The organism is Bacillus sp. AK031 (assembly GCF_053903065.1).
Map to the genome: position 1 here is coordinate 2,065,987 of NZ_CP096424.1, position 57,671 is coordinate 2,123,657.

A 57,671-nucleotide genomic window follows, 5' to 3' on the forward strand; every position below is an offset into this window, starting at 1 on the left:
CCTACAAACCCGAAGGTTTAAATTTCGAGTTTGTTTATAGTGCTGAAACTCTTTCGTTAAAATGAGATCTCCGCCATTCTCCCTCACCACAATTAAGCTATCCTGATCATACACGAGCTCTCCTGGGATCCCACTAAACCATTGAAAAGCATTTTCATGAGCTTGAATGACATCTTGAGTTGTAAAGGGGCGATCTAACCACTCTTTATATTTGTATCTCGAGTTAGATAGCACAAAGGCAATAAAGTTCAGCTTTACTTCTTTATTATCAGACGTTTTTTGCTTGGTGTGCCCAAAGTCAACTTGGACCTGTTCCCCCAATGGTGAATCAGGTATTGCTTCATAATCCCTTGGTGAAGATTCCTTAGCTATTTTATATTCAACTCTTAGCTCCCTTACGTAAGCACGGACTGTGCTTTCACCCACTTCAAGTTGTTCCTTATACCTTTCCATCAACCAATCTTCTACTTGTGCTGCTGAAAGATCAGGATGTTCCCTTAACCAATTCAAGATTAACTCTTTATAAGGATCCAACTTTTTCTTTCTTGTTTGTAAAGATTCAACCCATTCTGCCATCTCCGAAGGAGATCTCTTAAGATGCCGATATACAGTTGCCTGATTATTGCAGTTGAAATGAGCCACTTATGCGGAGTTTTGAGCCAGTCATTGCGGAGAAAAGAGCCACCCTTTGCGGAATGCGTTGCCACTATAAATAGAATAGAGAAAGGCCTCCTGTATAATTATCTTGCATGCCATCAAGCATGACATTATTATACAGGAGGCTTTTTTATGGTTAATTACCGTAAGATTTTGGAACTTCACTTTGAAGAAGTCAGTCAAAGAACGATTAGTTCAAGCACTGGGCATTCAAGGAATACAGTTTCAGATGTCGTTCAACGTGCCAAAGAACTGGGTGTAGAAAGCTTGAATGACACCATGACCAATCCATGGCTAGAAGCGTTTCTCTTCCCAGAGAAACAGGCTGTCGAGAAAGGGTACTTCCCAATTGATTGGGAAAGAGTGCATAAGGAACTACAAAAGAAGAATGTAACCCTCTCCCTACTGCATCACGAGTACTCGACAGAGGCACGTGAAGGTGGAAAGATCCCCTATGCCTATCGTACTTTTTGTGAGAACTATGGGAAATATGCGAAAAAGTATAAATTGACAATGCCTATTCGAAGAAAACCAGGTGAAGTCATGGAAGTTGATTGGGCTGGAACTACACTGAAAATATATGATCGTTCAACGGGAGAAACGCTTCCGGCGTATGTTTTTATTGCGACCTTACCTTATAGTCAGTTCAGTTATGTTGAAGCCTTTTTAGATATGAAATCAGCTAATTGGCTTATTGCTCATATTCATGCATTGGAGTATTTTGATGGAGTTCCTGAAACAATGGTTCCTGATAATTTGAAAACAGGGGTTACGAAAGCACATCGTGAAGAGCCTCTTCTAAATGAAGCCTATCGTGAAATGGCAGATTACTACCGTACTGTCATTGTTCCAAGCCGTGTTCGAAGGCCAAAAGATAAAGCAAGTGTCGAAGGCACTGTTGGATATATTTCCAGGCAGATTATCGCTCCATTAAGAAACTATCAGTGTTTTCATCTTCAAGATTTAAACCAGAAAATCTTTGAAAAGTTAGAGGAAATCAACACCACTGAATTTCAAAAGCGACCAGGTTCTCGTAAAAAGGTGTTTGAGGAAGAAGAGAAATCCTACCTTCAACAGCTTCCTCAAACAAGGTATAAACTTGCGGAATGGAAAACAGCAAAAGTTCAACTGAACTACCACATCCAAGTTGATCGAATGTATTATTCCGTTCCATATGATTATGTCCGAGAGAATGTCGATGTTCGACTGACCACGGATTTAATTGAAGTTTACTTCAAAGAAGTCCGGATTGCATCCCATAAACGACAACATGGTGAAATTGGCCAGTTAGAGACCAATCCAGACCATATGCCTGACAATCACCGATTATATTTAGATCATAATCCAGAAAATAACCGAAAGTGGGCAGAAACAATTGGACCATCTATGACCCAATTTGTCTCTCATATCTTAGAAATGAATGTAGAGAAAAAAGCATTAAATAGCCTTAGCACACTGAGGAATATAGCTAAGAAATACCCAAATGAAGAAATAGAGAAAGCGACAGAAACTTTACTAGAAATTTCAACAAACCCAACGGTTTCTGTCTTTAAAAGTGTAGTAGAAAGAAATAAAAAGAAAAAACAAACTAAAAAAACGGATATTAATAGACCTCGCACTACATCTGACGACTATGGATTTGTCCGTGGAGCTAAATACTTTGGGAGGGATACAAAATAATGAACCAAGAAACTTTACGTAAACTAGTAGAAATGAAAATGGGTGCGATGGCGGAATTATATCAGCAGCAAAAGCAGAATAATGATTATAGGGACATGGATTTTGATGATAGGTTCAATCTCCTGGTAGATTATGAATATGATAGACGTAAATCGAATCGACTTGAACGACTAATTAAACAGGCTACACTCAGCGAACCAACAGCAGCTATTGAAGATATCGAATATCATCCGGATCGTAATTTAGATAAGAATCAAATACTAGAGTTAGCAACAGGAAATTACCTTCAAAATCACCATAACATCATTTTAATGGGCGCCTCTGGGAACGGAAAGACGTGGATATCCAATGCCTTTGGGGTACATGCATGTCGCCAATTTTATAAAGTGAAATATATAAGGTTACCAGAATTACTAGATGAATTAGCTGTAGCAAAGTATGAAGCAGATGGCAGCTTCCGTAAGTTAATTCAGAAGTACAAAAAGATTGATTTATTAATCCTCGATGAGTGGCTACTAACAGAGCTGTCAGAGGAAAATGTACTTCATGTGTTGGAGATTATTGAAGCAAGGCTCAAAAGAGCCTCTACTATATTCTGTTCTCAATTTTCACCAGAGGGATGGCATTCCAAACTGGGACAGGCACAAATAGCAGATGCGATTCTTGACAGAATCGTTCATGATTCATATAAGATTCTAGTTGATGGTGAAGTTTCGATGAGGGAACGCCATGGATTGCGGATATTAAAATGATTCCGCCAGCAGTTGAAAACCGTATAGCTAAATATTTTCTGCATATGTATTTACCTGATAAGGTACAGCAGGCTGTAGAGGAAAAACTATTACCCTCATGCATTTGGAACGATGAAGAGGATATAAATCAGGATGAATTAGTTCGTTGGGCTATTGAGATTATTGATCAGGAATTGAGAGATAAGAGATTCAAATAATAATATAAACAACCATTGGAGCGAGTGAAGTTCCAGTGGTTGTTTATATTATTAGCTACATTAATAAGAGTGGCTCTCACCCCCGCACTTAATGGCTCAGTTGGCCGCAAATAGTGGCTCAAATCTACGCACTGATGGCTCAATCTGTCCGCAATACTCAAGTTGCCCTGGATACCCCCAGTTTATCTGCTACTTTGGATTTACTAAAACCTTTCTTGAGTAACTGCTGAATTTCCATATACATTTCCCACTTATCCACCTTTTCTCAGCCCTCCAATGATTTAAGAATCAAACCATCATCATACAATGGAGGAGCTATATATTTTACTGGTATATTAGGGTAAATAAGTGTTTCATCTTATCTAGCGAAAACTGTCTACTTTAGTTTAGCAGTCACAACTGCTGATAAATAAGGAATACCAGTAATATTCATTTCATTCCAAGGAGCTCTTTCATGTTGATATTTACAGGAAAAGCTCCTTCAAGTGATGTAAGCAAGTTAACACAAAGGTTTGATTGGAAGCGGATGATATAAATCATTTGCTTCTTTTGTTAGTATGTGAGGAGTTGATAAGCTAAGATCTGATGCTATCTTTACTATCGAAATCATTGTGGGATTAGCTTCACCTCTTTTGGAGTGCGGGTTGAAAAGGACACGGTACTAAAAATTATTGAGGATCATATTTTTAGTTCTCCGAGTGCAGCTGGAGGAACGGTATTGGCAAGACGTGCAAACGGATGGACAGAGTGGAAAGATGAAAGCGGGAATACACCTAATCATTTGAAACGTCAGGCTGATGAATTATAAAGACTTCTTCAAGCATGCCGGGGAGAAGTCCTCATAATTATTGTAAAAGGATACTGAAATGTTAGCTAGCCTGTCACATGGATGGCATCGTTGTCGTTCCACTTAAACGAGGGGATGTTTTCTTAAATACCATAAACAGTAAAATCAATAGGGGGATAATATGCTAGATAAAATTAAGGATATTAACATTGCTCTTAATAATAAAAGTTATTTATCAGCACTTGCGCTATCTTCAACTCTACCTGATATATGCGGGAAAATTGAATATCCACATTTTACCTTCAAAAGCGGAAGACGTAATGTAGGGAAGCAATATGCAGAATGGTTCGATGACTGGGTAAACCAATATTTTGCCGACAACTCTGGCTGGATAAATGATTACTCAAAGGCGAAAAACCCATATTTTACGGGAGAAATGTGCTATTCTTTGCGATGTTCGTTCTTACATGAGGGAAGTTCCAATTTAAAAGAATGGGGTGACAAAGAAGATGTTGATTTTCAGTATTTATACGAATTTAGATTAGCAGTAAGTGGTGCAGATTCAATTGGTGAGTCATGGTTGGACGACACCAATAATAACTCCTCAACGTTAAAGACAAAAATAGTTACTGTCAACATCGACAAATTATGTGAGTGTATTTGTCTATCTGCTGAGAAGTATTATCGAGGAAAAGATCCAAGTTTATTCAATGATCATAAAATTAACTTGATTGACTTCAATAGGTAGGTACCGTCTACCTCACTTGTTTATGAAAGAGTGTGATTAAGGGGGGGAAGGTTATCCCCCTTAATGATTATGTACGTGACTTTACATCCTCTTCAAAGAGAGGGTATATGTCCTCTTCTAATTCTTTCATAAGGAGACTGGGCTTGATTTTAAGTGCAGCGGAAACTCTAAAGAGTTTGGGCAATGTGATGGCAGAAATGGCTCTTTCTACTCTGCTGAGATGTGTGTTATGAATGCCTGCCCGGTTCGCCAACTCTTCTATGGAGAGGCCCAATAGATTTCGGTGATTTCGGATCAGTCTTCCTGCATTTTTTGTTAAGAGTACTTCAATTTCCATAATTCCCAACCTTTTTCCTCTATTATTCAAGGGATAGAAAAAAGGGAACACAGACTATAGGGTGTAAAAAGGTAATAAGTGGTAAAAACTCCTGATTTATTTAAAGTTTTTAGTAGGAAAAGAGCTTTAACTGTTAGTACATGGGCTATTCATCTCTTATACTCCAACACTATCGTTGAAATACATCATCGAGAAGTAAGCAGTCCGCTGCAATTGCTTCTTCAGAACAGCAGCTGATTCACTCATGGGAATCGTTGTGCCGTTTTTCAGCGTTACAAGAGAACGTATGGCTTTATCAGCTGTTTTAGATTGTGAAATGGTTTTTATGTGAGAGGGAAACAGCCAGCAGCACTCGAAGGCTTCCGGGGAAATCGATGGGAAGGCAAAGATGTTCAGCTTCGGATTGATGGGAATCGGCACTTTGCGTTCATAGCCAGTATAGTATTTGACGGATTCCCGTCTGCCTTCATAGCTGGAGTAGCCCTGCAGGCAGGCTTCTTTGATAATGGCGAACGGCGGTTTGGTTACATACAGTATTCGGTCAGATTCAATGACTTTTGTGAGGTAGTCGGGGTGTTTGACAGGCATCAGACTGGCTGTTCTTTTGGATATGGTGTAGCTCGACACAATTTCTTTCATGAAACACGCTCCTTGAATGGATTGACAGGACAGGTTGTCGAAGTTTTTTTCTGAAATAAGTCCTATCACCTAAATGGTTTTTATTTACAATTCTATTATTATAGAAGATCTTCTGAAAATAAACAGACTATACGCTGTATTTCTGAAATATCGGACAATTTTTTATTAAATTCGACAAAAGCCTCCCGTGGGAAAGAGAGGCTTCGTACCTTTCTTATTTTTTGAGGTTACCAGTTTGGCTAAGTTTCTGTCACTGTGACTCCCCGGAGGAGTTTTCACTTAATCCGAATCCTGTTAGTTCATTTTAGAAAAGTTAGCTTATGATAAAGGTTGATCTCAATACATAATCACGTGCTTTTGCTTTTTTAAGAAATAGAGGTGAAATTTAATGAGCTGGAATATAAAAAAATTCGACGAGCTAACAAATAGTGAATTATATAATCTTTTAAAAGAAAGAACTTTAGTTTTTGTGGTTGAACAAAATTGTCCTTACCTCGAAGTTGATGGTAAAGATCCTTTTTCCTATCATCTTTTTAAAGAAGACGATGGAGAAATCATTGCGTATTTAAGGATTTTACCAGCAGGTGTTTCTTATCAAGAAGTTTCTATTGGAAGAGTGTTTGTAACGAAAGAATACAGGGGGCAGGGACTTGCAGATGAACTTTTAAGTAAGGGGCTGGAGTTTATCGAAAAAGAGTTAAATGAAACAACTGTTAAAATTCAAGCCCAGGATTATTTAAGAAAATTCTATGGTTCTTTTGGTTTTCAGGCCATATCTGAAACCTATTTAGAAGATAATATCCCTCACGTCGATATGCTGCTGAAAAAATAAGACAACTCTTTATGTCGGAGAAACTCCTGCTCCAAGAATGGTGAGGGTGGAACGGTCATATCTTTTGAGCAAAAGATCCTTGGGGTATTGTTCTCAATTATGCCTTCATACCGATTGCTTTTTGAAAATTCTATAATTTGATAATATGTACTTTGTAAGAAAATTAGTGTATACAGAGGGAGTGCATAAAGATATGGAATACATAACTCTTAATAATGGGTCGAAAATGCCAATTGTCGGTACTGGTACAAATACGTATGGAAAAGAAAATAATGACTATAACGCGGAGATAAAGAATGAAATTCCTGAGCTTCTATCAGCCCTTGAGTTGGGGTACCGTTCAATAGACGCAGCTATCATGTATCGAAACGAAGAACTTGTCGGAAGGGTTTTAGCAGAAAGCTCAGTGCCTCGAGAAGAGATATTTATTACGACAAAAATTCCAGCAGAGGAAGAGTATACTTCTTCAAAGGACGCTACTCGGGCAGCAATCGATAACAGTCTGAAAAACTTTCAAACAGATTACCTCGATCTGCTTCTTATTCACTTTCCTATCGAAGACAAAGGACAACTTAAAAACACGTGGGAAGTCTTTGAAGAATATTACGAAGCGGGCAAACTGAAAGCAATCGGCGTTTCAAACTTTCGAAAAGATCATCTGGAAGAATTGAAAGAATTCGCTAAAGTGAAGCCGGCCGTTAATCAAATCCAAATTAACCTTAAAGAACCGAACAAAGATCTCCTTGCCTTATTAAAAGAAGAGGGCATTACACCTGTTGCATGGGGACCTATGAAGGCCGAAGACAATCAGAAAAAAGTTTTGGATGAAATCGGAGAAGCTTATAAAAAATCCGGCGCACAAGTACTCCTAAAATACCAAATCCAGCGCGGTGTAATCGTTATTCCTAAATCTCATAACCGTGAAAATCAAGCAGCTAACCTGGATCTTTTCGATTTCGTGTTATCTGATGAAGATATGAAAAAGATTGAAAACTTATAAAAGTTAGTCCTTCATCCTAGTGGTATAGATAGTATCGCTAGGATTTTGATTTTTTCAAAACTGGAGGGGCTAATGTAGTAAGAATTCTTTATTGATTGATTATTACTTATGCACTTGCTGTTTAGGCGAGAGAATCCCTTTTTTAACAAAGTTCTGAAGCTCTTTCATTTACATTTTATTTCAGAACAACCTCATTAATATGCTAATCTATTATTAACTTATCTCACAATGACACCTTGGAAAGAATAGGATTTAAGCAACGCATTAAGGGATGAAATTAAAGCTTAAATAAAGGGGAAAAGAATATGATACATATTATAAAAGCACATGGTAATGAAGAAGTAGAAGACTATACATCTTTGAGGTAAAGGGTGGAGGAGTTAAATGGAATTGTTAAAGAAGACACATCGGTCATTTGGTGTTTATGGCATTTGTTCTGAAGGTGATAAGTTATTGGTCATCAACAAAAGCAGGGGTCCCTATATCAATCGGTTTGATCTTCCGGGTGGAAGCCTTGAAGAGTCGGAAGGGCTAACTGAAGCGATGAAGCGAGAGTTTGTGGAAGAAACAGGTCTTACCGCTGAAATTCAGGAGCAGATAGGAGTCCAAGATTTTATTTTCCCTATAAAATGGAAGGGTTTTACCCATGTCCATCACATTGCGGTGTTCTATTTAGTTAAGAGAACCGGAGGCGAGCTGGCAGAGCCCGAGCAGTTTGACGGGCAGGATTCATTAGGAGCTGAATGGATCTCAGAGAAAGATATAACTGCTGACAATTCATCACCATTAGTCATTAAAGCTATTGAATGGCTGAGGAGCAGTAATTTAGATTTGGAGACACAGTATTTTGAAAACTGGGTTATTAAGAACTCAAAGTAATCAATTTCTGTGACTGAGACTCCCCGAGGGTTTTTCTTTTTTTAATGGAATATACCTTCATTTTTCCCGGACTTAGGAAAAGGTTGGGGAATTGTAGAAGAGTTAAGTAACAGTCCACTATCATAGTGACTTCTCGGTTATATTATTGGATTATGTTATAATAAGGTAAAAGTTTAACTCAGTGAGGAGGGGGTAGCATTGGCAATTAGTAACGACAAGTTATATGAATTGGTTGCAAAGCTCCCAGAAACTGCAAAAAAGTCTGCTTATGACTATCTAAAGTATTTAACCGTAAGTCATACCCGACCAGACTGGGAAGAAATCGGTGAATTGGAGCCAGATGACACTCCTTTAAGTAAAGAAGAAGAACATCAACTCAAGAATAACTCGGAATTTATATCTTGGGAGGATGCCATTAATGAGCTTGACTTACCAAGTGATACTGAGTCGTGAGTCGATAAAATTCCTGAAAAAGCAAGAAAAAGCAGTGCAAATAAGAGTAACTAAGTCAATAAAAGGTTTAACAATTCAACCACCAATTGGTGATATTAAACCATAAAAAGGGAGAGATAAACAGCTTAGACTAAGGGTTGGTAGTTATAGAATTATATTTGAGGCTGATCATAATGAAAAAATGATATACATTTTATCTATTGATAACCGTGGTGATGTATATTAACCAATTCGTAATTTGACCATTTTACTATTTATAATGGTCCTTTTTAGGTTGCTTGCTTAAATAATATCTACCTCCGTGTGAACTTTTTCAGACAAATGAAATTACTGTCACTACCCGGTTTTTGTCGAAAATAGTTAATAATAAATAAACTACGGTTTTTTTATAAGTCGTTCAATTAAGGGTACAAAAACATGATTTGTACCCTTAATTGAACTGCTTTTTTCATATGCACTAATCTGCTCCCTGATGTGTAATGTGAAGTGGAGGATAACTTTTGATTATAAAAAGTCCTATCCTAAAGTGAGATGTGGCAGATCCATAAAATAAGGGGAATTTTTTCCGTTAAACTGCAAAAATGACTGATTGAGCAAAAAATAAGGGAAGTTTTTTCCCTTATTCCTGGTACAGCACCCCATTTTTTCATGTTTTCATATGAATAGCGGTAAATATTTCCCTTATTTCGACTATTTTTATTGAATTTGCTCAAATAAGAGAACTTTTTACTCTTATTTTTCCGCTCAAGCTGCTGATTTCCTTTCGACGCATGAAATTCCGCTAGAGGGCACCTATTGAACAAACGGGGATGTTACTCGAAGTGAATTCACTGAGATAGAACCCCTTATGAAGGACCACTAAAAAAATTGCATACGAATATTGGTGCAAATTGGTATGATAAAGACTTGGGGATTTTACGATTTGTACCTCTAAAGTGAACTACTTGGTTTTTTATCTAGTCCTCTAATAAAGGTGTGAGGTTACCATCGCCGGTCCTTACCCATCCAAGTACTATTTACTTATCATATTTTGAGTTTCAGCTGCTGGCCTCCATTCTTCAGGAAGTCAGCATTTTTATTTCAAAAATTTTTGATTAGGGGTGTCTTTTTCACGCTAACCCACCTATATACAAACTAGAAACGTATATAGGGAGGAATACATATGACTGGCTGGATTAAATTTCAACGCAGCAATATTGAAAGTGTACTATGGAATGATCCATTTACGTTGAGGCTCTTTCTTTTGCTGAGCTGCAGAGTACTTCAGAAGGATTGTGTCTACGTCAAAGAAGTGAAAGTTGAGAAGGGGCAGTATTTGAGATCGTTCTCTCTGCTGGCCGAGGATTTGATGTATGTTCAGGATGGGAACATGAAGATTCCTGCCAAGACTACAGTCAAACGAAGTGTGGACCGCCTTGTGAAATTTGGATACATAACGACGGAGACCACTCTCTATGGAACTCTGTTCACTTTAGTGGAATCCGAGGCGGACTGCCAGGACTTTTTTTGCGATAAAAACGGCACTACGGGTTCGCTACCAGGTGTAAACTTGGTTGATATGCCTGGGCTACAACAAGAAGAATGTAAGAAAGAAAAGAAAGATAAACATGATCTTAAAGACCAGGTTAAAGAGACGAAAGAGAAATCTCCTGAAAAACCGAAAGAAAAAAGCGGGAGTGAAAAGACGGCAGCAGTGACTGATAAGTTCCTTAGTCTGCGCAACTCTGGTTTATATATTTCACCCAGGGAGCTGTGTGCGATTGAAAAGGTATGCGAGCTGGAAGTGGAAGCCCGGCAGTTGGTGACATGGATGGAGGAAGTCCATGCGCATTACAAAAAGAGGAACAAGACTGGGAATATAAAATCTTTTCTTTACTACGAGAAAGCTCTGATGCAAAAGCTGAACAAAGCAGATAAATCTGTAGAGAAGCCTGGTTCTTCCAGTGTGCTCGTTTCTGAAACCAATGATCTGCTCGCCAAAATGAAAGCTTGGAGGAGAGAGGGGGAGAAGCGCCTTGCAAACGAATCAGATCGGACACCACTATCCTTCCAGACAGTTTGAGGCCGAACTGTTGTCTTGTCGAGACGAACTCTATGAAGCGGAGAGTATGCTGCTTGGGGCTGTTTTCCTTGAGCCATCGGTGATTCATGACATCACACTGAAACCGGAGTATTTTTCACAGGTGAGAAACAGGGTTCTTTTTAAAGCGATGAAAAGCCTGCAATGGGATGGCATCGAGATTAATCCGGTGACAATTGTCGACGTGCTGGGTGATCAGATTGAAAATGTTGGAGGGGTATCGTATATCACGGATATTTCCTGTTGTTGTCCATCCGTCAGTGGTATCGATCACTATCAAAAGATGGTGCTGGAACGGTATCGAATCAGAAAACTGCAGGAGGCTGCATCACGATTTTTGAATGATCCCTGCACTGGTAAGGCAGAAGAACTGTATCAGATGTATGTGGAAACCGGGGAGCTTGGATTAGAGCAGCAGGGAAAGAAAGATGATTCGCTGTTTGAGATTTTTGAGTCGTTTTATTCTGAGCCGGAGACCTCTGGTGTTCCTTCTGGGTTTGAAGATCTTGATATCATGACGGGTGGGTTCAAACCGGGAGAACTGATCATTGCCGCAGGAAGGCCGTCAATGGGGAAAACTGCACTCGTACTCAATATCGCTCATAATGCTATTCTCAATAGTGCTGTCGTTGATTTCTTTTCGCTGGAGATGAGTGAGAAGCAGCTGTATGAGAGGCTGCTTAGCCGAATGGCACAGATCAATTCGTCGAAGTGGCAGAATCCCTTCAAATTTTTCACACAGGAAGAACAAAAACGGGCAAACGAAGCACTGGATACGTGTTACAAACTGCCGCTGCAGATACATGACCAGGGGAATCAAAGTCTGGATTCTATCAGGGCAAGGATTCAGAAGACTAGAAGAGAACATAAGGAAGGCTCCTATCTTGTCGTAATTGATTACCTGCAGCTAATTACGATTGAAGGGAAGTTCGACCGGCACGATCTGGCAATTGGGGCGATCACCAAGGAATTGAAACAAATGGCGAAACAATACAAGGTTCCGATCATCCTGCTTTCGCAGCTTTCAAGAGCGGTTGAACAGCGGGGGAATAAACGTCCGATGATGTCCGATTTGAGGGACTCCGGGAGCATCGAGCAGGATGCCGACATTGTCATGCTGCTGTACCGCGATGAGTATTATAACCGGAACACAGAGGAACGGACTACAGAAATCAATCTGGCCAAGCACCGAAACGGTCCGGTCGGTGCGGTGAAGTTGAATTTCATCAAGGAATACAGCTGGTTTTGTTCTTCTTAAAACCACGTGGAGACATGGCTGGGAATGAAAAGAGGACATCAGCAAATGATGGCTGCGTGCGGGGCATGAGGCAGGGGGGAGAATTCCGTGAAACGCTGTGGTGATGAATACGATTTTCATACTATAGGATCAGGTCAGTTTAAGCAGGTCGGGGTTCTGTAGTAAAATGATAGGAGAACATCACAGGGGAGATATTTAAATGGATAAAGGAATATATGAATTTATAAGTGAAAATCAGTTAAAAAAGTATGCAGAACTTGCTGTGCGAGCTGGTGTGAATCTGCAGCCAAATCAGTTATTGATTATACATAGTGATATCCAAAATGCTGCGTTTGCACGTCTGATTCAAACGGCAGCCTACGAGGCCGGAGCTTCAAATGTATTTATCGATTGGAGTGATGAACAGTCTGCCAAAGCATTTTACTTACATGCAGCCGATGGTGTCATCGATCACTTTCCTGATTGGCAGGCTGCCCGTTATAAAGAGTGGGACGAAGCTGGTGCTGCTTACATCCATATAATTTCTGAAAACGCAGATGCCTTTAAGGAGGTTTCTACAGACAGAATCAGTCGTTTCCAAAAAGCTTCTCGTACCAAATTGAAGGATTATCATGCAAAAATTAGATCACATCAGGTACGCTGGTGTCTGCTGGTTGTCCCGAACGATGAATGGGCAGCCAAAGTATTTCCCAACCTGAGTCAAGAAGACGCTTTGCAATCATTATGGAAACTACTTTTAAAAGGGTCTCGGGCAGATGGGGATAATCCTCTAAAAGATTGGGAGAGTCACAATCGAGCCTTCGAGTCTCGAAAAAAAATCCTAAACGAGAGCCAATTTGAAGCCCTGCATTTTACAAATGATCGTGGAACTGATTTAGTAGTCGGTCTGCCGATGAATCATCGCTATATCGGTGGGGGTGTCATAGATAAAGATGGAGTACCTTTCTTTCCGAACATTCCTACGGAAGAAATATTTACGGCTCCCCACAAAAATAAGGTGAATGGCAAATTGGTCGGTACTAAACCACTTATCTATGGAGGAAGTGTCATTGATGAATTTTATCTGATTTTTAAAGATGGAAGGATTACCGACTATTATGCCAAAGAGGGACAAGATGTGCTGCAAAATCTCATCGAAACAGACGAAGGCTCACATTATCTGGGTGAAATTGCCTTGGTCTCTAATCAATCTCCTCTTGCGCAGGCAGATACTCTTTTTTACAATACCTTGTTCGATGAAAATACGGCCTGTCATATTGGAATTGGAAATGCTTCGCCCTCCAATATTCAAAATGGCAATGACCAATCTGACGAGAAGTTGACGGCAGCGGGTCTGAATACTTCACTTTTGTTAGTCAATGTGACCTTTGGCAGCGAAGATATGAAAGTATCGGGCATTACAGAAGGTGGAACTGAAGTAGAGCTAATGAAGGATGGGGATTTCCGAATCTAGACCGTCTGCAGCTAAAAACAGAGAAAACGGATTTCAGGTAATTACTAAAACGGTCCATATTGGCATTAGAATTGAGTTTGAATATGAAAAAATTTAAGGAGTTTAAATTGTGATCTTTATATATGAAAACCAGTGAAGGACTCTAATGATCCTATCTAAAATAAGGGAAGATTTTCCCGTTAAGTTGAGGAATGACATTCGAATTCGGCCATATAAGGGGAATTTTTCCCCTTAAGCACAGCCAAATGCATCATAGTTGCATCTTTTGAAGAGAATAAGGGGAATTTCTCCTCTTATTTTAGCTATTTTTCATGTATTTTCTTAAATAAGGGGAATTTCTCCCCTTATTTTTCAAAAATGTTCAAGGGGAATAGAGTACTAGAGTAAATCATTCAGTGGGCATTTTTATGCCGCCGAGCTTCTTGAGAATTGTCAGATTGAACATGATGGCATTATTGGAAATCAATTTCGCTATACTCCAGCAAAGTAAATGAAACCGACATCGCCGCTCATCCGTATAGATACTATGCAAAAATAACTACTAGAAGGTGAAGAGTATGGGAAGTATGATTTTATTTTCAATTATTGTCGGCTTGGTGATGGCAGTGCTGCTGGTGCCGCTTCAGGGCGGAGGGAGCGGAAAAAAGGAGAAACGCTTTAATGCAGGTGGAATGGTCGCAGTATTGATCATTACGATTGCAGTGGCGTTCGGTTTCTATTATCTAAGCAACCTGGACCGCAACTTTTCATCTATGTGGATGGTGCTGATTTTTGCCTCGGGCGGTGGAGCGTTATTGGCGGCGGGGAAGGAGCGGCTGATCAAGGGCTCTGTGTTTGTAGTAGCCCTGCTGGCAGGCGCATACCTGCTGACTGCATTCGTTTTCAATGCAGATGAAAAGTTCAAGTCAGCCAAAATGGATGTAAAAACCGAACTTGAGGCGTTTGATGAAGGGCAGACACCGGCCAGTGTGCCGCCGAAATTTGCCCGAAATAAAATGAAAAAGGCCTTTGGGCAGGTGCCGGACACAAGCTATTATGAGCTCGGAAACCTGCAGATTCAAAAGGTAAACGGTGAATATGTGTACATCGCACCAGTGGAATTCTCAGGGTTTTTCAAGTGGATCAAGGGAGATGAAACACCGGGATATTTCACGATCAGTGCAACAGATTCATCAGCCAATCCAAAGTTTGTGAAGGAAACAATGACCTACACCCCTTCGTCCTACTTTAATAAAAATATCGAGCGCCATATCCGAATGAACTATCCTAAAGAGATTTTCAACGGAGATGTGCAGCTTGAAGTGGATGAAAACGGTAAGCCGTATTATGTCCGCACCTATGGAGATTTCATCTCTGCGAGGAACGGCTTTAAGGCAAAGGGCATTGTGGTCGTTGATCCGCAAAATGGAGACATAAAATCTTATGAATTGGCAGACGCACCTGGTTTCATCGATGGCGCTGTATCGCCTGAAACCGTAAGCCTGCAGAACAGCTACTATGGAAACTATGTGCAAGGCTTTTGGAACAGCGTGTTCGGGAAGTCTGAAGTAAAGCTTCCTTCAGATGAAGGGACAGAGGCAAATGTCAGCCCGATTTTCAATGAGAATGGAGAAATGTATTACTTTACAGATTTCACCTCGCCAAAAGAAGGAGTCGACAGCATGCTGGGTTATTCCTTAACCAACTCGAGGACGGGTGAGGCAACCTTCTACACAGGCAATCTGGAAAAATCGTATATGGACTCCCAAGGGAACCTTCAGATCATTGAGAAGAAATTCATTGAGAAAAAATGGAGCGGGGAAATGCCAATCCTGTATAACTTCTACGGTGAAGCGAGCTGGCTGACGCCGGTGCTTGATCCTAACGGCTTCCTGCAGAATTATTTTATTGTTTCGGCAGCCAATCCGGAAATCTCCGTGTATGCCAACACGCCAAACCAGGCGCTCAAACTGTATAAAACAGCCTTGCAACGTGGAGGCGGGAGTGTCGACGGCAGCGGAAAGGCAGAAGAGAAGCAGGTCAGCGGCACAGTCATAAGGGTCTATAAAGAAAAAACCGGCGACTACACGACCGTTTACTTCCTGTTGAATGGCGGAAAAAGCTACATCGTTTCCTCGGAAAACAATCCGATGAGCATCTATCTTAAAGAAGATGACAAGGTGAACGTCACCTATCTTGACACAGGAGAAGGCTTCCTGCCTGTCCGTGAAATGGATATAGAGGGACTTCAGTAAAAGTAGAGTTGTTATCGATTGGCCTGGGAAAACTGAAAAGTCACTTCTGGGAGAAGGAACGAAAATAATATGAAAAAAAATCCTCACTACGCCTTGGTAATAAGGCAATAGTGGGGATTTTTCTCTTTCTGGCTATTGATAATTAACAAAAGCAGGAGCAGGATCCAATTCCAAAACATCCTTAGGCGTCATTAACGGTTCATCCTTTTTGTAAAACACCTTGAACCCGCCATATTGAATAGGCTCCTTCTGCACATGTTCGTTGTAGCCTGCTCTTTTTATCGCCGCCAATCCATGGCCGTCAAAATTTAACGCCACTTCCACATTTTCTGTAGGTTGGATGGCCTCTTTATTGGTAAGGACATGTGTTGAAAATTGATGGACGATGACAAGTTTGTCAGGAAGTCCGTTTTCTTCCACTAGGTTTGATACATATTCAATCGCTTTTTGAATGTTTTGACCATCGACTGTGCCTAAATCCACTCCTGGGATTTCTCCTTCCTGGACACGGAATTCCGTATCAATCGCTAAGTGCACGTAAGGGAGTTTCAGGTATTTTTCCAGCGATTTCACTTGGTTCATGACGGTATCACGGGCCAGTTGTACATCCAGGATCAGCAGGGCATTGTGTTTCTTGGCCAATTTTGCATATTGTTCAATTTTCTCATCCGGTGTCGGGACAATATAATCACCATCTTCCCCGGGACTTCGCTGGGCTACGGTCGAAATCAATTCGATTGCCGGGATTGCTGGCCTTTCAGGGTCAATTTCAGAATAGGCCCTGGTTTGTTCAATCAATTTTTCCATGTACACTTCAGGACTGTATTCTCCTAGAATCCCCATATTAACCGAATTGGGGTGTCCATAATAGGAAACGATTCTATGGTCCTTAAGCGGTCCGTCCGTTAAATCTTCAGCACCTTTTGTCAAGGTCTGGCCTAAAGGAACGCTTCTTTCCGTGTCGCCTCCATGCGCCTGCGTTCTGGGCATTTCCGCCAGCTGTTTATCTGTATAGTTTGTTTTCAGGGGTTGTGCACTTTGGGAAGGCTCGATTGCTTGATAGGACGCTTCAATGGCGAATCTGGGTGATTTTGCTGCCGCCTCAAGGATATAATGCTGCTCACTGAAGGCTAATTTTGATTTGTCATGCAGCCTTGCCGCCTGGCTTGAAGAAGTAACCGTCTGCGAGCAGCCTGTTAACATTAAATACGGTAGGGCTGCAAGGCAAGCCCCTGTTCTGAACATCTTTTTCATTTTATCCCACCTGTTTTTAAAAATATGAATATATCTTGTGTTGAAGGTGGCTTTCACCAACCAATGAAACTTTCAATCTGCAAATCTAGTATAAGTTGAAAACTGTCTCTATTTGAAATCAAAAGCTCTAATTACACTACCCTGATGTAGATTTGAATAAACTTATACCGGGGATAGAGATGGGTCAATCTTAATCATTCGGCAGAAGTGTCTCATATGCAGAGACTTTGTTCTCATTCGTTTATGTTTTGGGTTATCAGTTTAGCCCTGGCTCCATTGCGCCATTTTTTTACAGCAGAGGGAGATACCTGCTCCTGTTCGGCAATTTCACAGATTTTCATCATCCCGATAAAGGTGTAAAGAACCCATTTCGTCTGATTTTCGGTCAACGGTTGGAAATAAGTCAGCAGGGTTTCGGTTTCGAGGCAGCCGGCTTTCGATTCATCCCGAACCTTCTCCCAAAATTCTTCGTCAGGATAAGTGAAGGACTCTGTGCGCTTCGCTTCCCGTTTCAATTCATCTAGCAGCCTTCCACGAATCATCGAATAGGCATAACCGGTGAAACTTCCTTTTTCATCCTCGTACTTTTGCCATGCCTCCCACAGCGCTGTCATCCCAATCTGGTAAAATTCGTCCTTTTCCTTGTAGATATGAAGCGTGTTGATGATCTTATGGATCATTGGCTCATACTGAACATGCACCTCGTTAAATTCTTTCAATTTGCTATCCTTCTAAAAGGCGCGCACTTTTCTTTTATTCCCGGGTGAGTTCAGCATAAGGGAGGGAACGGAGTATGAACAAAGAGATGTGGTGAGACTTTGTTGCGCGAAAGTGTGAGTATCTCTAGGGGAAACTCGCGGTTCTATTGGAGGTAGAGGGTGTTTTGGGTATTTTTTTATTTAGGGTGCCGGCACCAGGCACGAGTGTATATGTGAGGGGAGGTATGGATTTATCGGTCGTTTTCTCAAGTTTATCGGTCAAAGTATTGCCACATTAAATTGTAGTTGTTATAGTGTGTATATAGACATACACACTATAACACTTAAAGGGGAGAATGTAGATGGAGTTTTTTGAATTGTTATGGGCTTATGCAGTGGTGTTCATTTTAGCTGCCATTCCATTATTTGAGGCGTTTGGAGTTATTACTTTGGGGATTTTAGCAGGTCTGCCTGTGCTGCCAGTCGTATTGATCAGTCTATTCGGTAACATATTAACCGTTTTATTATTAATTTTGTTCATCGATAAAATCAGGGAGTGGAGAAGGAAACGAAAAGGCGAGAAACCGGAAAAGCAGCAAAGCAAAAGAGCGGTACGTGCTCAGAACTTATGGAAAAAATATGGTTTGCCGGGGTTATCTTTAATTGGGCCATTATTTGTTGGCAGCCACTTAACGGCGTTCATGTGTGTGACACTAGGCGGACAGAGGAAAAAGGCGACCATTTGGATGGTCACAAGCATCACTGTTTGGGGACTGGTCTTTGCCATATTAGCTCATTATGGTGTTGATTTCTTAGGATATGAGGACAAAGGGATTCTCAAGGATTTGATTGATACGGATTGAAAAATCATTTACAAAGGAGCAGTGGTCTGGAAATGATTAAAGATGCATGGTGGTTGGCTCGTAAAGAATTATTTTTTCATAAAATTCCTTTAGGATTTTCAGTATTAGTAACCATATTTTTTGCAGTGATGACTTCGTTTAGTTTAGAACAAAGCATAGAAAATGTGGCTTATCCTGAAACGGCAGAGGATCAATTCTTCTTTATTGATTTTGTCTTCGTTCTTATTACACCAGGCTTAGCAGCCATTTTTATGTCTGGTCCCTATTTGAGCTTTAGATCAATGAAGGAGGATCCATTCAGTAAGCGGATGGCATTTCTCAGGTCTCTTCCTATCCCGGTTCACGTTCTTTCTTTAAGCCGCACGATCATGATGATCATAACATTATTCATATTGAGCCTTGCTTTCTATACAACGATTACCATCGCATTACATGATCAACTATTCGACTACTTGACATTAAAGGAATATCTCACGTTTATTGGGATGTGGCTGGGATACGCTGCTGCTATAGGAGGATTCAATCCGTATATCGAGTACGGAACGAATGGGAAAGTTTTGCATTCAGTTCCGTATGTGCTTATTGTCCTGATTATTTTTCTATCCTTCTTATTTTACAAAGTTGTTAAACAAGGAATTGTCGAATCAACTATCTTACTTTCAATGAATCAAGGTTGGCCAATCGCCTCACTTTTCCTTATCATTGGAATAGCCGGAATTGTACTATGGAATATCCTTTTAACAAAACGCCTGGCTAGACGAGATTATGTGTAAAGAATGGGGGGGTGTGCATGAAGCTGCCTATTCGTGTTTCAGAGGATAGTAGAGAACCGATATATCATCAAATCGAAACGCAATTGAAAGCTCTGATTGTTGGTGGTCAGCTGCCGCCGGGCGCTCCACTTCCCTCGATTAGAGTATTGGCGAGTGAACTGACATGCAGTTTGATTACTACAAGACGTGTCTATCAGAACCTGGAGATGGGCGGATATATTAAAACCGTGCAAGGAAAAGGCACTTTTGTAAGGGAAATCGAAGAAATTCTTAAACAAGAAACAAAAGATAAAGTTGTTTATGAAGTATTTCAAAAGGCAGTCGAACAAGGAAAACAATTAGGTTCTACAAAGGATGAGATTCGCAGCATTTTCGAAGAAGTGTTAAATACCAATTATGAAGATTCTTAGACGGGGGGATCGGGAATTGAATATCTCTTTATTAGAAGTAAAAGGGCTGAAAAAGAATTATAAGAAATTCAAGTTCGGTCCCATTGATTTCAGCGTGGAAAAAGGAATGGCTGTAGCACTATTAGGGGGCAATGGATCAGGAAAAAGCACGTTCTTTCGATTATTAATGAATATTCTGCAGCCGGAAGCTGGCAGCATTACCTTTTTTGGCAACGACCTGAAAAATAATGAAATGGATGTAAAAAGAAGAATTGGTTTCATTGGAGAAATGTTGGAACCGTTTTCCGCTTTGAAAATTAAAGAAATTGCAAACCTTGTTTCGTACTGGTTTCCAACCTGGGATGATAGTCGGTATCACCATTTCGTAAACAGATATAGAATAGATGAGAATGAAAAATATGGAAAAACTTCAAAGGGTACAAGGAAGAAAGTCGAATTGATTTTATCACTTTCCCATTCTCCAGATATCCTTTTATTAGATGAACCATCAGCAAATCTTGATATTGTTTCACAAAGAAAAATGAAAGAAGATTTGGTTGAGTTTTTAGAGGATGGAGAAAAAAGCATAGTACTGGCAAGCCATCTAATGGACGATGTGAGACACATTTGTGATTATATTTATATATTGGATGATGGACAAATCAATGAGTCTTTTGAGAAAGACGAAATCCAAGAAAAGTGGGCAACATTTTGGATTAATGATTTCCCGGAAGAGTTACTTGATCATCCTAATATTGTTGTGACTAACCGACTGAATAACTCCACACTCCAAGTAGTAACCAATGATTTTCCTACCATAGAAAGAGATTTGCTAGATCGTCATATTTCCATCCACCAAGTCGGCAGATTGACTCTTGAAGAAATAATAGAATATATCATTGATGGAGATAGAAGTTTGAACATGTGATGAGAGTGAGGTTTTTCTTTAAGAATCGCTTGATTTCATGGGAAAGGTGAACAGGCCCATATTCTCAGCTAAACTGAAAAGAAAACGGCTATTTATCACCTGCAGAGGGAAAGCTGCTCATTGACTCTTCAAGAGAGTTCATCAGCAGCTTTTTTTGGTTCATGGATGAATTTTTTCTGAAATCGGTTGCAAATTGACTTCTTTCAGGTCCACTTATAGAAATAAAAGGCCTCTCTCTAATCTGGTAATATCCTATTCACCTTCCTGAAAAATGTCGTTGGCTTTTCTGAGGCAAAACAGGGCACACTTGCCGGCCTATGGGATAGATAAGAGTGGTAATAGCGTTTAATAAAAAATTCTCCCTTCCTGATAGGTTAAAAGATTTTGCCTATAACTTCATTTTCGTTGCAGCCTGAGCTATGGTTTGTGAAGGAAATAAATTAACCTTTCTAAAATAAAGGAAAGTTTTTCCGTTAAGTTGTGGAATAGATTCGATTTTAGATATTTAAGGGAAATTTTTTCCCTTAAGCACATTGAAATGAACAATTTACGCATCTTTTAAGAGATTAAGGGAAATTTCTTCTCTTATTTTAGCTGTTTTTCCTGCTTTTTCTTAAATAAGGGAAATTTCTTCCCTTATTTTTCACAAGTGTTGAAAGAAATAAATAGCTGGAGTAAATCATTCATTGTGCCGTTTAGGCCGAGCCCGGCATGAGAGGCTTCCAGCCGCAGAGCAAACCACCAGTTCACACCGGTGGTTTTAATTTAAGGAATAAAGTGATTTTTCCTAAGAGTTCAATGGACAAGATTACAGGTCAAATTTCACTTGATTTTCCTCATTATCAGAAAGGAACCTCCGTCGAGTAATATCAGTTTTTGAAAATAGTAAAAATTTTGAAACTTTACGACGTTTTTGGTCGTAAATAAAATCAACGCATAAACTTCATTTCATCAATAACCAACAAGGAGGGCTATTACATTATTAAGAAAATAGGAATTACATTATCTCTTGTTTCATTACTATTTATTATGGCGGCATGTACTTCTCAGAATACTGAACAGACAGTTGAAAACCAATCTGAGGAACCTGCTGCTGCAAATGTTCCCGTCAAACCGAAAACCGAGAAACCTTCTGAATCAATAGAGGGAGAAGATGGAACGGTCATTTCATTCCAACAAATAGAAGTTAAGGGACTGAACCCTGATGTAAATGCATTCCAAATGATGTATTGGAGTGAAGGGGTCGAAACAGCGGCTTATGTAACTGTTCCTAAGAAAACGGGGTATTATTATTTGAATCTGATGTGTCACGGCGGCTACGTATATCCCTTGGATTTATCAAGTATTCATGCACTTCCCAGCGGCTTGGTACTTAATGCGGAAACAATGATCAGTGATGCGCACAGCGAGTTAGTCACCCTCAGCCCTTTATACCGGGGTTACGGGGACAGCAAGGGAACGGTAGGCGGTTTGAATGGTGCTGTTCTTGATACCAATCATGCCATTGACGCTATACAGTCTTATTTTAAAGAAGGGAATATGGAGAGTACGATAAAATCTGGTTACATTAGTACGAACGGTATCACACTAGGCGGGGGAGTAGTGCTGAAGTTGTCCGAAATGAGAAATGATATTGGCAATGTTGTCGCAATTAATCCATATGTCGGCCTTGACCTCTTATACCCTTGGGCAGAGAGTCATCCGGAAAACGACTGGAATGAAGGATTCTTAGAAACGTATCATGAGGAATTCGGAGAGTTTGACCCCGATTCTCAATTTGTGAAGGACGAATCGATACAACTATCACGAAGCTTTATCCCCACATTGATTGTACAAGGACAAAAGGATGAAGTTGTGAATTGGGAGCTTACACAGACATTCTTTGAAAAATTAAAAGAGACAAACCAAAATGAACATACCAACTATGTGCTCATACCAGAAGGTGATCATGAATTGACAGAGCATCAAGCAGAGTTGATTCAAATTACAGATGATTGGTATAAAGAAATTAGCGGAAGGTGATAACTTTTCTTGCATCTTTAGGAGAGACAGAAGGACAGGTTACTGGTTTTGATTTGGAGTAGAAATCCATCTATGAATCTACTATATTGCCAGTTTGCACTTGCTGATTGATGAGTGTTGCTGGAGTTCCGTCACCTTGTTATTTCTTTTTGTCTCTTCTTATAATAATAACTGTCGCCAATACAATAATGAGTAAAAACATACCATTAGCCATTTGTTCTCCTCCTCTCAGTGAGTCCTCACATCCGCTTGATCACACTTCCCTCTGGAATTTCTTGTCATGTTTCTTTCATGACATGGCGAAAGACCAATGGGGTGAAAAGGGATAAAAGCAGAACGCACAATGTTATCCACCATCCCAGCGATTTGAATATGTCCTCTGGAAGAATAAATGAGTACCCTAAATAGGATAAGAATAAAACCCCTTGAAGAACCTTCAATGTTTTGGCATCGGCTTCATTTTTTTCAGCTACAAGTCTCTCATCCGTCTCAGCTACAATTAATTGAGGATTCTTTTTTATCTTGATTAGTTTAAGGGAAGAGGCTAGAGCAGCACTAAAGGGAATAAGCGATAAGCCTAATAGGGCCTTGTTGTTAGTGAAGTAAGTTTCCGTTATTTCGAAAGTGAACCAAGTGACAAAGAGGGCAATACCAGCAAGTAACGATACGCTGATGACTAATTTTGTTTCCTTAACAACTTTTTTGGCAATCACCTTTCATTCCTCCCAGAATAAATCATCTAAAGTTTTATTTAAGGCCTTACATATTGCCTTACATAATTTCAGACTCGGGTTATAGTTTCCAGCTTCGATTAGATTAATGGTCTGCCGAGTGACTCCAACGATATTTGCTAACTTTTCCTGAGATACATCAGCTTCAACTCGCGCGATCTTTATTTTTCGGTTTTTCAAAAAAATTCATCTCCTCCTCATTCAATATATTATTCAGTACATTACAAAATGTCATTTATAATTGACATTTTGTAATGTACTTCAAACGGTCTCCTTTTTCGGTACAATAGGGACTGGTTTATTTTCCGATTTTGTAAGTTTTGCCTTTATATTTCTCCCCATAAAAATAAAAGGATCGCCAAGATTAGATTGGCAATCCTTTTTAGATGATTTTTTTCATGATATACACATAGTAATACTCTACATTTTCTTGCTTTGCACAAGAAGTTTGGATTCTCCTGTACGCTCCCATTCTTCAACAATTGTATTTTCATTTCCATGACCATTGGCTTTCTCCGCAGCTAAGGCATCTGCTTTGGTAACATGGACTGTTCCAAATGGATGATTAGGAGGAGCATAAATCGAATAAAGTTTCAGTGGACTGTTTCCAGTATTCGTTACATTATGCCAAGTTCCAGCTGGGATGATTAGGGCAGAATCATCATACACATTTCTTTCAAAGTTTAGATTGTTTTTACTTTTTCCCATTTGAACAATCCCTTGTCCTTGTTCAATCCGCAAGAATTGACAACATCAGGATGCATTTCCAAACCGATATGATCGCCAACATCGATGCTCATTAAAGTGGTCTGTAAATGTGTTCCAGTCCATATAGCCGTGCGATAATATAAAATTATCCTATGCACTTGTTAAGAAAGTGTACTTTAAGGAAATCAAAGAAGCAGAGGGATTGCCTGTCTCAGGAATGTATTGATTATAATAATATTATGTATACTAAAAAGGAGATAGATAGGCAAATTCACTGCCGTTTGTCTGGGTCCCTTTTTGCATTATTCATTTAATAGAAAAAACGAATGTTTGGTTTTAGATTCAGTTCATACTATGTAACAAGCTCTTAAAAGTGGTAAGCTAATGATTCAGTGTACTGACTTATAAGATGAATCTCGGAGCAGGGCACGTGCAATATAACAGGAGGTCTATCAATGAATATAGATAATAACGATATATTAATTCGATTACGATATGCACTGGATATAAAAAATACAGAGATGGTGGACATTTTCAAGCTTGGCGGGGTGGATTTGTCTAAAGAAGAAGTGATGAAGGTACTGACAAAATCAGTGGACGATCTTGCTATAACGGAAAATCATATAGCATGTGATGATGAAATGTTCGAGGCATTCCTAAACGGTTTCATTACTTTTAAAAGAGGAAAGCAGGATCCGAAGCCTGGCCAGCCAGAACGACCGGCCATAACCTATGAACACGTGAATAATCTGCTGCTTAAGAAAGTGAAGATTGCGCTCTCGTTAACGAGTGAAGATATGATTGAAATCTTGCAGGATGCAGGTGTGACGGTCACCAAAGGGGAGATGGGCGCCATTTTACGAAGAGAAGGCCATAAAAATTACCAGGTGTGCGGTGATCGATATGCCCGAAATTTCTTAAAAGGATTAACGATCAGATACAGGGGTTAAATCATGAATCATACTTTTTCAGGTGAGACGATACGATTTGATATTAAATATAAGAACCGGAAATCCATCGGTATTTATCTTGACAGTTATGGAAGTGTGGAGGTGCACGCACCTAAAGGGACGCCTGACGAGTCTATCCTCCGAGTAGTAGAGGATAAATGGGAATTGATTCTTGAGAATTCGAAAGAAAGGAAGGACCGCCTGAAGGGAGAACAGGAAAAAGTCTATGTTCAGGGTGAGCCTTTTCTGTATTTAGGAAAGGCTTATCCCATAGAAGTCCATCAGGATCCAGCTATCCCCCAAGATCATATCAAGTTCGATGAAAAGGCAATCCATGTATTTGTCAAACAGCTCGAGGATGAACGTATCAAACAGGCTTTGAAACGATTCTATTACCAGCAGTGTAAAGCGTTAGTGGAGAAGAGTATTGCCATCCATCAACATCACTTTAAAACAAAACCGCATTCCATCCGTATTACTGACAGCAAAACAACATGGGGAACCTGTGATGGGAGAAGGAAGCTGACCTTCAATTGGAAGCTTGCCATGGCTCCCCGGGAAGTGATCGATTACGTGGTCGTTCATGAAATGTGCCACATGGTCCACCTCAATCATGACCGGTCCTTCTGGCGTCTTGTAGGAAAGATCGTGCCGGACTATAAAGAGAAAGAAAACTGGCTGGCAGCATCCAGTTGGAAGATGACGGTGTAGTGAGGTTTGCAGTAGGGCGTACTAGGGGCCAAACCCCCGGTGCGTTAAAGCGGTAAAGAGAAGGGGGGAAGGGGCAGGTTTACTGACCTTTTTTTCTTGGTCCTGAACCCCCCTGGCAATGACGGGGTCCAGAGAGCTTGTAGAGTGGTAAAAAAAATTCTCCCTTCATGAAAGGATAAGCAGTTTTCCTTCACTTCGTTTCATTGTATTGTAACAGGAGGGATGCCCTGTGAAGGACATTAATAATCTTATCTAAAATAAGCGGAATATTTCCCGTTAAGCTGTGGAATAGCATTCGCCTTAGGGTATATAAGGGGAATTTTTCCCTTTATTCACAGCCAAATGAACCATTTTCGCATCTTTTTAAGAGAATAAGGGGAATTTCTCCGCTTATTTTAGCTGTTTTTTGTGTTTTTTCTTAAATAAGCGGAATTTCTCCCCTTATTTTTCAAAATTTTCAAAGGGAATAAATTGCTAGAGTAAATCATTCATTGGGTGGCTATATATGGGTACTAGGGGCCAGACCCCAGGTACGTTAAGCGCTAAAGTGAAGGGACAAAGGGACAGAATATTTCCTGTCTTTTTTATTTGCAAAAATTGCCTCTTATAGACACAAGGAATAAAAGGGTGCTTCTGAAACGGTGTGCAGTAGAAAAGCCATGGATAATAATTAATAGGAGATGAAGAAGAAAAAGCTAGCATTACAAGAATACAGCAGTTAATCTTGAGTACTTTACATCAGTAAGTGAGCAGGATTAGTAGAGGAAGATCATGTTATAATTAATGAAAAATATGAAAATTAAGGTGGGGGTACTAGTGACAAACAACGAACTTTTAACTGCAATAAAGGAAAAGGTTACGCTTTTTGGATAGGGGCTGTTTCGATTGAATGTTGGAGAGGTATTTTTTGTATTTATTCAGCTGTAAAACGTTTGAAAGGGTCCAATAAAAAAAGAGGTATCCTGAACAAAGTAAAAATCGTTCCTACAACCGCTTCAACTTTGGACTCGCTTTTCCAATTGGTAGATATGCTTATCCATAAGAGTGAGTCTGCTGTTAAGGTAATCAAATTCATTTTCAGTGTACTTTCTGGTAATCTTTAACATACCAAGTACATCCTCTGTTTGGGAAACATCAATTCTGTTTACAGTTTTCTCTACTCGATCGACAGTTCCTTCTAGTCTTTCCATATTTCCTTCGACCCGACCGACAGTTCCTTCTAGTCTTTCCATATTTCCTTCTACTCGTTCCACAGTCCCTTCTAGTTTTTCCATATTTCCTTCTACTCGTTTTACAGATCCTTCTAGTCTTTCCATATTTCCTTCTAGTTTTTCCATATTTCCTTCTACTCGTTTTACAGTACCTTCTAGTCTTTCCATATTTCCTTCGACTCGATCGACAGTTCCTTCTAGCCTTTCCACATTTTCATCTACTCGCTTAACGGTTCCTTCTACTTTTATTAGTCTCTCATTCATGACAAACAACAACTCTTGCCCTTGTTTTAGTTCATGCATAATCTGTTTTAGTGTTTCTTCCATTTTCAACACCTCCTTTAGGTTGTATTATATCACACGATGTGCACCGTAAATTATGCATTTTTAAATCAAAAAATAGGATTCGACCCCTCGGTATATAAATGGCCAGTCGCTTTAAGCAACTGACCATTATTCCTGAAGGGGAAAGTCAAGGGAATCAGATATTTTCTATCTTGATCGTATTAAAGAACTCCGAGTAATCATATAAACGATAATCAGCAACCTCACAATTTCCCTGAAAAATGCACGTCTTGATCCCTAATTCCCTGGCCGGCAGCAGGTCAAGTTCTCTGTCGCCGATGGCTAAATCAATGGCATGTTTATCATGTAAATACTTATAGGAAGCAGAATGGGGTTTACGGGGGAAGCCGTCGTCAATCGTCACGATATCATCGAAGTACTTTTCCCATCCATAGTGTTGTAAAATCTCCATCACGCCGGCTCTGTCCTTGTGGGTCATGATGACATTTTTGTCAGCTGACTTCAGCACTTCTTCGACATGTTGAAATGGGGGCATGTCCTCAGGGGCCAATTGGCTGCGCAGCTTTTTCATTTCTTCTTGTTGATCCTCTGAAACGTTATAGTGCTCCAGTGCGTGTGGGTACGTAACTTTTAGCTTCTCATAGATTTCCTTTTCATCCTCTGTTCCTCCCAAGACCTTGGAGAAGACTCTGGTGTAAGCTGGATATGTATCAAATAATGTCCCATCGAAGTCCCATAGAATATTCATTGTATCATCCTCCTAACTGATTTTATTTTTCACTTTAACAAATTCCATGTGAGAAAGAAACTGAGTGAACCCAGCATTAGTTTTGGTATACCTTTGCAGTTTCAGGATTTTGCTTTATGAACGTTTCTAGTATTTGAGTATATATTTCTGGTTGTTCAGCATGCACCAGGTGTGCGGCAAAAGGAATAATGGAGATGTGTACCTGCTCATTCATTTTCGGATAACTTAGTGCACCTGCTGTTTCATATTCATTCCCTTCCAGCAAAAGGGTAGGGGAGGATAAGTCATTTACATTCGTAGTGTCTTCAAATGGATACCAAGTCGCGTCAGCTCCCATATAGATGAACTGTTTCCAATCGGTTGAATGCAAGTGATCATAATATTGTACCGCTTGTTCATTTTTCAAAAATTCTCTTTGTTGCTCTGCCTGCATGTCATTCATTTCAACCCAATTGTCAGGCTTCTCAGCAAATACCCCTGATAGCGTTAAGGTTGAAATCTTTTCTGGAAACCTCTTTGCAAATTTTAACCCGACTAGTGCCCCTAATGAACAGCCAACCAGGTGCACACGATCCAGATCATAATAATTTAAGGTTTCGGCTAAATCTGCTGCACAGTCCTCAAAATAATTAGAGAAATCATTCTCAGTTGATTTCCCGTGGCCCCTTAAATCAGGGACCAATACTTTAAAATCATTCTTGAAATAATCTCTCTGGTACTCAAAATCCGTTAAACCACTTTGTAACCCGGAATGGAGGAAGATAATGGGTTCTCCTTCTCCAAATATCTCTGTATGCAATATCAATTTGCACTCCCCTTTGTTAGAATATTTACAATTTTTATAATACCATAAAAAGTAAATCCTCTTGGGGAAATAGCCTTAAAAATAGAGGAGTCACCTATACAATAAAAGTTCATTAAGCTAAAAAATTCAAAAATCATATTCCATTCCCACTAGTGGAATACTCTTCCTATGAAGCAAGCAGCATTGTACAGGAGGAGATTTTAATGGATAGCCCAAAGAAGGAAAGTCAGGAGTTACATAGTATCAGCCCGTTTGAATTAAAAGACAAACTCATCGATCTGGCAACTGGAAAGAAAAGAATGACCAGGTCGATGCTGGATGCGGGCCGCGGAAATCCCAATTGGATCGCCGCTGCACCACGTGAAGCGTTTTTTGCGCTTGGACAGTTTGCGGTTACCGAATCAAGAAGGGTATGGGATGAAGGCGATCTCGCCGGCATGCCGAGCCGTGTTGGCATTGCCGAACGATTTAATCAATATGTGCAGGAAAATCAGCAGGCTCCAGGCATTCAACTGCTGAAAGAAATCATTGATTATGGAATCAATGCCAAACAGTTTGAACCGGATGCATGGCTCTATGAATTAGTCGATGGCATCATTGGCGATAACTACCCTAATCCAGATCGGATGCTTGTCCGGACGGAAAAAGTGGTGCATGATTACCTATTGAAAGAGCTGTGCGGTCAAGATAACTCATGTGGCAGGTTTGATTTGTTCGCTGTCGAAGGGGCAACAGCAGCGATGTGCTATATATTTGAGACGTTATACAGAAACTACTTGCTGCCAAAGGGGTCGCGTATAGCTGTGATGGTGCCGATTTTCCCGCCATACATAGAGATTCCGGAGCTGCCAAACAATGATTACGACCTTGTTGAAATCAAGGCATCTGAAATCGACGAGGAAGGGCATCATACTTGGCAATACCCGGTTGAGGAGTTAGACAAGTTGAAGGATAAGGACATCAAAGCACTGTTCATGGTGAATCCGAGCAATCCTCCTTCAGTTGCGTTAAAAAAAGAATCCGTGGAACAGATTATCCGTATTGTAAAACAGGATAATCCGGATCTGATGATCATTTCCGATGATGTGTACGGCAATTTTGTTGAAGGGTTTCGCTCCTTGATGGTGGATCTGCCTTTCAATACCATCGGCGTCTATTCATTTTCCAAGTATTTTGGTGTGACGGGCTGGCGGTTAGGTACGATCGCCATCAACGAGAATAATGTGTTTGAACGATTGATCAAGGAACTGCCGGAGGAAAAGAGAGCAGTGCTGAACAAACGGTATTCATCGCTTACCCAGAATCCGGAAGAGCTCAAGATTATTGATCGAATGGTTGCAGACAGCAGAGATGTGGCGATGAATCATACAGCAGGATTGTCCACACCGCAGCAAGTGCAAATGGCGTTATTTTCGATTTTTGCCATGCTGGATACCGATAATGAGTACAAACAAAAAACGAATGATATCCTTCATCGAAGAATGCATCTTTTATACGAAGGCCTTGGTTTGCCGATGAAACACTTGCCATACGACGCAGACTATTATACAAAGATCGATTTGGAAATCTGGTGTAATCATCACTATGAAAAAGGATTCACCGATTACCTTAAATCGAATTATCAACCGGTCGATATCCTGTTCCGCCTGGCTGAAAAGTCATCGATCGTGTTAATGAGCGGCGAAGGATTCTTAGCACCGGCTTGGTCGATCCGCGTGTCTCTTGCCAATCTGGATGATGAAGCCTATAAACGTATTGGACAGGAATTGAAAAATACACTTAAGGATTATGTGGCGGAATGGAAGGAAGGGCGGTAGTTATTCATGGCCCGCCATGGGAATTGGGAAGGGACAGATATAGGTAGGAGAGATGGGACAGGATCACTGTCCCTGGTTCTTTTCATCCGTATTGACCTCTTTAAGCGGTTCATGTTCATGCAATTTCACACCCGGGCAGACTGATTGCGAGGTTCATCTTCATGCAAAAACCCAACTCATGACCTGCACAGACAGTTTGCGAGGTTTAACTTCACGCAAATCCCTAATTCACGCCCTGCACAGCTTCTTTGAGAAGTCGATTCACGTGGTAAACAACTCTAATTAAGTACCACCTGGACTGCTAGCCAAGGTATACTGTTGAGATTTTTCGCTGTATCCTGCTCCCATCGAGGCAGCAGGATATTTTTTTGCTCAAGGAACAGGGTGCCCACTGTCCCTTATGAACTGGTCGATTGCCCTCCATCCACATGAAGAACCTGCCCATTGACATACCGGGAGTCGTCTGAGGCAAGGTACACAAAGGTTGGCGCAACTTCAAAGGGTTGTGCCGGCCGTTCCATCGGATTGTCAGCACCGAATGTCGCAACCCTGTCAGCTGTAAAACTGGAGGGAATCAGCGGTGTCCAGATAGGACCAGGTGCAATCCCGTTCACTCGGATGCCGTCCTTGATCACGTTTTTAGAAAGGGCCCGTATGAACCCGACCTGTGCTCCCTTTGTTGCTGTGTAATCGATCAATTGCGGGTAGCCCTCATAGGTAACAACCGAGGTGGTTTCAATGATGGAACTGCCTGGCTTCATATAAGGAAGGGCAGCGCGTGTCGTGTAAAAATGAGAATACATATTCACTTTAAAGGTATCATCGAACTGTTCATCCGTAATGTCCGTTAACCTTGTTTGTTGAAATTGAATGCCCACATGGTTGCATAGGATGTCAAGTTGGCCATAGGTCCGAACCGTTTCTTCGACAATGAATCGGCAGTGGTCTTTATTTCGCAAATCCCCCGGCAACAGCAGACAGTGCTGTCCAAGCTGCTCAATCCGAAATTTCGTTCGTTGCGCATCTTCATGTTCATTCAAATAGGCAATGGCCAAGTGTGCACCTTCCTTTGCAAAGGCAATCGCAGCCGCAGCCCCCATCCCGCTGTCACCTCCAGTAATCAGTGCCACTTTTCCTTTCAGTTTTTCACTTCCTTTGTAGTTGGGATCCTCGATGATCGGGCGGGGGACCATCAAACTCTCATGCCCTGGTTGACTGAATTGTCGTTGTTCAGGCACGGTAATCGGCACATCCTGGTATTGTGTTATCTGTCCATATCGAGGATAAAGCGGATAGGGATCGTTGACACGCTGGGTGTGAAAAAGATGCTGCATCTGCTGGATTTCCTTCAGTTGATCGGCTGCATGATGATTTCTATAATAGCGCCCGTGTTGGTGGAAAGGATAATTGTACATAAAGACCTCCTGTTGGTTGAATCAGATTTGTTACTACAGTATTCGCCTATAGGGTGAATGTTCCTGAGTCAGACCCAACTTGAGATCGGCACACTGTTCGTCTCATTTTGGGAGTGTACCTGGTACAAAACCGTTGAATATGCTGTAAAAGCTTTACTTTAAGAAGGAGGCAATGTGATGCAATTATATTTCAACCCTCAAGCACACTATTTATTAAAAAGGGACTCATCCAAAAAGGTGCAATTCCAATACATTGACCATCAATTCCCAGCCCCGCTCATTCATTCAGGCCCTCCATATTTCACCAATCCGCGGTATGGCTTCAATTTTTCAAAAATATAGGTAGGCTGGCTTGTGATATCCGGAAGCAAATAATGACATGATCCTTTAGCTAGGGATTGTGTCTGCTTCCTATACAGCTTCAGGCTTTATCTTTCATTGTGGTTTACTTGTTGTTCAACACTCCTCCAATGTATTCATAAAATGACTTCATGAAGGAATGTTTAAAGGGTGAAGATCATGAATGAAAACAGCGGAACATTACTCGAAACCGCAGGTGGATGGATTCAGGCAGCAGGCGCTACCATCGTTTCCATTGGAGGAACTCTTTTAGCAGGAAACAATGAGGAACAATCACAGCAAAAAGGTCTGAAACTAGTGGCGGTTGGAAATGGAATAGAAGCGGCAGGAAACTCACTTCAAGGCATAGGACGCGAAAAGATTTCATCAGGAACAGGTATGAAGCTCACGATTCTGGGGGCATGGCTCCAGGCTGCAGGAAATATTTCCAATGTTGCGGCTTCCCTTCTGATTCTTAATGAGGAGGAACAGAGTGGTTTTGAATTGGATCTTATAGGAGATTCCGTTCAATTTCTTGGGGCTCTTAGTGAAACGGTTGGTTTAAGTTCAGCAGAAGAAACACCCTTTTCCCGTTTGTTAATTTCAGGGAATTTAATACAGTCATTCGGACTTCTCATTGAAGCTATAGGCGCTTCATATATTTTACAGGGACATGTAAGACTGGGGGAACAGATCAAAGCAATTGGAAATTATATTCAAACAGCAGGAGTTACAATTGCAGCAATAGGTTTAACCAAGAATTTAGAGGTAAATAATCTTACAGAATAAGGAAATGATACCAAAAGGACTTTTTCGGTAAAAAGGATAAGAGTGTTGAAAGGTAAAGGAAGTGACTATATGGCAAGCAGGACAAGAAGGTCTAGGGGGAAAAAAGGAAAAATACTTTTCTTATCCATCATGATCCCATTGGTATTGATGGTATTTTTTCTGGATAGCGAGTGTGTAATAAAAGGCGAGATGAATGAGGATACAATTCAAAATAATCCCGCCGTAACAAGTAGTTCGCATCCAAGTGAACTTCTGCCTGCAAGCAGTAACGCTAACCACAGTCCAGAATTGATGAATTCCTCAAGAATGGTCGGAAATAGTGTTGCTCTGGAAAAAGAGGGGAAGGTAAGTCATACCTCATTTCGAAGCCTTGTAAAAGAAGATGAACCATCTGCAGATCAGATTTTAACGGAAATGAGTCTGGATGAAAAAATTGGGCAGTTAATCATTTCGGGTGTTGAAGGCACATCTGTCGATTTAAATGATAAGCGCTTAATAACAGACATTCATGTTGGAGGGGTCATTTTCTATTCCAACAATATAGAGTCCGTTCAACAAACGAAACAGATGGTAGAGGAACTGAAAGCAACAAACGCCATCAATAAGCTTCCGTTATTCATTTCCGTTGATCAAGAAGGAGGAAGTGTTTCAAGGCTTCCTGGAGTCGTTCAAACACCTGCAAATGAAGAAATAGGCGAGACAAACGACAAGAAATATGCCTTCACTATTGGAGAGAGGCTGGGTGAAAACTTAAAGTCATTAGGGTTCAACCTTGATTATGCACCTGTTCTGGATATCAACAGTAATCCTGATAACCCCGTTATTGGTGACAGATCATACGGCAGCAATGCCTCCGTTGTTACTGATTTGGGAATACAGACAATGAAAGGCATTCAGTCCAAGGATATCATATCAGTGATCAAACACTTTCCTGGGCACGGTGACACATCTGTTGATTCGCACATCCAATTACCCGTCGTCAATAAAAATTTGAATCAGCTTAAGAATCTGGAACTGATTCCGTTCAAAAAAGCAATTCAAAATGGGGCGGATATGGTAATGGTTGCCCACATCCTGCTGCCGCAACTAGATAATACATATCCCGCGTCTATGTCAAAAGTCGTCATGACGAATGTATTGAGGAATCAACTAAACTTTAACGGGGTCATCATAACGGATGATATGACAATGGGGGCTATCGTCAAGAATTTTGGAATCGGGGATGCTGCGGTTGATTCTTTACAGGCAGGCAGTGACATTATACTCGTTGCCCACGAATATAAAAATGCCGCTGCAGTATTCAACTCGATCAAGACAGCAGTCGAAAAGGGTGAGCTGTCAGAACAGAGGATTGATGAAAGTGTGGAACGAGTGATCAATATAAAAAGGAACTACCTAAATTGATAATGAGGCAATATCAGGTATTGTTCATTCGCATGGGTTGTGAAATGAAGAGACAAGATGAATTTTTCCTTGCGTTTCATTTACACTCGTTCCAAAATTGACGGATACTAAATCTGATAGTAAAATTAACTGAATTTAATAGACAGTTTTATCTTAAAAAAGGAGCGGGGGAATCTTCTCTGTTGAGGTAAATCCTTCTCAGCTAATTAAGAGACCAACGCTATTTTACTATGGAATTTTCCATGATTGAGTTCTCTCATTGATGGATTTTTTTAATATATAAAAATTTACAGGGGGTAACCTATGAACCAACAAAACAATAATCTCACAAAAAAAATTATCATTGCACTAATTCTAGGTATTTTCGCTGGTTTTGTTCTTAATTTATTTGCACCATCTGTATTTGGCGCGGCTGATAAATATGTACTGTACCCATTAGGGCAGTTATTCTTAAATTTAATTAAAATGTTAGTTGTTCCGCTGGTATTTATTACAATCACACTAGGTGTGGCAGGACTTGGCGATCCTAAGAAGTTAGGCAGAATAGGCCTTAAAACGATAGGGTATTTCCTTATTACGACGACAGTCGCAATCATCATCGCATTAGGTGTTGCTACAGTTATGCAGCCAGGGTTAAATGGTGATTTCAATACTGATAGTGCCGAATATGAGGCTAATGAAGCACCGCCAGTTGTGGACACATTGCTGAATATTATCCCAACGAACCCAATTGATTCAATGTCCAGTGGGAATATGCTTCAAATCATTGCATTTGCTGTATTCATTGGCCTTGCACTTGCTGCATTAGGTGAAAAAACAAAAGGGATTTACCAGCTGCTCGAACAAGGGAACGACATCATGATGTATCTCGTTCACTTGATTATGAAATTAGCTCCATATGGTGCATTTGCGCTAATCGCATCTGCGATTGGAAAGCAAGGATGGGAAGCTTTTGAAGTGATGGGACTGTACTTTATTGCCGTTATGGTTGCATTATTGATTCACACGATTGTAACTTACGGAACTGCTGTATCTCTTGTTGGGAAAATGAATCCTATTAAATTCTTTAAAGGATTTGCTCCTGCAATGTCCGTTGCATTCAGTACTTCAAGCAGCAGTGCGACACTTCCTGTATCAATGGAAACCGCTCAAAAAAACCTTAACGTACCGAAACCGATCAGCAGCTTTGTCCAGCCATTGGGTGCTACAGTGAATATGGATGGCACTGCGATCATGCAAGGTGTTGCCGTTATTTTCATTGCACAAGTATTTGGTGTCGATCTAACCATTAATGAAATTCTCGTGGTTGTTTTAACAGCTGTTCTTGCAAGCGTTGGTACTGCCGGAGTGCCTGGAGTCGGCTTGATCATGCTTGCCATGGTCCTGAAATCCGTAGGACTGCCAGTGGAAGGGATTGCCCTTATCATTGGGGTGGATAGACTTCTGGATATGACCAGAACGGCTGTCAATATCACTGGTGATGCATCATGTGCTGTCATTGTTGCAGAGACAGAGAAAAAGCATGGATCAAACGTTGAAATGAATAATGTTTCTAATGAAAGTATAGGAAAGTAATACGAATAATATTGAGTAAAAAGCAGGCCAATTGCGGCCTGTTTTTATTTTTGTTAAGACAAAATCAAAGAAAATGTATATAATGTCGCCATAGGATAATGGAATTTTTGTCCATTAGGGATCACTTATTACGGAAGTGGGAGCTAGACGAGGGAAGTTCCAAAGTAGGAGTAGAGATGAAAAGCGGCGCTCTAATTAAGCTAGGAGCAAGTAAGGACGTTAGTGTAGAATGACGTTAAGGTAAAGTTTGGATCAGAATTACCTTTGGTTATAAGTGAGATCAATACGCTAATAGTAAGTGGGGGCATTAACTCAAGGTCAGCCACCTGTATTCTGGTTATTGTCTTCTTCAGTAATTGGAAGTTTAATAGAGGCGTTTAGTTTACGCGCTTTATCATTACAGAAAGTTGAGGTGTTAAACAAAAATTGAAATTTTTAATTGGTTTATACGGTATTATGACGATAATGGTCTTTGTTAATTTGACAAGTGAATATATTTTCAATGGTGAGTACTCAGCTATCGCAAGCTCTATGATTGTCCTTTTGTTTCTCATAGGTACTATATTTTTTGTTAATGCAAGACATTATCTATCGAGAAAATAATGTGCTTGGTTTTCGCAGATCAAATTTAACCTCGTGTTTCACTATTGACTCTATGGCAACTAATCGTTAACAAAGAGGCTAGATGGGTTGATAATGTTGGAATTACATCTTTCTTATTCCTGTTTTATTTATTTTTTTATTGGACTGAAATACCATACAAATGGAAGAAGAAAAGCGGTGAATAACGCACCCGGAAATAAAGTTGTCCCTATTTTTTTAGGGTTATTTTCAGAAATGTAATTAAAAACCCGTTTAAGGAGCAGTGAAAAAAATTATTCACTGCTCCTTAAACGGGTTTTGTGTTTTTTATGTACATGGCGTTTGGGTAATTAATTTTTAAAGCTTAGATTCGGATATCCTTGCTGGCGCATTGCCTCATATATCAATATCGCAGCTGTATTTGAAAGGTTCAAAGAACGTACATGGTCATTCATGGGTATTCTTAAAAAGTGGCCTTTATATCTTTCTGGTAAATCTGCTGGTAAACCTGTTGTTTCTTTGCCAAACATAAAATAATGTTCCTTTTCTCCATCACTGAAATCAAAGGATGAGTGTGCTTTTTCACCAAACGTTTCAATATAATAAAACTCACCTTGATTCTTGGAAAAAAAGTCTTCCAAGGAATCATAATACTTAATATTCACGTTATGCCAGAAATCCAATCCTGCTCGTTTTATCATTTTCTCATCCGTTGAAAAACCAATTGGCCGGATCAAATGCAAAGCGGTATCCGTAGCGGCACAAGTACGTGCAATATTTCCAGTATTAGCTGGAATTTCTGGTTGATATAGTACAACATGTATTGCCAAGAATGGTCACCTCTATCTTTAATTTGCCATTTAGATTATAACATAGGGAAGGTATGGGACGAAGAGACAGGTCTGCTTTGCGTGTTTATGGATTCCTTCAGTCTTTGATAGGGGAAGGTCCTTCCTATGTCTCTGGAATGGGAAGATGATTCGGACGCGAAGTACATTAAAAGAGAAAAAATGCAAGATGATGACCCGCGCGCCGAAAGCGAGGTACATCAAAAGAGAGAAAACACAAGATAATGTCCCGCGCGCCGAAAGCGAGGTACACCAAAAGAGAGAAAATGGAAGATGATGTCCCGCGCGCCGAAAGCGAGGTACATCAAAAGAGAGAAAATGCAAGATGATGACCCGCGCGTCGAAAGCGAGGTACATCAAAGGTGAAAAAACGTAAAAATGATGTCCTCGTGCCGAAAGTGAGGTACATCAAAAGAGAAAAAACACAAGATGATGTCCCACGCGCCGAAAGCGAGGTACATCAAAAGAGAAATACACAAAATGATGTCCCACGCGCTGAAAGCGAGGAACATCAAAAGTGAAAAAACGTAAGATGATGCCCCGCGCGCCGAAAGCGAGGTACATCAAAAGAAAAAAGACGCAAGATATAAACCCCTTATGATAAAGTTCCATTCTTATTTATACCACAAATCATGCATTACCTATTTAACATCAGACCGAACGAGGGGAAGAGTCATGCACCGTATGCCGCCCCCGCCTTTTTCCAACTCATTGACATTGATTTGAATGAATTTTTTCTTTTTCAGTTTTGGATGTTCCTTAAATAATTTCTCCGTTGCAGCTGTACTGATCAGGATGGTTTCAGGATCAAGATTAAAAAAATTGATATCAGCCACGGTATGTTTGATATTGGTGGACCATTCAACCTCAAAACCATGCCGGTTGAGGAACTCTTGCATCATCTGAAAGGTAGAGCCCGACTCTGTTAATACCTGGACTGGAAAGTACCTCATATAGCTTTTGGCAATGATCAAGTCGTCACCAGCGACATTGCAGTTCATGTCGAGATGAAGGGTATCGGCTCTCCGCGGCAGGTCAATGATTCCAATTTCAGAGAAGCCGGCTTGAAAGATTCTTGCTTTAAGGGCTTTAATGCTGGTCATGCTGGAACGCATTCCGACATTAACAAATACCGCATCTTTATTTAAAATCAGAACGTCACCATATTCCAATGCATTTAATTGATTGTTCGCTTTTATATCAAATACTTCCGGGCCAAACCAGTGGTGGAAGAGAGTGTGGGATTGAACATATTCAGGCCTTCTCATTGAGGTGCCGGGCTCCCCGGGGATAAGATCTTTTCCAAAAGCACAGGCGAGATCCCTTACAAATACTCGGTTGATCAGTTGTTCACTAAGTATCAGTTCTTCCGGAGAAAGGTACTCAGAATAGTTGATGACTTGGACCCCGGCTTTTTCCATAGCCTGGATCATTTCCTCAAAATTGGCATGGGCTATTTTTTGATCAACCGGTTTTTCCCATTGCACATCTTTTGCCGTTTGTTTATCGGGTACATCCAAGGTTGAAGGGGAGCATACAATGACTGATTTAAGCTCCCCGTGTTCGTTCCAACAATTAGGCTGAATAGTAATCACAGAATTTACTCCTTTAATGACGATTTATTCTGTTGTTAATTTTCCCGTTACTAAAGGTTTCATCCATATGATTTGCCATCCATCCTCCCAGCGAAGATGCATAAGTATTGAAAGCTTTTTCGGTAATATACATCTATATTCTTATCTTATTTAAGCGCTTTTTCATGGCTGTAAAAGGACACTTTGATGGGGTTTGTCCGTCATCGCTTAAGTAATATTGCTTCCATTCATGGTTATCATTCTGTCCGTACCATTTTAAGTTAGGGTGGGCATCCTTTCCATCATAAGCCTTAAGGCGCTTGCGGATGATACTTTTCAGCTTTTGGCCAAAAGTCGTGGAAGCATTGATTTCCTCAAAAACCCACCTGGGCTGTAAGGCTAACAAAAAGTAGGGGAAATGTCGGCTTTTTCGCTGGGTATGAGATGGGGTAGCACAGAAGGCAAAATAGGGTTCCCCGTCAAAACAGAATTCCCAGGAGTGATCATTGGGGTCTTGGGGGATATCTTCGGGCCATGGAGCTTCATCCAATTCATGAACGCGGTTCAGTATCGACCAGAATAAGTCTTGATATTTATCGTTTGCATTCGTTTCAAAGGATAGTTCCCGTGAATCAAAAAAGACGACAATGGATGCATAGTTTCCCGTCTCCCGCGATATCTTGCCGTATTCTTTTAGTAACGATGCAAATTCCCTCTGTGAAGAATCATCCTGTGGGTTTCCTGAAAATCCGAAACGGAGCTGGCCTTTTTGAAATCCTTGGATTCCTGGAACACAAGGATAGGGATTTTCTGTATCCAGCATCATGGAAGCGAAATCGTTATAGGCATTTCTTTTCCATTCCTCTAATTCAGCAATATTTGCTTCAATCCAACTTTTTGTCAATAAGTTCATCTTGAAACTCCTTTCAATAGGGTACACATCGTATCCTATTAGAGCAAGGAGTTATGGGTGTCTGTCTATGAATCGGGGAATTGTTGAAACGCCTGCAGGCAGAAAAAGGTTCCATGGTTGATCAAAATAGGTAAAAAGAAAAGCTGGATATAGGATTATTCCTGCATCCAGCCCTGATTTATTTAATGCGTTGTGTTTGATGGAGCCTGAGCATAACTTTTCAGCATCAGGTTCATATCCTGTTCTTTAAGCTGTGGCACTTGGTAATATCCGTGTTTATTTTGATATAAGAAAATTTCGTAACTCATTTCAATAAAGTTCGGCACGCTGTCAGCAACGACCCGGCGGAGGACGGGGTTGGTCATCTCAAGCGCAGTCATGGCCAGCAGGGTAGAAAGTGACTTGGTATTTCCGAGCATATAAGCAGACAGGCCCTGATCGGACAGTTCGTTGACTGACTGGTTCGGCTTCTTCGGCTGTCCAGGTTTGACTCCGTATACCGTGTTGTTGTTTTGATTCATTTTATACTGCTGTGTCGGAACCTGTGGATCATGGCCAGTTGAAAAACTGTTCACCATTGTATTGTACGTTTGAGTCACAAATGTCGATTGGCGATGAAGGATATCTTTCAGTTCAGGGTCTTTGATGTACTGATCGTACATTTGGTACTGATCAAGCATAGAAATGATGCCGGCAATAACTTCATGGGCATCAAAAAGTTCATGCCCTCCGTGGTTTTTATTAGGTGTCTGATTTGGTGCTGCATTAGGGACTTGCTGTGGATTCGGTTGGTTGTTCATTTGATTTTGCATATGAATTCCTCCAATGATTTAGTATCAACCTACATTAGTATTTTCAAGTGTAAAACAATTATGTAGCCAAAGATTTTGAAAACGCGAAGGGGTTTCTCATGCTGTGGCTTTAAAGGGAGTTGATTGGCAGGAGATTAAAAGAGAAAATGAAGGTAGTATAGGTCCATAAAATGCAATGTTTCCGATTGTTTTTAAGGTTTTGCGCTGAAAAATGTATTATACGAAACTTCCTGGGGGTATGGATCGTCTATTCTTTTAGGGGGAATTTAGCCAGAAGTATTCAGGTAATCACATTTATCCATTGTCCATTACCAGGTTTCCAATGAGAAGCGGAACCTTAGTCGACAGATGAAGCGTTTTACCTTTTGGTGCATGCTGGTGTATTGGAATCTTAAAGATATATAAAGTCAGGAGTGGAAATTTGAAAAACAAAGGTGATAAGAAATATAGGTTTGAGCAATTACTGCAAATGGCCGTAGTGATTGCAGCACTCTTTCTCTTTTTTCAATGGGATGATGCAAAATCGAAAGTAAAGACGTATGAACAAAGTCAAGCCTCTCAAATCAATTACCAGCTGGAAGAGCTGCACACCGTGTTATTTAGCATAGAAGAAACCCTTCATACATATGAGTTTCCGGTTCAGGACGATGTGAGGATTTATTATCAAGATGCGTTAGACAACGACATTCAGCGCCTTCATCATCTTGGCCATACCATCCAGCAAATAAATGAGTATTCCAACTTCATGATACTCAATAAGAATTATCTTTCGGAAATAGAAAATGTATTGAAGGGGTTAAGAGGTTTCCAGTACACAGAAGACGAAAAGTCCGTTGCCATCGATGCGCTGACTGATGTTCGAAGTAAGCTGTACTCCCTAATGGAAAGGCGGGACTTCTCTGTAGAGGATGAAGCAGACAGAGAAGAAGTTTTATTGGTTCTTGGTGACTTTATTGAGAAGTTGGCAGTCTTGGAAAGATATTAATCAGATGTTGAGGAAGAGCTGTAGTTCAGGATGAACTATAGCTTTTTTTTATTTGGGATGAGAACCACAGAAAATTATTATCGCTTTAACGCTTTAAAACACTAAGAGGGACTGTCCCTTTTAGTGCTTTAGAGTGTTAAAGTGCATGGCCGTGATCTTTTTCTTTATTATGATTCTTATCCAACACACAAAAAAAGAGCTCTCCGCAAATGGAGAGCTCTTTTGATTAAAAAAACTCATTGAAAGCATACTGTATATGTGATAAAGTAGTTCAGTGAGACTCATTTTACTGTAATTAATTATTTTTACCCAATTATAATTTTACAGTAAAAGTTAGAAAGAGTCAACACCTTTTAAATATATTTTTTTAGGGGAGTGGTTTGTTTGACGAGGGAGACTCAGCAGGAGCAAGCTCGATTGGATGAGGTAACAGAGGTCATTTCCGAGCAGGTCGAGAAGCTGGAACATGAAACGGCAAAGCGGCGGAGTGAAGTGGTGGATATCCGCAGAAACTTCTGGGATGAAGTGAAGGTCAATACCGATACGTTTGATGATTTTCTTGAAACCATCATCAGTATGAGGCAGCAGGCCCAGGACTTATCCGTCAGCCAAACTACTCACAGACATGCTTCCAAAAAGTTATCAACTTTAAAGCGGATGAAAGAGTCACCATATTTTGGAAAGATTGCTTTTACAGAAGAAGGTGACTCGGCTGCTGAACAGGTCTATATAGGCATTGCAACATTAACGGACAAAAGCGGAGAGGATTTCCTAGTGTATGATTGGCGGGCCCCGATTTCAAGTGTTTATTATGATTACGGTCCAGGTCCGGCAGAATATACGACACCTGGAGGGATTATCCGCGGTCGACTAGAGAAAAAATGGCAGTATATCATTCGGGATGGCGAACTTCAATCGATGTTCGATACGAGCTTGACCATCGGGGATGAAATACTGCAGAGAGTCCTTGGGAAAAGCACGGACAATCAGATGCATAGTATCGTCGCGACCATTCAACGTGAGCAAAATCAGATCATCCGCCATGACAGGGGGAGGCTGCTGATTGTCCAAGGAGCGGCTGGAAGCGGGAAAACGTCAGCCGCCATGCAGAGGATCGCATACTTGCTTTATAAATATCGGGATAAATTGAACGCGGATCAGATCATTTTATTCTCTCCGAATGCCATGTTTAACAGCTATGTATCCAATGTGCTGCCGGAACTTGGTGAAGAGAACATGCAGCAGGTAACCTTTCAGGAGTACCTGGATCACCGATTGAGCAAGGAATATCATCTCGAAGGCCCGTATGACCAATTGGAGTATGTGTTGACGGCTGTAAATGAACCTTCATACACAACCAGAATAGCCTCGATTAAATATAAGGCTTCGACTAATTTTTTCGAGACCATTAAGGCCTATAGAAAATCACTGGAAACGACAGGGATGCTTTTTAAAGGCATCCGGTTCAGGGGTAACCTGGTCATTTCATCTGATGAAATCGAGGAACGGTTTTACAACAGTGACACTTCGCTCCGTTTTCACAACAGAATGGAGAAGCTGACGGAGTGGCTGCATCAAAAGTTGAATGAAGCTGAGAAGCTGGAACGAACGAAACCCTGGGTCGAAGAAGCAATTGAATTGCTCAGCAATGAAGAGTACCACAAGGCGGTAACCCATTTGCGGAAAAAGAGCGGTGAGTCAGAAGAAGATTTCGTGGTCAGCCATGAAGCGCTCGGGCGTTTGATCGTCCGCCAGAAGTTCAAATCTCTCCGAAAGCGCATTGAAAACCTTCAATTCATCAGTATCAAGGGTCTTTACAAACAGCTATTCACAGAACCTATGCAAAGCAGCCTTGAAATAAGGGGTGAAAAACCTGCTGATTGGGAGGAGATTTGCCTCTCTACCGTGAACATGCTGGATGAAGGGGAATTGCATTATGAAGATGCTACTCCTTATCTGTTTTTAAAAGAACTGATTCAAGGCTTTCAGACAAACACTTCTATTAAACACATCATCATAGACGAGGCACAGGATTATTCTCCATTTCAATTTGAATTTCTAAAAAGGCTGTTTCCTTTTGCCCGGATGACGGTGCTCGGCGACTTTAACCAGGCGATTTTTGCCCACGCGAGCGAAAGGGGAGATTTCGATATCCTGAAGGACTTATATGGAGCAGATGAGGCGGATATCATTAGACTAACCCGCAGCTACCGATCTACCAAACCGATCATAGACTTTGCAAGCCGTCTTGTGCCGGGTGCAGAAATCACAGCATTTGACCGGGCAGGGGAAAAGCCTGTTTTGCAGAAAGTTTCGAGCCGGACTGAGCTCCACTCGGCGATTATTTCTGAACTGGGTACGCTTAAGGACAGGGAGTACAATACAATCGCGATCATCTGTAAGTCTGCAGAAGAAAGTGAGCTTGCCTATGAGGCGTTAAACGGCCTGAATGCTGACATCAAGCTAGTCAAAAGCGGTTCGATCGAATACGAGCAAGGTATCGTCATCATCCCCGCTTATTTAGCAAAAGGCATTGAGTTCGATTCGGTTATGATCTACGATGCATCGGCTGAAACCTTTGGCGATGAAAGTCTTCGCAGGTTGTTTTACACAGCCTGCACGAGGGCGATGCATGAATTAAGCTTATTTAGTTTAGGTGAGCCAAGCCCTTTTTTGCGAGGCATTCCTACAGACTGCTTGCCTTTGAAGAAGTGCTGAAACTGCATCCTGCGTGAATGTTAAAACGCCAACGGAAAAAATCAGAGGAGCTTCTGCCTATGAACTGGCAGAAGCCTTTTTTGAATGGAATGGGCTATTTAGCAGGAGGGTTATCCCTCTTTATGTTGAATAGATAGGAAGCAGCATGCTATTTTCACGAATGAAAGAAGTGTAATAGGATGTGCTTTTTTACAATATCAGTGGGACAAATGTTTATAACATGGATCTGCAGCCATGTTTACAGGCTTTATTATCATTGAATTGTTAGTAAGATTTCATTGAAAATATTTTGAAAATTTGAAATGATTGGTAGCGATAGGCGTGTTATCAAGAAATATTTATAGAAGAATTTGACTGACTAATAGAATATCTCAAAAAAAGGAGAGAATACATTGGCTACTTGGGTAACTCATTTCAGAATTACAGAGGAATTACTAAAAATTGGACTTTCTGTTTCGAAGATTGACTTCCTTGTTGGAAATATCGGGCCTGACTGCGGGCTTATCGGCGAAGACGGCAGACCTGTGCCTCCAAAAGAGGTTACACATTGCAAGATTGACGGGAAAATTAATTCTGAATCATTTTACGATAAATACCTTCGTGATCAATTTGAAAGCTTTTCGCCCCGATCATCCTATCTGCTAGGCTACTACATCCATTTGGTGACGGACGAAGAATGGCTCGTCCTCCTTAATGAGAAGAAGAAGGAAAAAGTGTATCAGGATATATTAATGACCCCTGAATATGCGCGTACTGTGAAGAAAGATTGGTATGGGTTAGACTTTTTATATTTGAAGAATCATAAGGATAATATCTTTTGGACTGATTTCCAGCACATTACCGATTTTCCGGAGTATCTTGATTTCTTTCCGGAATGCCAGACACTTATCCAAATAAGAAATATTACTGAATTTTACCGAAGCAGTACGATAGCGGATGATCATGAATTCATCTACCTTACAGCAGTGGAAGTCGATGACTTTATTGAAGGAACGGTTCAGAAGGTCAGGGAGTTACTTGGAAAAAAGATGAAGATGGCGCAGGCTTAATAAAATGAATGAAAGGAAGTGCACGCAATGAATTTCGAATCAGTGATGCAGGAGCTTGAAGGTCTTGGTAAGGAACGGACGAAAAAAATGTACATATCAAACGGTGCGCATGAGCCTGTGTTCGGCGTAGCAACAGGTGCCATGAAACCAATCGCAAAGAAAGTTAAGGGTGACCAATCCTTAGCAGAACAGCTTTATGCTACCGGGAACTATGATGCCATGTACTTTGCTGGCGTTATTGCCGACCCCAAAGCCATGACGGAGTCGGATTTCGATCGCTGGATGGATGGGGCGTATTTTTATATGCTGTCCGATTATGTAGTGGCGGTGACGTTGTCAGAGGCAGATATCGCTCAAGAAGTGGCTGATAATTGGATTGCAAGCGGTGACGAACTGAGAATGTCGGCCGGATGGAGCTGCTACTGCTGGCTCTTGGGGAATCGAAAAGACAGCGAATTTTCCGAGGGCAAAATCTCAGCAATGCTGGACCTTCTGAAAAACTCGATTCATACTTCCCCTGAACGAACGAAAGCATCCATGAATAATTTCTTATACACCGTAGGCATTTCTTATTTGCCACTGCATGAAAAAGCAGTCGAGACCGCTAAGGAAGTAGGTACTGTAGAAGTAAAACGGGATGAGAAAAAAAGCAGTATCCTTAGCGCCTCCGAAAGTATTCAGAAAGAAAAAGATAGAGGGAAACTGGGCTTTAAGCGTAAATATGTGAGATGTTGAAGCTTCTCACGTGCAGGGTGCTTGTCCCTCGGCTACAAAGAATTTGAAAGAGGTTTATAAATTGAGTCAAAAATTATTGATATTTGTATTTACCTTGATTCTGCTTGGCTTGGCTGGCTGTAATGCAGCTGAAAAAGATGAAGATATAGCAGATGCTGACTTGCAGGTAAAGCACTGGGATGACCTGAGTGAAAGCAGACAAATAGAACTGGTGAAAATTGTTTTGGATGAAAATCAGATTCACCTCCATCCGGACCAGGAAGAGAGAGGGATTAAAGCCAAAAACAAATTTATGGATCTTATCTTCGAAAAAAAAGAATTTCAGGAGTTACCTTTAAAAAATGCTATTCTCAAGCACTGGAGAGGCGAGGACTTAGTATATCGTGAAAAAGAGCTCCTCGTGGATTTGTCACTTGAGGGTGCAAGCGAAAATTGGAATGTAGATCGTTTTCAATTAGAAGGCGGCCCTGATCATTTCAAGGCTGGAGGCAGTCTTCATTTGAAATCTTCTGAGGAATACCAATCGCAATTTATGCATTTTGATGCTCATATGGTTATTTCGAATGAAGTAAGAGACCTTTTTGGGAGTTCCGTGCTCGCTGACTCCGGTGAAACCACAGACATCTCCGGCAAACATAATGCGGGGGTGGAAGGGGGATCGTTTATTCATCAAAATGGTTCTCCTGTAAAAATGGGTGACATAGATGAAATCTATCTAAATGTCGAATGGTATGACACTGAGAAATCAACAAAAGTTAAGGAACGAATAAGTCTTTATAGACGACCTTGAGTGCTTTTTAATAGAGACAGAAGTTTACTGACCAGTCCTTTGTTTTTCTTTTCTTCTGTCTGGAAAGCCGTGAGCAAATATGGAAGTCACTATGAGATTTTATGGTAATATAGTAATAATTCATTTTACTATAAAAAGAGGTGTCGACTGTGAAAATCGTTTGCTTCGGCGACAGCTTGACCCGTGGCGTTTCTTACGTGAAAGGACGCTTAAGGATCATAAAGGAGAATTACCCTCAAGCACTTTCACAATTATTTTCAGAAAACAAAAAAGAAGTGTCTGTCATCAACAAAGGCGTCTTTAATGATAATTCAACTCTCCTGTTAGACAGGCTGGAAAAAGACGTAATCAACGAGAGGCCCCATTATGTAATCATCGAAATCGGAGGCAACGATTGTAACTTTAATTGGAATGAAGTGGCGGAGAATCCTTGGGAAAAGCACCAGGCGATCGTCCCGATGAATCAGTATTTGGATAACTTGAAAGCGATCATTATGAATATCAGACAAAATGATATTATACCTGTTATTGCTACACTTCCTCCTTTAGATCCTGTGCGTTATTACAAAAATATTTCTGAAAAGTACAGCCCTTCCATCAGCCACTGGATCAGTGAGGTCGGCGGAATTGACTATTGGCATGGATTGTACAATCGTAATCTGAATAAGCTGGCAGAGGAATATGATATTCTCAAGGTCGATGTCAGGTCAGCCCTCAAGAAAGCAGGCAATCTAATTGATTTCATCAGTGACGATGGCATTCATTTAACAGCTGCAGGATATAAAATTCTCAGTGAAGAAATTTACCGCAGCATCGAGAAATGGACAGAAGAGAATACACATTTGGTTTGAGTGGATGGAAGCTTCATTTCATCCTCTTTTTATTGACGGACGGGGGAAGGAACCGATGGTTAACCTTTTATCTCAGGGATTAACTGTTTCTAGAGGGGGTTTAAGGACATTTAGTTTCAGTTTTCGAAATCTATCTGTCTCTAAAGCGTGTGTAAGGACATTTAGTTTCTGTTTTCGGAATCTATCTGTCTCTAAAGCGTGTGTAAGGACATTTAGTTTCTGTTTTCGGAATCTATCTGTCTCTAAAGCGTGTGTAAGGACATTTAGTTTCTGTTTTCGGAATCTATCTGTCTCTAAAGCGTGTGTAAGGACATTTAATTTCAGTTTTCGGAATCTATCTGTCTCTAAAGCGTGTGTAAGGACATTTAATTTCAGTTTTCGGAATCTATCTGTCTCTAAAGCGTGTGTAAGGACATTTAATTTCAGTTTTCGGAATCTATCTGTCTCTAAAGCGTGTGTAAGGACATTTAGTTTCTGTTTTCGAAATCTATCTGTCTCTAAAGCGTGTGTAAGGACATTTAGTTTCTGTTTTCGAAATCTATCTGTCTCTAAAGCGGGTGTAAGGACATTTAGTTTCAGTTTTCGAAATCTATCTGTCTCTAAAACGTCTTTAAGAGCATTTATTTTCCCGCTACAAAATCTATCTGTCTTTAACCCGTTTCGAAAAGTATCTAGATTTTCATTTGCATGATCTACCATCCCCCTAAACCCTTTCATACACATGGGAGTTTAAGTTCTTTTTAGCGAGGTGATTCATATGCAGGAAAAGTTGTCTCCTTTTTGGATTCTGATTGCAGCTATATTATGGGGGACGACAGGAACGGCACAAGCGCTTGCTCCGGAATCTGCACACCCATTTGCCATCGGAGCGGTGCGTTTAGCGCTTGGAGGCATTCCTCTCTTCATCATTGTGCTGGCCCTGGGAAAGTTGGATTTTCGTAATTGGCCGATAAAGCAAACGGTCCTAGCCTCAGTCAGTATGGCATGTTACCAGCCATTATTTTTTTCCGCAGTCACTCTGACCGGAGTAGCCGTGGGGACCGTGATTGCGATTGGCAGCGCGCCTATTTTGTCCGGTGTTATTGAATGGCTGTTTTTGAAGAAGAATCCTGCAAAAGTCTGGTGGTATTCTACCCTGCTATCCATCATGGGCTGTTTTATGATATTCATGAATAAAGACTCGCTGACAGTCGACCCGTATGGAATCTTAATGGCATTAGGGGCAGGGTTGTCCTTTGCAAGTTATTCGTTTGTAAGTGGAAAATTAGTGGAGAGACACTCATCGCTATCGATTGTAGCTGTCGTATTTACGATGAGCGCCATCCTTTTATCACCGTTACTGTTCATCTATGATTTATCATGGCTTACTGAGGGGAAAGGCTTTGCCGTAAGCCTGCATCTCGGCTTGATTGCAACCGGGCTTTCCTATTTTCTCTTTGCCAAAGGCCTTAAAAACGTTCCTTCTTCAACAGCCGTGACGTTATCTTTGGCCGAACCCCTGACAGCTGCCTTGCTGGGCGTTTTCTTTCTTGGAGAACACTTGGTCTTCACATCGTGGCTGGGAATCTGCTTCTTACTTTTAGGGATAGGGATATTAATCCTGTCTTCCGAAAAATCGGGAGTTTCATAGTCCGATTTCCAGTCTTATTGAAAATAGGAGACTGAACTTTCATCCTGGGGAGACAATTTAGGGATAGGATTCGGCACTTCTTCCTGTTGCCAAAAATAAGAGTCAGATGCGGTTTGAATCTTTGTCCGCTCTGACTCTTATTGTTTATGATTCGGTTTTTACGTTGAGTGGGTAATCCTCCATAAAACTTAATTTTATTGAATGGATTTTATCGCTTGTTTTAAATTGGATTCAATTTTGATGTCCGAGAAGTCACTTCGCAATTGAACGGCTTTTTTTACCAGGTCCGGGCGAATGCCGGTGAAAATCATGGTTACACCGACCAACTTCAAAGAGTCTGCGATCTTCATCAAATTCTCTACACTCTCTGACTCGATCTGCGCTAAGCCGGATAAGTCAAATATGATATAATCCATCTCACCTTTTGCAGCTTCTCTCAATGTATGATCCATAATCCTTGTTGACCGTTCTGAATCCACCTCGCCGATAACAGGGAGGACAGCCATATTATCATAGATTGGAACTAATGGGACAGACAACAGCTGTACCTGCATGCTCCTCTTTTCCAAGTCTAAAATATTCCCAAGCAATTTGGCCATTGCCTTAAATAAATCCGTATGGTTCTCGGTAAAATGATACGGCCGCAGGTCCATACCGCAAAGTGTGCCATAGTTTTCACCATTCTTATAGTAGATGGGCACTCCTAAAAGGGAACCGCCCCCAAGACTTTTTGTCACTTCCATGTCTTTCGTCAGGGGTGAAGAATTCAAGTTTTCAATGATAAGTGGTTCACGACCACTTTTTACGATAAATTGTCAGAACGAATCACGGTAAAGGGTCTCAAAGCCTGATGGAAGTACGAGATCATTTCGATTAAAGGCCCGGATGATGTTTACCTCTTTTTTGTCATTTTTAGCAATGAAAAAGGTATTAACATCCACGAATTTACTTATGAGTTCCAATACTTCATCTGCGGCTTCCTCGATTGTTTCATATGTAAGAGTATTTATCATCTGTATCACCTGCTTTCGCTGTGCCTGATTCTATCGTAACTTAGATGCGGGTAGAATGGAACAAATACCTACATATCTATCTAATCGATCTGCCTCTGTAATGTTATCTCCTTTTTTATAAAAACCTAACTATTCTCATAGATAAACCCACTCACTTCTTTTTGACGATAAGCCTAATGATAAAATATGATAAAAGAAAACGAATCAGGTTAGGGTGTATAGGATGAAAGTGTTGCTGGTGGAAGACGATAGGACGATTGCGGCAGGTTTGGAGTATTCTCTGCGGCAGGAGGAGTATGAGACGATTCTTTGCCATGATGCCGGGACGGCAAAGAAGGTCATCGGGGAACAGTTGGATGACATCGATTTATGTTTGTTTGATTTGTCTCTTCCTGATGGCAGTGGGTATGATCTCTGCGAATTGGTGAAGAAGAATGGAGATAAACCCGTTATCTTTCTGACGGCTTTTGATGATGAGGTGAATGTGGTGATGGGCCTTGATATGGGGGCTGATGATTATATCACGAAGCCGTTCCGGATCCGTGAATTGCTTTCAAGGATAAAGTCTGTGCTGAGGCGGTATAACAAGCAGTCGCCGCCGCCGAATACATACATAGATATTGAGAATATCCGCATCAATACATTGGAAGGCAAGGTTTATAAAAGCGGGGAAGAGGTCCTGCTGACCGCTTTGGAGTACCGGCTGCTCTTAATTTTTGCCAATCATATAGGGCAGGTGCTGACAAGGGCGCAGCTGCTCGACCGGATTTGGGATGTGGCTGGTGATTTTGTGAACGATAATACATTGACCGTGTATATAAAGAGACTGAGGGAGAAGCTGGAAGACCGCCCGCAAAGTCCCGAGATTATTAAAACCGTACGCGGGCTTGGCTACAAGGCAGGAAACTGACATGTGGCGCAATCGTGAAATTCAGTGGTTTGTGTTTCTACTTATTCTCATTACACTAGCGGCAACTGGTTTGGCAGCCATCCTGCTGTCTTCTTCTGCAGCTTTGTTTGTACTGCTTACTTCCATGATTCTCGCCAGTGTCACTCTTTATTTTACAAGATGGCGCTACCGTGAAATCGAAAAACTTTCAGGGTATTTGCGGAAGATCAGCAGCGGCGAATACAGCCTGGATGTGCGTGATAATTATGAGGGAGAGTTGAGTATTCTGAAGAGTGATATCTATAAAGTGACGTTGATGCTTTCGGAGAACCGTTCGTATTTGGAAGAAGACAAGCATAAGTTAACGAATGCGATATCCGATATTTCTCATCAGCTGAAAACGCCTCTGACTTCAATGATGGTCATGGCCGATCTGCTCAGTGACAAAAAACTGGAAGAGTCCAAACGGGCGGAATTCACCCAGAATATCCGTGTTCAATTGGAAAGGATCGAGTGGCTGGTCTCCTCTTTATTAAAATTGTCCAAAATCGATGCTGGCACAGTTAATTTTAAAAGTGAAGAAGTATCCGTCAGTCAAGTCATACAAAGAGCGGTACAGCCCGTGCTGATTCCGATGGATATAAAGGAGCAGGCGTTGACAGTGAGCGGGGAAGAGTCCGTCACATTCATGGGTGATTTTCAATGGTCAGCGGAAGCCATCATCAATATTTTAAAAAATTGTGTAGAACATACACAGGATAAAGGAACGATTTCAATCACTTTCTCGGAGAATCCGCTTTTCACGGAAATTCGGATCAAGGACAACGGCAAAGGGATCCCAAAAGAGGACCTGCCCTATATATTCAGGCGTTTTTACAAAGGGAAAAATGCCGGAGAAGACAGCGTAGGCATCGGATTGGCGATGGCGTACAGCATCATTACCAGCCAGCAGGGGGATATCGAAGTTAGAAGTGAAAAAGGGCTTGGGACAGAGTTTTTCATCAAGTTTTACAAAAAGGAAAGGAAACTCCAGCCGTAAGACACAAAACGGTTTCCCTAAGTGACGATTTTGTCACTTTTCCAGTCACTTTAAAGTCATATTAGGCAGATATACTAAGGTCAACATCGAAAATATGGAGGGTAATCAATGACTATTTTACAAATAGAAAATCTGTCTAAGGTATATGGCAAAGGGGAAACTGCGGTAAAGGCACTGGATGATGTCTCGTTTTCTGTAAAAAAAGGGGAATTCGTGGCAATCATCGGGCCATCAGGCTCCGGAAAGTCGACTTTGCTTCATATGCTCGGCGGGGTCGACCGTCCATCAAGCGGAAAGGTCCTCATCGATAATACCGATATTTATCAATTGAACGAAACACAGCTGGCTATTTTCAGGAGAAGGCAGATCGGATTGATTTATCAATTCTATAACCTGATTCCGATTTTGACAGTGGAAGAGAACATCACGTTGCCGATGCTTTTGGACCAGCATAAGGTGGAAGAGAAGCAGCTAAAGGATATTGTGTCTGTACTGGGTCTGGATAAACGGCTGAACCACTTGCCGAATCAGCTTTCCGGCGGCCAGCAGCAGCGTGTATCAATCGGACGCGCCTTGATCAGCAATCCTGCGATCATTCTGGCGGACGAGCCAACCGGCAACCTTGACAGCAAGAACAGCGGCGAGATTATTGAGCTGTTGAAAATGTTCAACAAGACCTATAACCAAACGCTTATCGTGATAACTCACGATGAACGGATCGCTTTACAAGCTGACCGTGTAATTGAAATTGATGATGGAAGGATTGCCAAAGATGAGGTGATTCGTCCATGAATATCGTCAACAAACTGACATTACGGCATATGAAGGAAAACAAGCGGCGGACGCTGGTGACAATCATAGGTGTGATCATCTCCGTGGCGATGGTCACAGCAGTCGCGACTTTAGGAGTCTCATTCCTGGATTTAATGAAGAGGCAATCCATCGCAAACAATGGGGAATGGCATGTTCAGTATAGTGATGTGAATCCTGCTCAGATTCAGGCTATTGCGGAGGATACCAACACTGGCAAGCTCACCCTGTCCAATAATCTTGGCTATGGAGAATTAGAAGGAGCTGATTCGGAAGAGAAGCCTTACTTATTTTTCAAAGAATACAATGAACAAGGCTTTAAGCAATTTCCAATTGAATTGAAGAATGGCCGTCTTCCATCCGCCGAAAACGAAGTGGTCATTTCTGAACACATCGCCGAGGATACGGGAATTCAGTATGAAATCGGGGATCAACTGACGGTTGACATAGGGAACCGTTATGTTGAAGGCGCGCCCAAACCCCTCGGGCAAGCTGACCCTATTCAAAGAGACGAGGATGGAGTTGCAGAAGGGCTCGAAATCGAAACATCCGAAACCTTTACAGTAGTCGGCACCATCGAACGCCCTGCATGGGAACCTGCCTGGTCACCTGGGTACACAATGATCAGCTTTATCGACCAGGATAAATTGGCTGCATCCGAAACCGTCAATGCCGTGGTTGCCGTAAAGGATGTGTCAGGTTCTATCTTTAAGGATGCAGAAGGATTAGCAAAGGATCATAATATCACGATGGTCTCGTTCAATGATGAATTACTGCGTTACTATGGTGTGACAGATAATAATAATTTGCGATTCACGTTATTTTCGCTTGCTGCGATCATCATGTCTGTAATCGTCATTGGATCGGTTTCGTTAATTTACAACGCGTTTGCCATCAGTGTATCAGAACGTTCGAGGCATTTAGGGATGCTTTCGAGTGTGGGGGCCACCAAGAAACAAAAGCGTAATTCTGTCTTTTTTGAAGGAGCTGTCATCGGCCTGGTCAGCATTCCGGTTGGTATCATTTCCGGCCTGGCTGGTATAGGGGTTACATTCTTATTCATTAACTCCTTCATCGAGGAAGCATTGGGAACAACTGAGAGGCTCCAGGTTGTTTTAACACCAACTTCCATTTTAGCCGCCTGTGCGATTTCAATCGCGACGATATTTATATCAACCTATATACCCGCGCGAAAAGCATCAAAAGTATCGGCGATTGATGCGATCCGCCAAACACAGGACATTAAATTATCAGGTAAAAAAGTAAAAACCTCCAAGCTGGTCCGTGGACTCTTTGGCCTTGAGGCTGAAATCGGTTTAAAGAACGTGAAAAGGAACCGAAAGAGATACTATGCAACATTATTTTCGCTGGTGATCAGTATCATTCTCTTCTTATCGGTTTCGTTTTTTACAGAGAACCTGGGAAAATCGGTTGAAATGTCTCAGGATGGGATCAACTATGACATCGTGGTTGGGGGAGGTAATGGAGATACCGCAAAATTAGAATCCCTGACTGCTTTAGATAATGTCACAGACTATAGTATTCAAAAGAGACTGCAGCTTGCATCACTTGTTGAAGAAGAACAATTTCCAGACCAACTGCATGATTTAATCAAAAGGGAGAGCATTGAGCTGCAAGATGGTAAATACCAATACTACGTGAATTTATATGGAATGGATGAAAGCAGTTTTCAAAGCTATGCGAAAAAAGCAAGAATCGAAAATGTCAGCACTGGTAAAAACGAAGCCATCATCATCGAACAAATCTCCTATCAGGATTACGAATCTTCTAAGTTCATTGAAACAGAATCCATCAAGGCACAGCCAGGAGACCAGGTTGAGCTGATTTTTACAAACTATGAAACTAATGAAACCACATTATTACCGGTCCTTACCATCTCTGCCTTGACAGATGAGATTCCCATTGGTGTCCAAACAGCTCGTTTAGGGGGCTTGGATGTGATCGTCTCTATGGAAACTTTTGAAAGCATTGTCACAGAGCCGGTAGTCAAGAATCAGGTTCAATCCGATCTGTATATGAACAGTTCAGATCCGCTGGAAACACAGAAAGCACTCGAAGAAGCCGTACCTTCTTCTATGTATATTTACAATGTCTACCAAAGCAGAGAGCGTGATGAACAGCTGGTACTGTTGATGTCTGTCTTTACCTATGGATTCATTGCCTTGATTTCATTGATATCCATCGCCAATATCTTCAATACAATTTCAACCAGTATATCCTTGCGGAAGCGTGAATTCGCGATGCTGAAATCAGTTGGTATGACACCTAAAGGCTTTAACAAAATGATTAATTATGAAAGTATTTTTTACGGAGTCAACGCTTTACTGTTTGGGTTGCCGATCAGTTTCATCATTATGTATTTCATCCATGTGTCTACGAGGGAAACGTTTGACTACGGTTTTGTATTGCCATGGATGGATATCCTGTATGTCATCATTGCGATCTTTGTCATTGTCAGTTCGGCAATGCTCTACTCAATCTCGAAAATCAGGAAAGAGAATATTATTGAAGGGCTGAAACAGGAGAATATTTAAGAGCTTAGATGAGTTCCCCTGTGTGGGTGCTCATCTTTTTAAGTTCTGTTAAAGTTTTTAAAACGAGAATTCATCTGAAAATAGGGGAATTCATCGAAACTTCTCACTGATTTTATTCGTCTAATAGTGTGAAAGCAGCAATTTTGGCGACTTATAAATAGTCTATTAACAAACTTAAACAATAGCGATCTTACCTGTTTAAAAGAATCGCTCTTTTACATATGGATTAACTGGCTTTACTACAGTAAAGACTCATCACTACAAGGAGATTGACGCAGTTATGGAAAACAGAAACTATAAAAATATAGATCTAGATTTGCTCTTCTTAATCATGATCTTCATGATTATCAGTTGTGCCTCTATTTACAGTGCACAAAAATATCTGCCTTATGGAAATGATTTTGCCATGAAACAGGGAATTTGGTTCTTGGCAGGGTTAGTGCTCACTTCCATCGTATATCTTTTCGACTTTGAACAACTGCAGAAGTTGTCACCCTACCTCTACATATTAGGTGTACTTTCCTTATTTGTGCTGATGATATCCCCTTCCAGTATCGCTCCCGTGATCAAAGGGACGAAAGCCTGGTTTTCGGTTCCGGGTTTTTCACTTCAGCCATCCGAGTTTATGAAAGTGTTTCTGATCTTGTTTCTAGCCAGTGTGATTAGCAGGCATAATGAACAACGCGAAATCAGAACCTTCAGCTCGGATTTTCTGCTGATTTTGAAAACATTTGGAATTACTTTGATACCATTGGCCCTGATCCTGGTTCAGCCGGATGCCGGGACAGGGATGGTCGTCATGTGTATTGCTGCTGGAATGCTGTTCATTTCCGGAATCAACAGGAAGCTTGTTGCATTACTGATTGTCCTGGCACTTCTGATGCTTTCGTCCTTAGTCTATATTTACATGTATAAACCAGACCTCTTGCTGCTTTTCCTGGATGATTACCAGATGAATAGAATCCATTCATGGCTCGATCCGTTTGCCTTCAGCCAGGGAATAGGATACCAGCTTACCCAATCCATCCTTGCTACAGGCTCGGGCACATTATTTGGGAAAGGCTTTAATGAAGGGCAAGTCATTGTACCGGAAGCCCATTCTGATTTCATTTTTACGGTGATAGGAGAGGAATTCGGATTTGTAGGGGCCTCCATCGTTTTGGGGTTGTATTTCCTGCTCATCTTTAAAATCGTGGCCATTGCACTGAGAAACAAAGGAGAATTTGAAAGCCTGATAGTGTCCGGTGTTGTGGCCATGCTGACATTCCATATCTTTGAGAACGTTGGAATGGTCATCGGACTGGTTCCCATTACAGGGATTCCGCTGCCATTGTTGAGCTATGGTGGCAGCTCCGTTCTCGGTACATTGCTCGCCCTCAGTCTGGTGAATAACATTTCTGCCAAAACCAAAGAATACATGTTCAGCAGCCTGGATGATTAGGGATTTAAGGAGCTC

Annotated in this window: 55 protein-coding genes and 2 pseudogenes (1 of these 57 running past the window's edge); 38 read left to right on the plus strand and 19 right to left on the minus strand. The window is 41.0% G+C overall.

Annotated elements, in window-relative coordinates; translation table 11 throughout:
* A protein-coding gene (gene istA / locus M1E09_RS10520; RefSeq protein ID WP_456274779.1) for an IS21 family transposase crosses the window boundary here: on the minus strand, positions 1-576 show its beginning. Its footprint begins 867 nt before the window's first position; only the first 576 of its 1,443 coding nucleotides appear in the window; it begins with the start codon at positions 574-576; its stop codon lies off the left edge, out of view.
* Between the two features lie 213 nt (positions 577-789).
* Here istA (M1E09_RS10520) and istA (M1E09_RS10525) point away from each other — a divergent pair, with 213 nt between their 5' ends.
* The 6 genes and pseudogenes from istA (M1E09_RS10525) (at position 790) to M1E09_RS10550 (ending at position 4,821) form a co-directional block, all read left to right on the plus strand.
* Positions 790-2,337 carry an IS21 family transposase gene (istA, locus tag M1E09_RS10525; protein ID WP_456273192.1) on the plus strand — a complete coding sequence of 516 codons (1,548 nt, stop codon included), beginning with the start codon at positions 790-792 and terminating at the stop codon, positions 2,335-2,337.
* Entirely contained in the window at positions 2,334-3,089 is a 756-nt protein-coding gene (gene istB, locus M1E09_RS10530; RefSeq protein ID WP_456274868.1) for an IS21-like element helper ATPase IstB, read from the plus strand. The genes istA (M1E09_RS10525) and istB overlap by 4 nt, the downstream gene beginning before the upstream one ends.
* Positions 3,086-3,286 carry a hypothetical protein gene (locus M1E09_RS10535; RefSeq protein WP_456273191.1) on the plus strand — a complete coding sequence of 67 codons (201 nt, stop codon included), beginning with the start codon at positions 3,086-3,088 and terminating at the stop codon, positions 3,284-3,286. The genes istB and M1E09_RS10535 overlap by 4 nt, the downstream gene beginning before the upstream one ends.
* A gap of 637 nt (positions 3,287-3,923) precedes the next feature.
* Positions 3,924-3,998, plus strand: a pseudogene (locus M1E09_RS10540) (DUF4357 domain-containing protein); the annotation flags it as partial.
* A 6-nt stretch (positions 3,999-4,004) separates the two neighbouring features.
* Positions 4,005-4,094, plus strand: coding sequence for a DUF4357 domain-containing protein (locus M1E09_RS10545; protein ID WP_456275062.1), 90 nt, complete (start codon positions 4,005-4,007; stop codon positions 4,092-4,094).
* A gap of 160 nt (positions 4,095-4,254) precedes the next feature.
* Complete coding sequence (locus M1E09_RS10550) at positions 4,255-4,821, plus strand: hypothetical protein (protein ID WP_456274780.1); 567 nt, start codon at positions 4,255-4,257, stop codon at positions 4,819-4,821.
* Positions 4,822-4,888: 67 nt separating this feature from the next.
* Here the strand turns inward: M1E09_RS10550 and M1E09_RS10555 are convergent, their stop codons facing one another.
* Positions 4,889-5,158, minus strand: coding sequence for a helix-turn-helix domain-containing protein (locus M1E09_RS10555; RefSeq protein ID WP_456274781.1), 270 nt, complete (start codon positions 5,156-5,158; stop codon positions 4,889-4,891).
* A gap of 156 nt (positions 5,159-5,314) precedes the next feature.
* Positions 5,315-5,797: a competence protein ComK gene (locus M1E09_RS10560; RefSeq protein ID WP_456274782.1), complete on the minus strand. Its 483-nt coding sequence runs from the start codon at positions 5,795-5,797 to the stop codon at positions 5,315-5,317.
* A gap of 388 nt (positions 5,798-6,185) precedes the next feature.
* On the opposite strand from M1E09_RS10560, the gene M1E09_RS10565 reads away from it, so the two are divergent.
* The 8 genes from M1E09_RS10565 to M1E09_RS10600 all read left to right on the plus strand — a co-directional run bounded on the left by M1E09_RS10565 (position 6,186) and on the right by M1E09_RS10600 (position 15,986).
* On the plus strand, positions 6,186-6,629 hold the full coding sequence (locus M1E09_RS10565; protein ID WP_456274783.1) for a GNAT family N-acetyltransferase: 444 nt from the start codon (positions 6,186-6,188) through the stop codon (positions 6,627-6,629).
* A 193-nt stretch (positions 6,630-6,822) separates the two neighbouring features.
* Positions 6,823-7,629 carry an aldo/keto reductase gene (locus tag M1E09_RS10570; RefSeq protein WP_456274784.1) on the plus strand — a complete coding sequence of 269 codons (807 nt, stop codon included), beginning with the start codon at positions 6,823-6,825 and terminating at the stop codon, positions 7,627-7,629.
* A 384-nt stretch (positions 7,630-8,013) separates the two neighbouring features.
* Complete coding sequence (locus M1E09_RS10575) at positions 8,014-8,508, plus strand: NUDIX hydrolase (protein ID WP_456274785.1); 495 nt, start codon at positions 8,014-8,016, stop codon at positions 8,506-8,508.
* Positions 8,509-8,706: 198 nt separating this feature from the next.
* Positions 8,707-8,961, plus strand: coding sequence for a hypothetical protein (locus M1E09_RS10580; RefSeq protein WP_456274786.1), 255 nt, complete (start codon positions 8,707-8,709; stop codon positions 8,959-8,961).
* Between the two features lie 1,162 nt (positions 8,962-10,123).
* Complete coding sequence (locus tag M1E09_RS10585) at positions 10,124-11,023, plus strand: DNA helicase (RefSeq protein WP_456274787.1); 900 nt, start codon at positions 10,124-10,126, stop codon at positions 11,021-11,023.
* Positions 10,977-12,299 (plus strand): replicative DNA helicase, encoded by a 1,323-nt coding sequence (locus tag M1E09_RS10590; RefSeq protein ID WP_456274788.1) that lies wholly within the window; start codon positions 10,977-10,979, stop codon positions 12,297-12,299. Before M1E09_RS10585 ends, M1E09_RS10590 begins: the two co-directional genes overlap by 47 nt.
* A 199-nt stretch (positions 12,300-12,498) precedes the next feature.
* Positions 12,499-13,752: an aminopeptidase gene (locus M1E09_RS10595; protein WP_456274789.1), complete on the plus strand. Its 1,254-nt coding sequence runs from the start codon at positions 12,499-12,501 to the stop codon at positions 13,750-13,752.
* Between the two features lie 557 nt (positions 13,753-14,309).
* Positions 14,310-15,986, plus strand: coding sequence for a hypothetical protein (locus M1E09_RS10600; protein WP_456274790.1), 1,677 nt, complete (start codon positions 14,310-14,312; stop codon positions 15,984-15,986).
* Between the two features lie 132 nt (positions 15,987-16,118).
* On the opposite strand, the gene M1E09_RS10605 is transcribed toward M1E09_RS10600, so the two are convergent.
* Complete coding sequence (locus tag M1E09_RS10605) at positions 16,119-17,240, minus strand: hypothetical protein (protein WP_456274791.1); 1,122 nt, start codon at positions 17,238-17,240, stop codon at positions 16,119-16,121.
* A gap of 233 nt (positions 17,241-17,473) precedes the next feature.
* Positions 17,474-17,959, minus strand: coding sequence for a sigma-70 family RNA polymerase sigma factor (locus tag M1E09_RS10610; protein ID WP_456274792.1), 486 nt, complete (start codon positions 17,957-17,959; stop codon positions 17,474-17,476).
* A gap of 341 nt (positions 17,960-18,300) precedes the next feature.
* Between M1E09_RS10610 and M1E09_RS10615 the strand changes: the two genes are divergently transcribed.
* From M1E09_RS10615 to M1E09_RS10635, 5 genes are all read left to right on the plus strand, one after another.
* On the plus strand, positions 18,301-18,801 hold the full coding sequence (locus M1E09_RS10615; RefSeq protein ID WP_456274793.1) for a small multi-drug export protein: 501 nt from the start codon (positions 18,301-18,303) through the stop codon (positions 18,799-18,801).
* Positions 18,802-18,833: 32 nt separating this feature from the next.
* A complete protein-coding gene (locus tag M1E09_RS10620; protein ID WP_456274794.1) occupies positions 18,834-19,574 on the plus strand; it encodes a hypothetical protein in 741 nt (246 codons plus the stop codon).
* Between the two features lie 17 nt (positions 19,575-19,591).
* Positions 19,592-19,984: a GntR family transcriptional regulator gene (locus M1E09_RS10625; protein WP_456274795.1), complete on the plus strand. Its 393-nt coding sequence runs from the start codon at positions 19,592-19,594 to the stop codon at positions 19,982-19,984.
* Between the two features lie 16 nt (positions 19,985-20,000).
* Positions 20,001-20,891: an ABC transporter ATP-binding protein gene (locus M1E09_RS10630; protein WP_456274796.1), complete on the plus strand. Its 891-nt coding sequence runs from the start codon at positions 20,001-20,003 to the stop codon at positions 20,889-20,891.
* Between the two features lie 1,029 nt (positions 20,892-21,920).
* On the plus strand, positions 21,921-22,913 hold the full coding sequence (locus M1E09_RS10635; RefSeq protein ID WP_456274797.1) for an alpha/beta hydrolase family protein: 993 nt from the start codon (positions 21,921-21,923) through the stop codon (positions 22,911-22,913).
* A 278-nt stretch (positions 22,914-23,191) separates the two neighbouring features.
* Here M1E09_RS10635 and M1E09_RS10640 read toward each other — a convergent pair whose 3' ends face one another.
* The 3 genes and pseudogenes from M1E09_RS10640 to M1E09_RS10650 form a co-directional block, all read right to left on the minus strand.
* Positions 23,192-23,626 carry a hypothetical protein gene (locus M1E09_RS10640; RefSeq protein WP_456274798.1) on the minus strand — a complete coding sequence of 145 codons (435 nt, stop codon included), beginning with the start codon at positions 23,624-23,626 and terminating at the stop codon, positions 23,192-23,194.
* A gap of 3 nt (positions 23,627-23,629) precedes the next feature.
* Positions 23,630-23,824, minus strand: coding sequence for a helix-turn-helix transcriptional regulator (locus M1E09_RS10645; RefSeq protein ID WP_456274799.1), 195 nt, complete (start codon positions 23,822-23,824; stop codon positions 23,630-23,632).
* Positions 23,825-24,064: 240 nt separating this feature from the next.
* Positions 24,065-24,489: pseudogene (locus M1E09_RS10650) on the minus strand (cupin domain-containing protein); the annotation flags it as partial.
* Between the two features lie 318 nt (positions 24,490-24,807).
* Here M1E09_RS10650 and M1E09_RS10655 point away from each other — a divergent pair.
* Positions 24,808-25,302: a DUF1456 family protein gene (locus tag M1E09_RS10655; RefSeq protein ID WP_456274800.1), complete on the plus strand. Its 495-nt coding sequence runs from the start codon at positions 24,808-24,810 to the stop codon at positions 25,300-25,302.
* Between the two features lie 3 nt (positions 25,303-25,305).
* Complete coding sequence (locus tag M1E09_RS10660) at positions 25,306-26,013, plus strand: M48 family metallopeptidase (protein ID WP_456274801.1); 708 nt, start codon at positions 25,306-25,308, stop codon at positions 26,011-26,013.
* A 995-nt stretch (positions 26,014-27,008) separates the two neighbouring features.
* Here M1E09_RS10660 and M1E09_RS10665 read toward each other — a convergent pair.
* From M1E09_RS10665 to M1E09_RS10675, 3 genes are all read right to left on the minus strand, one after another.
* Positions 27,009-27,551, minus strand: a complete 543-nt coding sequence (locus M1E09_RS10665; RefSeq protein ID WP_456274802.1) for a hypothetical protein — start codon at positions 27,549-27,551, stop codon at positions 27,009-27,011.
* Between the two features lie 154 nt (positions 27,552-27,705).
* Positions 27,706-28,278 carry an HAD-IA family hydrolase gene (locus M1E09_RS10670; protein WP_456274803.1) on the minus strand — a complete coding sequence of 191 codons (573 nt, stop codon included), beginning with the start codon at positions 28,276-28,278 and terminating at the stop codon, positions 27,706-27,708.
* A gap of 76 nt (positions 28,279-28,354) precedes the next feature.
* The gene (locus M1E09_RS10675) at positions 28,355-29,083 is read right to left on the minus strand and encodes an alpha/beta fold hydrolase (protein WP_456274804.1); all 729 of its coding nucleotides are present in this window, start codon (positions 29,081-29,083) and stop codon (positions 28,355-28,357) included.
* Between the two features lie 203 nt (positions 29,084-29,286).
* Here M1E09_RS10675 and aspD point away from each other — a divergent pair, with 203 nt between their 5' ends.
* Positions 29,287-30,900 (plus strand): aspartate 4-decarboxylase, encoded by a 1,614-nt coding sequence (gene aspD, locus M1E09_RS10680; protein WP_456274805.1) that lies wholly within the window; start codon positions 29,287-29,289, stop codon positions 30,898-30,900.
* Between the two features lie 398 nt (positions 30,901-31,298).
* Here the strand turns inward: aspD and M1E09_RS10685 are convergent, their stop codons facing one another.
* A complete protein-coding gene (locus M1E09_RS10685; RefSeq protein ID WP_456274806.1) occupies positions 31,299-32,315 on the minus strand; it encodes an SDR family oxidoreductase in 1,017 nt (338 codons plus the stop codon).
* A 519-nt stretch (positions 32,316-32,834) separates the two neighbouring features.
* Between M1E09_RS10685 and M1E09_RS10690 the strand changes: the two genes are divergently transcribed.
* The 3 genes from M1E09_RS10690 to M1E09_RS10700 all read left to right on the plus strand — a co-directional run bounded on the left by M1E09_RS10690 (position 32,835) and on the right by M1E09_RS10700 (position 36,422).
* A complete protein-coding gene (locus tag M1E09_RS10690; protein WP_456274807.1) occupies positions 32,835-33,443 on the plus strand; it encodes a DUF6944 family repetitive protein in 609 nt (202 codons plus the stop codon).
* A gap of 69 nt (positions 33,444-33,512) precedes the next feature.
* On the plus strand, positions 33,513-34,847 hold the full coding sequence (gene nagZ / locus M1E09_RS10695; RefSeq protein WP_456274808.1) for a beta-N-acetylhexosaminidase: 1,335 nt from the start codon (positions 33,513-33,515) through the stop codon (positions 34,845-34,847).
* A 303-nt stretch (positions 34,848-35,150) separates the two neighbouring features.
* Entirely contained in the window at positions 35,151-36,422 is a 1,272-nt protein-coding gene (locus M1E09_RS10700) for a dicarboxylate/amino acid:cation symporter (protein WP_456274809.1), read from the plus strand.
* Between the two features lie 932 nt (positions 36,423-37,354).
* Here M1E09_RS10700 and trmL read toward each other — a convergent pair.
* A complete protein-coding gene (gene trmL, locus M1E09_RS10705) occupies positions 37,355-37,834 on the minus strand; it encodes a tRNA (uridine(34)/cytosine(34)/5-carboxymethylaminomethyluridine(34)-2'-O)-methyltransferase TrmL (protein ID WP_456274810.1) in 480 nt (159 codons plus the stop codon).
* Between the two features lie 380 nt (positions 37,835-38,214).
* Between trmL and M1E09_RS10710 the strand changes: the two genes are divergently transcribed.
* Positions 38,215-38,373 (plus strand): hypothetical protein, encoded by a 159-nt coding sequence (locus M1E09_RS10710; protein WP_456274811.1) that lies wholly within the window; start codon positions 38,215-38,217, stop codon positions 38,371-38,373.
* 120 nt (positions 38,374-38,493) lie between these two features.
* On the opposite strand, the gene M1E09_RS10715 is transcribed toward M1E09_RS10710, so the two are convergent.
* The 3 genes from M1E09_RS10715 to M1E09_RS10725 all read right to left on the minus strand — a co-directional run bounded on the left by M1E09_RS10715 (position 38,494) and on the right by M1E09_RS10725 (position 41,151).
* The gene (locus tag M1E09_RS10715; protein ID WP_456274812.1) at positions 38,494-39,447 is read right to left on the minus strand and encodes an arginine deiminase family protein; all 954 of its coding nucleotides are present in this window, start codon (positions 39,445-39,447) and stop codon (positions 38,494-38,496) included.
* Positions 39,448-39,580: 133 nt separating this feature from the next.
* Positions 39,581-40,339: a YqcI/YcgG family protein gene (locus M1E09_RS10720; RefSeq protein ID WP_456274813.1), complete on the minus strand. Its 759-nt coding sequence runs from the start codon at positions 40,337-40,339 to the stop codon at positions 39,581-39,583.
* A 182-nt stretch (positions 40,340-40,521) separates the two neighbouring features.
* The gene (locus tag M1E09_RS10725) at positions 40,522-41,151 is read right to left on the minus strand and encodes a spore coat protein (RefSeq protein ID WP_456274814.1); all 630 of its coding nucleotides are present in this window, start codon (positions 41,149-41,151) and stop codon (positions 40,522-40,524) included.
* Positions 41,152-41,572: 421 nt separating this feature from the next.
* On the opposite strand from M1E09_RS10725, the gene M1E09_RS10730 reads away from it, so the two are divergent.
* From M1E09_RS10730 to M1E09_RS10755, 6 genes are all read left to right on the plus strand, one after another.
* Entirely contained in the window at positions 41,573-42,136 is a 564-nt protein-coding gene (locus M1E09_RS10730) for a hypothetical protein (protein ID WP_456274815.1), read from the plus strand.
* A 384-nt stretch (positions 42,137-42,520) separates the two neighbouring features.
* Positions 42,521-44,854 (plus strand): RNA polymerase recycling motor HelD, encoded by a 2,334-nt coding sequence (gene helD / locus M1E09_RS10735; protein ID WP_456274816.1) that lies wholly within the window; start codon positions 42,521-42,523, stop codon positions 44,852-44,854.
* Between the two features lie 392 nt (positions 44,855-45,246).
* Complete coding sequence (locus M1E09_RS10740; RefSeq protein ID WP_456274817.1) at positions 45,247-45,903, plus strand: zinc dependent phospholipase C family protein; 657 nt, start codon at positions 45,247-45,249, stop codon at positions 45,901-45,903.
* 27 nt (positions 45,904-45,930) lie between these two features.
* Positions 45,931-46,638, plus strand: coding sequence for a DNA alkylation repair protein (locus tag M1E09_RS10745; protein WP_456274818.1), 708 nt, complete (start codon positions 45,931-45,933; stop codon positions 46,636-46,638).
* Positions 46,639-46,699: 61 nt separating this feature from the next.
* The gene (locus M1E09_RS10750) at positions 46,700-47,428 is read left to right on the plus strand and encodes a hypothetical protein (protein ID WP_456274819.1); all 729 of its coding nucleotides are present in this window, start codon (positions 46,700-46,702) and stop codon (positions 47,426-47,428) included.
* A 149-nt stretch (positions 47,429-47,577) separates the two neighbouring features.
* Positions 47,578-48,279 (plus strand): SGNH/GDSL hydrolase family protein, encoded by a 702-nt coding sequence (locus tag M1E09_RS10755; protein WP_456274820.1) that lies wholly within the window; start codon positions 47,578-47,580, stop codon positions 48,277-48,279.
* A 72-nt stretch (positions 48,280-48,351) separates the two neighbouring features.
* Here M1E09_RS10755 and M1E09_RS10760 read toward each other — a convergent pair whose 3' ends face one another.
* Positions 48,352-48,978 carry a hypothetical protein gene (locus M1E09_RS10760; protein ID WP_456274821.1) on the minus strand — a complete coding sequence of 209 codons (627 nt, stop codon included), beginning with the start codon at positions 48,976-48,978 and terminating at the stop codon, positions 48,352-48,354.
* A 58-nt stretch (positions 48,979-49,036) separates the two neighbouring features.
* On the opposite strand from M1E09_RS10760, the gene M1E09_RS10765 reads away from it, so the two are divergent.
* Entirely contained in the window at positions 49,037-49,909 is an 873-nt protein-coding gene (locus M1E09_RS10765; RefSeq protein WP_456274822.1) for an EamA family transporter, read from the plus strand.
* Positions 49,910-50,103: 194 nt separating this feature from the next.
* Here M1E09_RS10765 and M1E09_RS10770 read toward each other — a convergent pair whose 3' ends face one another.
* Both M1E09_RS10770 and M1E09_RS10775 read right to left on the minus strand, forming a co-directional pair.
* Positions 50,104-50,652 carry an STAS domain-containing protein gene (locus M1E09_RS10770; protein ID WP_456274823.1) on the minus strand — a complete coding sequence of 183 codons (549 nt, stop codon included), beginning with the start codon at positions 50,650-50,652 and terminating at the stop codon, positions 50,104-50,106.
* Positions 50,653-50,724: 72 nt separating this feature from the next.
* The gene (locus tag M1E09_RS10775) at positions 50,725-50,922 is read right to left on the minus strand and encodes a hypothetical protein (RefSeq protein ID WP_456274824.1); all 198 of its coding nucleotides are present in this window, start codon (positions 50,920-50,922) and stop codon (positions 50,725-50,727) included.
* 223 nt (positions 50,923-51,145) lie between these two features.
* Here M1E09_RS10775 and M1E09_RS10780 point away from each other — a divergent pair, with 223 nt between their 5' ends.
* The 5 genes from M1E09_RS10780 to M1E09_RS10800 all read left to right on the plus strand — a co-directional run bounded on the left by M1E09_RS10780 (position 51,146) and on the right by M1E09_RS10800 (position 57,656).
* Complete coding sequence (locus M1E09_RS10780; protein WP_456274825.1) at positions 51,146-51,832, plus strand: response regulator transcription factor; 687 nt, start codon at positions 51,146-51,148, stop codon at positions 51,830-51,832.
* A 1-nt stretch (position 51,833) separates the two neighbouring features.
* Positions 51,834-52,850: a sensor histidine kinase gene (locus M1E09_RS10785; RefSeq protein ID WP_456274826.1), complete on the plus strand. Its 1,017-nt coding sequence runs from the start codon at positions 51,834-51,836 to the stop codon at positions 52,848-52,850.
* A 108-nt stretch (positions 52,851-52,958) separates the two neighbouring features.
* Positions 52,959-53,642 carry an ABC transporter ATP-binding protein gene (locus M1E09_RS10790; RefSeq protein ID WP_456274827.1) on the plus strand — a complete coding sequence of 228 codons (684 nt, stop codon included), beginning with the start codon at positions 52,959-52,961 and terminating at the stop codon, positions 53,640-53,642.
* Complete coding sequence (locus M1E09_RS10795; protein ID WP_456274828.1) at positions 53,639-56,215, plus strand: ABC transporter permease; 2,577 nt, start codon at positions 53,639-53,641, stop codon at positions 56,213-56,215. Before M1E09_RS10790 ends, M1E09_RS10795 begins: the two co-directional genes overlap by 4 nt.
* A 280-nt stretch (positions 56,216-56,495) precedes the next feature.
* A complete protein-coding gene (locus tag M1E09_RS10800) occupies positions 56,496-57,656 on the plus strand; it encodes an FtsW/RodA/SpoVE family cell cycle protein (RefSeq protein ID WP_456274829.1) in 1,161 nt (386 codons plus the stop codon).
* Positions 57,657-57,671: the final 15 nt, after the last annotated feature.

Coding starts and splice junctions, on each gene's coding strand:
- M1E09_RS10555 (WP_456274781.1), bottom strand. CDS start 5,158: ATGGAAATTGAAGTACTCTTAACAAAAAATGCAGGAAGACTGATCCGA.
- M1E09_RS10570 (WP_456274784.1), top strand. CDS start 6,823: ATGGAATACATAACTCTTAATAATGGGTCGAAAATGCCAATTGTCGGT.
- M1E09_RS10760 (WP_456274821.1), bottom strand. CDS start 48,978: ATGGTAGATCATGCAAATGAAAATCTAGATACTTTTCGAAACGGGTTA.
- M1E09_RS10600 (WP_456274790.1), top strand. CDS start 14,310: ATGGGAAGTATGATTTTATTTTCAATTATTGTCGGCTTGGTGATGGCA.
- M1E09_RS10690 (WP_456274807.1), top strand. CDS start 32,835: ATGAATGAAAACAGCGGAACATTACTCGAAACCGCAGGTGGATGGATT.
- nagZ (WP_456274808.1), top strand. CDS start 33,513: ATGGCAAGCAGGACAAGAAGGTCTAGGGGGAAAAAAGGAAAAATACTT.
- M1E09_RS10575 (WP_456274785.1), top strand. CDS start 8,014: ATGGAATTGTTAAAGAAGACACATCGGTCATTTGGTGTTTATGGCATT.
- M1E09_RS10585 (WP_456274787.1), top strand. CDS start 10,124: ATGACTGGCTGGATTAAATTTCAACGCAGCAATATTGAAAGTGTACTA.
- istA (WP_456273192.1), top strand. CDS start 790: ATGGTTAATTACCGTAAGATTTTGGAACTTCACTTTGAAGAAGTCAGT.
- M1E09_RS10620 (WP_456274794.1), top strand. CDS start 18,834: ATGATTAAAGATGCATGGTGGTTGGCTCGTAAAGAATTATTTTTTCAT.
- M1E09_RS10720 (WP_456274813.1), bottom strand. CDS start 40,339: ATGAACTTATTGACAAAAAGTTGGATTGAAGCAAATATTGCTGAATTA.
- M1E09_RS10790 (WP_456274827.1), top strand. CDS start 52,959: ATGACTATTTTACAAATAGAAAATCTGTCTAAGGTATATGGCAAAGGG.
- M1E09_RS10560 (WP_456274782.1), bottom strand. CDS start 5,797: ATGAAAGAAATTGTGTCGAGCTACACCATATCCAAAAGAACAGCCAGT.
- M1E09_RS10700 (WP_456274809.1), top strand. CDS start 35,151: ATGAACCAACAAAACAATAATCTCACAAAAAAAATTATCATTGCACTA.
- M1E09_RS10795 (WP_456274828.1), top strand. CDS start 53,639: ATGAATATCGTCAACAAACTGACATTACGGCATATGAAGGAAAACAAG.
- M1E09_RS10725 (WP_456274814.1), bottom strand. CDS start 41,151: ATGCAAAATCAAATGAACAACCAACCGAATCCACAGCAAGTCCCTAAT.
- M1E09_RS10605 (WP_456274791.1), bottom strand. CDS start 17,240: ATGAAAAAGATGTTCAGAACAGGGGCTTGCCTTGCAGCCCTACCGTAT.
- M1E09_RS10625 (WP_456274795.1), top strand. CDS start 19,592: ATGAAGCTGCCTATTCGTGTTTCAGAGGATAGTAGAGAACCGATATAT.
- M1E09_RS10775 (WP_456274824.1), bottom strand. CDS start 50,922: ATGATAAATACTCTTACATATGAAACAATCGAGGAAGCCGCAGATGAA.
- M1E09_RS10685 (WP_456274806.1), bottom strand. CDS start 32,315: ATGTACAATTATCCTTTCCACCAACACGGGCGCTATTATAGAAATCAT.
- M1E09_RS10535 (WP_456273191.1), top strand. CDS start 3,086: ATGATTCCGCCAGCAGTTGAAAACCGTATAGCTAAATATTTTCTGCAT.
- M1E09_RS10800 (WP_456274829.1), top strand. CDS start 56,496: ATGGAAAACAGAAACTATAAAAATATAGATCTAGATTTGCTCTTCTTA.
- M1E09_RS10670 (WP_456274803.1), bottom strand. CDS start 28,278: ATGAATATTCTATGGGACTTCGATGGGACATTATTTGATACATATCCA.
- M1E09_RS10615 (WP_456274793.1), top strand. CDS start 18,301: ATGGAGTTTTTTGAATTGTTATGGGCTTATGCAGTGGTGTTCATTTTA.
- M1E09_RS10635 (WP_456274797.1), top strand. CDS start 21,921: ATGGCGGCATGTACTTCTCAGAATACTGAACAGACAGTTGAAAACCAA.
- aspD (WP_456274805.1), top strand. CDS start 29,287: ATGGATAGCCCAAAGAAGGAAAGTCAGGAGTTACATAGTATCAGCCCG.
- M1E09_RS10785 (WP_456274826.1), top strand. CDS start 51,834: ATGTGGCGCAATCGTGAAATTCAGTGGTTTGTGTTTCTACTTATTCTC.
- M1E09_RS10745 (WP_456274818.1), top strand. CDS start 45,931: ATGAATTTCGAATCAGTGATGCAGGAGCTTGAAGGTCTTGGTAAGGAA.
- M1E09_RS10665 (WP_456274802.1), bottom strand. CDS start 27,551: ATGGAAGAAACACTAAAACAGATTATGCATGAACTAAAACAAGGGCAA.
- M1E09_RS10655 (WP_456274800.1), top strand. CDS start 24,808: ATGAATATAGATAATAACGATATATTAATTCGATTACGATATGCACTG.
- M1E09_RS10780 (WP_456274825.1), top strand. CDS start 51,146: ATGAAAGTGTTGCTGGTGGAAGACGATAGGACGATTGCGGCAGGTTTG.
- M1E09_RS10565 (WP_456274783.1), top strand. CDS start 6,186: ATGAGCTGGAATATAAAAAAATTCGACGAGCTAACAAATAGTGAATTA.
- M1E09_RS10660 (WP_456274801.1), top strand. CDS start 25,306: ATGAATCATACTTTTTCAGGTGAGACGATACGATTTGATATTAAATAT.
- M1E09_RS10550 (WP_456274780.1), top strand. CDS start 4,255: ATGCTAGATAAAATTAAGGATATTAACATTGCTCTTAATAATAAAAGT.
- M1E09_RS10595 (WP_456274789.1), top strand. CDS start 12,499: ATGGATAAAGGAATATATGAATTTATAAGTGAAAATCAGTTAAAAAAG.
- M1E09_RS10770 (WP_456274823.1), bottom strand. CDS start 50,652: ATGGAAGTGACAAAAAGTCTTGGGGGCGGTTCCCTTTTAGGAGTGCCC.
- M1E09_RS10765 (WP_456274822.1), top strand. CDS start 49,037: ATGCAGGAAAAGTTGTCTCCTTTTTGGATTCTGATTGCAGCTATATTA.